Below are 54997 nucleotides of genomic sequence, written 5' to 3' on the forward strand. Positions count from 1 at the left end.
GACGAACTGGTGTCAGCGCATATCAGCTTGGATGAAATCGACAAGGGATACGAGCAGCTGCGTGGCGGTGCGGTGGCCCGAAGCGTGATTACCTTCTAGATTTATCGACGCCGGTCGCTGAACGAAGCAAGGCCAGCAGTCCACTGATCTGCTGGCCTTGTTTCATGTTCTGGGGGTGCTGCTACTCTCCGGTCTGCGCGCGGCGCTGTATGCGCGTGGCGTACAAGACGCAGCCCAGCAACCCGATGAAGCTGAGCGCAACCGCCACGGACCCGGTGATGCCGGGCAGGTGCTGGTTCCAGGTCATGTTCAGGGTGACAAGCAGAGACACCAGAAATCCTCCGGTGAGGTAACTGATTGCCGAACTCATGGTGAACCTTCCGTGGGCAGAACGTGCTCCCGTGAGCCTAGCATCGCGCCAGTCCCTGTCCAAGGATTTGCCGGTGCTGGTTATTTGCGAGACGCGTGCTCCCAGAGCACTTCATCCACTGTTACGGGCTTGTCAATGAGCTCGAAGCGTGCCATTGCATCCAGGCCTGACTGGGAAGCCTCTGCATCGAACGCGGTGCCTGCCAAGGCGAACCGCGTTGGAGCTTTTTCCACCGGAATCTGGTTGACCTCGGCGTGTATCTTCTGCACTTCCTCGAGGTTTGCTGCATCGGAGTAGAACTCCACTGCCTCTTTCATGGCCGATACGAAGGCCTTGGCAGTATCTGGATTCGCACCGGCCCACTGGGAAGTGCTTAGCCACAAAGTGCCCGGCTGATTCCCCTGGTACTCGCGGACCGGGTTGCCCAAGGAGGGGAAGCCGGCCGCAATCATCTGGTGGTAGAAGACGTCGCTGGGGACGACCGCGTCAACGGTCCCGGTCTCCACCGCGGCCTGCATCCCGGCGTAGGGCATGCCCACTTCGCTGAACTCCTCGGCGCCCACCCCTGCGTCTTCCAGGGCTTGGAAGACCGGCAGATCGCTGCCGGTCTTCACGCCGATGACACCGATGGTCTTGCCCTTGAGATCGGCAAGCCTCGCAATCCCAGAGTCCTTGGCGACGAGCACTCCGGAGTTATCGACGTTCGGGTCGACCACGCCATTCGAAGCCAGCGCTTCGATCGGCAGGCCCTTTGACACGGAGGTGGCGACGTTGACCCAGGAACCGGTGGCGATGTCCACCTCGCCGGAGATAGCAGAAGCAATCTGGGCGGCGGGGTCTGCGCCATTGATGATTTCAACGTCCAAGCCATGGTCTTCGAAGAAGCCTTGGGATTCGGCGAGGTAAGCCGGCTCGAACTGGATGCCGGCCACCGAGACCTTCAGCGGGATCAAGCCGCCCGGTGTTTCGGCGCCTTGCCCAGCGTTGCCGCAAGAGGCCAAGGCCATGGTGGAAACGAGCAGGACCGCGGACAGGGGCAGGGCCCGGCGCGCGGAAGATGGAGTTCTCAAGATGGCCTCGTCGTGCTTGAAGGGGATATGAAGTGGCAGGCAATCAGCTGAAATCTGTGATGACCGAACGGGCAACGCCCTGCCCGGCCTTCATCGCTGCGAAGCCCTCGTTGATCTGCGAGATATGAAGTTCCCGGGCAACGAGCGCGTCGAGCTTGAGGCGCCCGGCAAGATAGTGCTCGGTGTATTTGGGGACATCACGTTGCGGGCTGGAAGAGCCCATATAGATCCCGTGCAGGCTGCGCTGCGGCCCAATGATGTCGGACATGGCATCCAGCGGCAGTTGCGCGCCGGGCTTATGCAACCCGACCAGATAGGCATCCCCGCCTACACGGGTCATGCGCACCGCCTGCAAGCTGGTGGCCTGCAGGCCGATCATCTCGAAGGAATGATCCACCCCGCCGCCGGTGATTTCCTGGACCTTGGCGACAGCGTCTCCACTGCCGCCATTGATCGTGTGCGTTGCCCCGAATTCGCGGGCCAGTTCCAGCTTCTCATCGCTCAGATCCACTGCGATGATCTTCGAAGCGCCGGCGATCTGGGCGGCATTGATCGCGTTCAACCCGATGCCTCCAGCGCCAATGACTGCGACGGATTGCCCCTGGGCCACCTGGGCGGAGTTGAACACTGCCCCGGCACCGGTCAGCGTGGAGCAGGCCATCACCGCGGCTTGGGCGAAGGGCAGCTCCTCGGGAATCCTTACTGCCTGGTTGGCATGCACCAAGGTGTACTGGGAAAATCCGCCGGTGCCGAACATCTGCATCACCGGCTGATCCTTGCAGCTGGCGCGCGGTGCTTGGCCGGCCGTGCGCAGCGTGCTGGGGCGGTTGGCGCAACGGTATTCCTGGCCCGAAAGGCACAGGGCGCACTGCGCGCAGTATTGGATCAAGCTGGCCAGCACGTGGTCTCCCGCAGTGAAACCGCAGGCTTGGTTGCCGGTGCTGAGCACCACCCCGGCAACTTCATGGCCCAGCAGCAGCGGGGCAGGAAGGCCCAGATCCATGCCCGCCAGGTGGGCATCGGACTGGCACAGTCCAACTGCTTTGACTTCGATCAGCAATTCCGCGCCCAGCGGAGCATCAACGTGGATGTCCTCAATGCTGAAGCTGCCATCGCCGTGCCTTGCCAGTGCTGCCCGTGCGCTGAGTGCCATGGGGATCAGTCCTGGCGCAGGCGCACGAGGATCCGTGCGCGGGCCTCGGTGAAGCGCGGGTCAGCCTTGGTGGCCAGCTGGTCGCGGGTCTCGCCGAAACCGGTGACGATCTCGTCGACTACGGTGGCCGGCTTCTCCGCGATCACGACCACCTTGTCGGCCAGGTACAGCGCCTCGTCGATGTCGTGGGTGACCAGCAGGATCGTCACACCCAGCTTGTGCTGCAAGTCCAGCACGAGGTCTTCGAGGTCGAAGCGGGTCTGCGCATCAACCGAGGCGAAGGGCTCATCCATGAGCAGCACCTTCGCGTTGTAGGCCAAGGCGCGGGCAATGGCCACGCGCTGCTGCATGCCTCCTGACATTTCCCAGGGGAACTTGCCGCCTTGGCCTTCAAGGCCCACGGCAGCCAGATGCTCATCGGCCAGCTTGTTGCGCTCGGCCTTGCCGATGCCCTTGCCCTGCAGCGGGAAGGCCACGTTTTCGCGGGTGGTCATCCACGGCATCAGCGAACGCGAGTAGTCCTGGAAGACCACGGCGAGATCGGGGTGCGGGCCGTTGATCTTCGTGCCGGAAACCTCGATGGTTCCGGCTTTTGGCTTCAGCAAGCCGGAAAGGCATCGCAGCAAGGTGGTCTTGCCGACGCCCGACGGGCCGACTATCGAGATGAACTGGCCATACTCCACGTCCAGATCCAAATTCTCCAGGATCTTGTTTTCGGCCGGGCCGGCGCCATAGCTCATGGACATGCCGCGAACCTTCATGAGCAATGGTTTGGTTTCCATGGTCGTTTCAACGGGTGCTTGGGTGGTCATGGGATTCTCCTTGGTCAGAAGATGGAAGGTCGGACGGAAACGGAGGCTACTGGGCGCCGGAGGCGTGGTACCAGCGCAGGATCCGTTTTTCGACGAGCACGAAGAGGATCGAGATGATGTAGCCGATGACACCGACCAGCAGTGCGCCGGCCCATGTCTCCGGAACCTTGAAGGTGGCCGAGGAATTCAGGATGTAGAAGCCCAGGCCTTCAATGGAGGCGAACATTTCCGAAACCACCATCACGGTGATGCCGATCGGCAATGCGACGCGGATACCGGCCACGATCTGCGGGGTGGCACCGGGCAGGATCACGCGGCGGAAGTGCAGGCCCCGGGGAATGCGGTAGACCTTGGAGAACTTGCGCACCGTTGGCTCGATGCCCAAGATGCCGTCGATGGTGTTCAGCAGGATCGGCCACATGCAGGCGAAGGCGATGGTGCCCATCTTCGGGCCCTGCCCCATGCCGAAGACGCCGATGATCATCGGAACCAGTGCTGCCTGCGGGACAGCGCGGAAGAAGTGGATGATCGGGTCAACGATCTTCAGCAGCAACGGGACTTCGCCCAGCAGCAGTCCGCCGCAGATGCCGAAGAAGGCAGCCAGGGCCAAGCCGACAAAGAGATTGGACAGCGAGTACCAGGCGCCGGAAATAATCACGCCGTTGCCCAGGTCGCGGACCAAGGCTTCGAGGATGGACTCCAGCGAGGGGATGAAGAAGTTCGTGGAGTTTGCCGAGCCGAACCACCAAGCCGCAACCACGGCAACGATGAGCCATGAAGAAACCAGTATCTTGCGTCCGGCGGCCGCCGAGGAACTCGGAGCCTTGGCTTTCGAAGCGCGTGATGGCACTGCGGGGGCGTTCAAAGTTGCGTTAGTCATCGTTCTGCCTCTTCCACTTCAGCAAACGGTTTTCGGCCTGTTGCAAGAGCAGGGCGATGGCCCATCCGGTCAGGCCGGCGAAGAACAGGTAGGCGAAGGCCAGATCCCAACGCTGCGCCTGCTGCATCAGCGTGATCTGGCGTCCAATGCCTGGCGCCTGGGAGATCACTTCAACGCCCACCGCCACCAGGATGGCGATGGCCGAGGAAATGCGCACACCGGTCGCGATCAGCGGCAGGGCAGAAGGCAGCAGGACCTTGGTGAAGCGCAGCATCGGCGGGATGCGGAAGACGGCGACGGTGTCGGCAACCGCGGCTTCCTGGCGGCGTGCACCGTAGATGGTCTGGATCAGCACTGGCCACAGGCAGGACAGCGCGACGACGACGATTTCCATCATGGTGTTCGAGCCGAGCAGCATGATCACTACCGGCATCAGGGCCAGTACCGGGAACGAACGGCCGAAATCGATCAGAATCGAGGTGGAGTTGTCGAGGAAGCGAACTGATCCAATGACCAGGCCCAGGACGACACCCACGACCGAAGCAATGAGCCAGCCGGTGAGGGCTGCGAGCAGGGTCTTGCCTAGCCCGCCCCAGAAGGCCGCTTGGCCCAGGGCTTCGGAGATGGCAGAGAAGATCTTTTCCACGCCGGGGAGCATGGAGGGCATGGTTCCTGAGGCGATCACCAGTTGCCAGATGCCCAGCAGGGCGGCGATGGCCACGATGCGCAGGGTCCAGAGCAGACCCGGTGAAATCGTTGACTCTTTCATGGGAATCCTTGAGTAAGCAGTTGCAAGCTAGGGGTGCTGGTGGCGCCAGCGCAGGGGATGGCGCCACCGGTGGGGCGAAGAGGACGTGGGCTACTTGGCGTCTGCCGAAGCCCGGGTAGGGGCTTCGTCCCAGAGCACATCTTCGACGATGACCTTGTTCTCGACCAGGCCGAAGTGGACCATGGCATCGATGCCGGATTGGGCTTCAGCCACGTTGAAGGTGACGTCCGCCGGGACGAAGGTCTTGGGCGCATCGGCTACATCGATCTGGTTGGCTTCGGCGTGGACCTTGCGGACTTCCTCCAGATTGGCCGGGTCCGAGTAGAACTTCACGGCATCCTGCATAGCTGCGTCGAACTTCTTGGCGGTCTCGCCATTCTGCTCCAGCCACTGCTTCTGCACGGTCCAAACGGTTACCGGCATGCTGGACTGGAATTCCTGTACCGGGTTGGAGATGGTCTGGTAGCCCTTCTCCAGCATCTGGTGGTAGAAGGAGTCGGCAGGCACTACTGCATCCACGGTGCCTTGTTCCAAGGCCGCTTCCATGCCCGCGTAGGGAACAGCAACTTCAGTGACTTCCTTTTCCTTCACGCCGGCCGCTTCCAATGCCTGGAGCACGGGGATGTCGCCACCGGACTTCACGCCAACTACGCCAATGGTCTTGCCCTTCAGGTCTGCCAGTTCCTTGACCCCGGAATCCTTGGCCACCATGACACCGGAGTTGTCGGCTTCCGGGTCGACCATGCCGTTGCCGCCAATGACCTGGATCGGAACACCTTGGGAGAAAGAGGTGGCGACGTTGATCCACGAGCCGATGGCAACGTTCACGTCACCGGAGACCACCTGGGCCAGCAGCGCGGCGGGGTCGGCGCCATTGACCAATTCAACGTCCAGGCCCTGGTCCTCGAAGTAGCCCTTCTCTTCAGCGATGCGTGCGGTTTCGAACTGGATCGGAGCAATGGCGACGCGCAGCTTCACCGGGCCGTCGGCGCTGGCCTCCTCACTGGATCCGCACGCGGCCAGGGTGCCGATTGCGAGGGCAGAGACTGCGAGGCCGGAGAAGGCCTTCCGTGCAAAACGTCGTTTCGTGACCATGGGGATCTCCTTGAAAGCTTGGTGCCTAGGCGAAGGCTGCGAGTTGTCGACCGGGGTCGGCTCCCGGAAGAAGAAGTACATTGAGCATCAAAATGTATTCCTTGAATCACAATATATCTTTAGTATGATTGTGTGGCAAGACTCACATTCAAAATGATGCCAACGACGAAGCGCGCCGGGCAGACCAGGAGATACATTCCATGACAGCAACAGATCTTTCCGCCGTTCCGCTGGCTCAGCAGCTTCGCGCCGCTTTGGCGGCCACGCCCCTTCCGCTGGTGATCAATGGCCAGGAGGTCGCTGGCTCGGGGGAAAAGCTGCCGGTAACCGATCCCTCCACTGGCCAGCTGCTGACCGAGACGACGGCTGCCACCGCAGCGGACATCGACCGCGCAGTAGCTGCCGCCCGTGCAGCGTTCGAGTCCGGGCCCTGGGCAGAAATGACCCCGGCAGCACGCCAGCGGGCGCTGCACCGCTTCGCTGACGCATTGGAAGCGAACCTCGATGAATTGGCTACCCTGGAGTCCCTGAACTGCGGGAAGCCCTTCAACGTCGCCCGCTTTGGCGAGCTGCCCGCGGGCATCGAAACCTTGCGCTACTTCGCCGGCTGGGCCACCAAGCTCAACGGCGAAACCCGCGAGATTTCCCTGCCAGGAACCTGGCACGCCTATACCCAGCGCCAAGCCTTGGGCGTGGCCGCACTGATCGTGCCATGGAATGTCCCCTTCACCATTGCGCTGTCCAAGGTGGCTCCGGCGCTGGCGTCCGGTTGCACCGTCGTGCTCAAGCCCGCGGAGCTGACCCCGCTGACCGCCGTGCGCATGGCGCAGATTGCGCTTGAAGCAGGCATCCCGGCCGGTGTGCTGAACGTTGTCCAGGGTTTGGGGCCGGTGGCCGGCCAAGCGCTCGCCGACCATCCGGATGTCGACAAGCTCTCCTTCACCGGATCCACCGCGGTAGGCAAGAAGCTGCTGGCGTCGGCAGCGGGCAATCTCAAGCGGCTGAGCCTTGAGCTGGGCGGCAAATCCCCGGTGGTGATCTATCCCGACGCGGATCTGGACAAGGCCATTCCGGCCGCGGCCATGAGCATCTTCGGCAACTCCGGCCAGGTCTGCGCGGCAGGGTCGCGACTGTATGTCCACGAAGACATCGCAGACCAGGTCATCGAAGGCATCGCCGGATTCGCGAAGAGCCTCAAGCTGGGCGCTGGCCTGGCAGACGGAACCCAGCTGGGCCCGCTGATCTCCCAGGTGCAGCGCGAGCGCGTGCTGGGGTACATCGAGGCGGGCATCGCTGATGGCGCGGAACTCGTTGCCGGTGGCTTGGCCGAAGGCGGAGAAGGATTCTTCGTGCAGCCGACCGTGCTGAAAAATGTCAGTCCGGACATGTCCATCGCCAAGGATGAGATCTTCGGGCCGGTGCTCTCGGTCAGCACCTTCGGCGACGAGGATTCGCTGGCTGAGGTGCTGCGCCGGGCCAACGACACCGACTACGGCCTCAATTCGGTGATCTTCACCCAGGACATTTCCCGCGCGTTGACCTTCGCCAAGAAAATCCAGGCCGGCAACGTCAGGGTGAATACCGGTGCCGGCATGGATGCGAACATGCCGTTCGGCGGATTCAAGCAGTCGGGGTGGGGCGCCGAAAATGGCCGTGAAGGCATCGAGGCCTACACCTCGCTGAAGTCGGTCACCGTCAAGCTCGACTAGCGGCAATGTTCTATTCCGGGACTGCTTTGCGCAGTCCCGGGCCGTTAGGATGAGCTCATGAGCGAAAAGGAGCAACCCCGGCTGGCTAGCGCGTTGGCGCAGAAAGTCGTCGACACGATTGCGCCGACCATCAACCGCAATGTGAACATCATGAATGCTCACGGAGTCATCATTGCTTCTACGGATGCTGCGCGTATCGGTACCCACCACGACGGCAGCGCAGAGGCGATCCGACGCAACGGCATCATCCGTGTCAGCCAGGCCGACGGCTCGGCCGGAACCCAGCCAGGGGTCAATGTGCCGCTGGTGCTGAACGACCAGCTCTGCGGCGTTGTGGGCGTGACCGGAGCTCCCCACGAGGTGGAACCGCTGGCCGGCCTGATTGCATTGACCGTTCAATTGCTCTTTGCCCAAGAACGCGAGCACTCTCGCAGCGCGCGGCGCGAGACCGAAGCCCGCGACATTATTTCTGCGTTGATCGCCGGTCGCGTTGCACCTGAAGTGATCGACCGCTCGCTCGCAGCGCATGGTTTGCGCGGGCCGAAATGCATTGAAGCTTGGCTGCCCCGAAGCGTGGGGGATCCGTCGCTCGAAGAGCCGGCGAAGGATCATCACCGCACGTCATGGATTAGCCTTTCCGGCGCGTACTGGAGGCTTTGCGCTGCCAGTGAGACAGCTTTCGCTCCCGAGCGCATGGACCAGGAACGTTTCCTGGTCTCCGCGCCTGTCGAAAAGGCCGAGGATCTCATGGCCGAAACCGAAGTGCTGCGCGTATTGGTGGGCTATCCGGCACTCGTGCCATCCCACGCGCGGCGCCGCATGTGGAGCCGGGAAATTGCTGTGGCTATCGCCCGCACCCCAGCCCGCAGCCTGGACCATGCAGCTGCTCCAGCGATGCAGCTCAATGAGGAACAAGCCAGAACCCTGCTGGTCGTTGCGACAGCTGCTTCGATGAGCCAAGCAGCCACGGATCTGCATATTCACCGCAATACCTTGGTTCAAAGACTTGAGCGGATAAGCCAGGTCAGCGGCATCGATATTCGGCGGTCCAGCGAGTCCCTGAAACTCCAGCATGCCATCTACGCGAGAGTGGCCTTGGGCCAGCTGCATGTTTTCTAGGCCCTGGAAACTAGGGGAGCTGGCGCCGGGGCTGGGAAGGGTGGGATGTTTGCACACATTGGCTCTTTCGAACCCAGGCAAATGTGGTCGTGTGCCCATAGGTATTCGGGGTCACTTTTCCTAGTATTGGCAGGATGATCGATCTTTGCGCCCGAAACCCGGGGTGGCACGGTGGCATCTAGCCCAACGGGCAAAGCCTTGAGCGGCTTTGCCGATAGGGCTGGTCCACCCGTTGAGCCATTGCGGGCTGGGCGCATTGAACTACCGATATTGGCAAAGGAGCCAACCCGCCGTGTACGAACTGCTAGTTCTGCTGATCCTTGTTGTGGCCATCGTGATGGTCACAGCACGCTTGAAGATCAGCCCATTTCTCGCCCTCGTTGGCGCCGCTATCCTGGCGGCCTTCGCCTACCGGATTCCGCTGGCCGACGTGGCTTCGACGGTCACCACGGCTTTCGGCAGCACCATGGGAAATATCGGACTGGTGATCCTGTTCGGAACAATGATCGGTGTCATCCTGGAGAAATCCGGCGCCGCGATCTCCATGGCAGATGCGCTGATCAAGGTCCTGGGTACCCGGTTCCCCAACCTGACGCTATCGATTATCGGCTACATCGTTTCCATTCCGGTCTTCTGCGACTCGGGATACGTGGTGCTCAACTCGCTGCGCAAAGCGATCACCCTGCGTACCGGGATCTCTGGGCTGGCAACTTCCATCGCCCTGATGACCGGCCTGTACGCGACCCACACCATGGTGCCTCCAACTCCGGGCCCGCTGGCCGCAGCCGAAAGCATCGGCATTGCCGATAACTTGGGCTTGATCATCGCTGTCGGATTGCCCGTTGCGGCCATCTCGGCCCTTGCCGGCTTGGCCTACGCCAGCCGCTTCAACAAGTCCAAATGGACCCCGTTGCCAAGCGACGACCACAATGACATCTCCGAACTCGACTATGAGCAGCTGCGTGCAAGCTTCGGAAAATTGCCCAGCCCGGCGCTGGCCTTCATGCCGATCCTGGTTCCGCTGGTGCTGATCTGTGCCGCATCCATTGCGAAGCTGCCCTCGCACCCGATGGGCGAAGGCGCTGCCCTGGAAATCCTTTCCTTCCTGGGGACGCCAGTTATTGCGCTGATCTTCGGCTTGATCTCATCGACTTTTCTTTTGAGCGGTGGCAGCAAGCTGGCGGTCTTCAATGAGCAGATGAACGAAGCTGTACGCACCGCTGCTCCGATCTTGCTGATCACCGGTGCCGGCGCCGGCTTCGGGGCGGTCCTGGCCGCGTCGGATCTGACCACGATTCTTTCGGATTCACTCAGCGGACTGGGCTTGGGCCTGGCTGTGCCATTCCTGATCGCCGCTGCACTGAAGTCCGCCCAGGGCTCGTCCACCGTCTCAATGGTGACCACTTCCGCGCTGGTCGCTCCGATGCTCGGCTCCCTGGGCTTGGGTTCGGAGCTGGGCATGGTGCTATCCGTATTGGCAGTAGGCGCCGGTGCGATGGTTGTCTCGCACGCCAACGACTCCTACTTCTGGGTCGTCTCGCAGCTCAGCCGCATTCCGGTGATCACCGCCTACAAGACCCTGAGCGTGGCTACCGCCATCCAGGGCACCGCGGGGTTCCTGACTGTACTGGTCCTGGGAGCCGTACTGCTTTAGCAGCACGCCTTCCAAGAAAGCAGCGGATCGCGCCATCGGCAGATGGCGCGATCCGTTGCTTTAAGCAGTGCTGGATTAGCCCAGGCCTGCCGCCGGGAAGCTCCGCGCGGCCTTATTCGCTGTGGCAGTCGAGATCACCAGCAACGCGATGGCGGCCAGGTAGCCGGTTCCGGTCGCGGCGAAGGCGAAACCGAATTGGCCCAGCAGGCAGAGAACTGCTGCGCTGGCCAATGCCGCCCAACCGGCCCAGGAAGCCGCGGCAAGCAGGGGCGCAGCCTGCTGATGCCCGGCGAACCAGGCGTCATCGCTGGCCAAGGTGTGGCGCGTCTTGATGCCGATCGCCGCATTGCGAGCGAGCTTCCGGTCCCGTGCCATCGGGGCGAGGAACGCTGCGACCAGCGTTATGCTCAGCAACCCGAACATGAAGGCAATCACGCCTGCTGGATCCACTTGCCGCCTCTTCTGCCGATTGATCTTGAATGGCCATTCTATGCGGTCGCATGGAAGTGCCCTGATCCACGCTGTGTTCCCAATCGATGCCTGCGGGAACGTTCTTGAGATCCAGTTCCGGCATGCCAATTGCGTCATGCGAAGGTCATATGACGTCTTATCTGCCCGTTTTCCGGCAGGGCGAAGGCGCGAAGATGACGTATTTTGTCCTGCTGTTCCTCCGCATGACAGCGCCCTTCCCGAGGACCTGCCAGTAATGCTTGACTCGGAGCACAACCCATCCAGAGCGGCTGAGAGACCTGGCTCCGAGACGCCGCAGCAAGCCTGCACCAGCAGGTAGTGCTAACGCCAGGTTCGATGGAACTCCCGGGTCTAGAAGCATGAACTTCTGTTCGGGATCCCTCGTTCAATTTGTCTAAGAGAGGGACGACATGACTCGTACTCGTCCGAACGCCTTGAAAGTTCTGGCTTCAGCGATGGCGGCAGCAACACTGCTGACTGGCTGCTCGCTGAAAGAACCACGGCCGGAAATAGCGCCGGTTGTGGCGCAAAGCAGTAATCCGCAAGCCGAGCATAAGCTCGACAACGTTCCTTCACTCAAAGGCAAAAAGGTCGGCATCGCGGCCAAGGATATCCTGCACGACTACTCGCGCGTGGTCTACCAGCAGATCCAAGAGCGCATCAAAGAGCTCGGCGGCGAGGTCATCGCTACCCAAGCCGAAGCCAAAGACGAGAAGCACGTCTCTGACGTAGAAAACCTGATCACCCAGTCGCCCGATGCCATCGTGGTGATCCTGGGCGATGCCCAAACGCTCACTCCTGCCTTGGCCAAGGTGGACGCCGCCGGGATCCCGCTGTTCACCATCGATTTCCAAAGCGAATACTCGAAGAACAACGTCACCAGCGACAACTGGAACGTCGGCACCACGCTGGCTCGCACCATGGCTGAAGACCTCCACGGCAAGGGGAAGATTCTGGTCTTCAACGGCTTCCCCGGTGTGACTCCCTGCCGGATCCGCTACAACAGCCTGAACCTGGTGCTGGAAGACTACCCAAATATCGAGAAGATCACCCCGGAACTCCAGGACAAATACGAAGGCACCATCGAGGATGCCAAAAACCAGATCCAGGACCAACTGCGCAGGCTGCCCGAGGGCGAAGTTGACGCGATTTGGTCCTGCTGGGACATGCCGCTGATCGGTGCCGCGCAGGCCATCGATCCCACTGGTGGCGACATCAAGCTGTATGGAGTGGACGCAGAGCCCGGGGCCCTGGATTTGATAGCGAACCCGGACAGTTCATACCAGTTCACCGTCGCTCAGCCCACCAAGCAGATTGCCGCTGCCTCGGCCACTAATATCGCCCTGTTCCTCGATGGGCAAACCGATCTGGTTCCGAGCACCAGCTATGCCGAGCCGATTTTTGTCGACAAGGACAACGTGAATCAGGTGCGCCATGACAACGGAATCTAAGGAACTGCTGAGCATGGCCGCCATCAACAAGTCCTTTGGCACGGTCGCCGTGCTCGACCATGTGCACCTGCAGCTTCGGGCCGGAGAGGTTCTGGGCCTAGTGGGCGAAAACGGAGCTGGAAAATCCACCCTGATCAAGATACTCACCGGGCTGTACACCCTGGACTCGGGGCAGATCGAACTTGCCGGCCAGCCGGTGCAAATTCGCCGGCCTGCCGATGCCGAAGCGCTAGGCATTGAAGTGATTCACCAGGACCGCCATCTGGCCGGCCGCTTGACCGTCGCCGAACAGCTGTACCTGGGCACCGCGAAGAGTCGTGGGCTCTGGCGCCACGAGCGCACCGCGCAGGCAGCAGCCCGGGCGGATATTTTGCGAACCACCGGCCAGGAGCTGGACACCGGTGCCTTCGTTGATGAGCTCAGCGTTGCCCAGCAGCAGCTGATCCAGATTGCCCGTGCCGTACTGGCCGAACCCAAGGTGCTGATTCTCGATGAGCCGACGGCACCGTTGGCCAATGATGAAGTTGAACAGCTCTTCGGCACGATCCGGCATCTGCGGGACCGCGGGGTAGGGATCATTTTCATCTCGCATTATCTCCAGGAACTGCGGCAGATCACCGACCGGATTACGGTGCTGCGCAACGGCAGAAATGCCGGTGACGCCAGTTTCGCGGACGGTGACAGTATCGAAGATGTCATCGGCTTGATGCTGGGCAACCAGGTTAACGAGTTCTCGCACCAGAGGCGCGAGCCGCCCGCCGTTCAGGGCGAGCCTGCCCTTGAACTGGTGGACCTCTCGGTGGCCGGAACATTGAGCGGCATCAATATCTCGGTGGCGCCCGGAGAAATCGTGGCCGTCACCGGATTGGTGGGATCGGGGATTGAGGTGCTCGCCGACGCGGCCACCGGCAATCGTGCGCATACCGGCTCGGCGCTGCTGCACGGCCGGCCGGTGGCATCTGCGGCGGACTTTGCCGCCCGGGCAGGCGCCTACGTCCCGTCGAACCGGCATTCAGATGGCATCTTCCTGCGCAACACCGTGCGCGAAAATATTGCAGCGGCCAGCCTGCGAAAGCTTGGCCGCCGCCTGGGCTTGTTGAATGCGCGCAAAGAGCGGGACACAGCCAGCGAACTGGTGCAGCGCCTGGATATCCGTCCGGCGAATCCAGAAGCCGTGGCTTCGGGTTTGTCCGGCGGCAACCAGCAGAAAGCGGTATTGGCCCGCTGGTTGGCCAAGGGATCGGACGCGCTCGTCTTTGACCAACCCACCTCGGGCGTCGACGTGGGAAGCCGTGCGCATATCTACGCGCAGATTTCCCAGTTGGTCCAGCAGGGAGCCGCCGCGCTGTTGGTCAGCGTTGACCTGGAAGAAGTAGTGGGACTGGCCGATCGAGTGCTGGTGCTCTATCGCGGTCGGATCATCGCCGAACTGCCGTCGAGCGAGGCGAGTACGGAAAGAATTCTTCACTTGGCATCCAGCGGCCAAACCGCCGGAACATCACGCGAAGAGGTCAAAGCATGAGCGCCACCCTTGTTCCGGTCGACGAAGCACCTGCGCCTGGCGCGTCCCGCACGAAGCCGAGATTGGCGGCCTGGATCGGCTACGCCGGCATCACCGCGGTGCTGCTGCTCTTTGCCTTCGGTTCCCCATTTTTCTTGACGGCTTCGAATATCGCCACCATCCTGACCCAAGCGTCGGTCTTCGGCATTGCCGGGGTGGGGCTGGCCATTGTGATCATCGCTGGCGGCGACGACGTGCTCAACGGAGGCATCGACCTGTCCACCGGCGCGGTGGCAGGACTAGCCGGAACGGTGACCGCGCTGGCCGCGGCTGCCGGAACCCCGGGCATGGTCGCGGTGCTCTACGGGGTCCTCGTTGCCACCGCGATCGGCGTCGTCAATGGCCTCTCGGTCACCTTTGGCCTGCGTCCGCTGCTGGCCACCTTGGCCACCATGGGGGTGGCCGCTTCGCTGGAACTGGTCTTCAGCCAGAACTTGAAGATCGCCGTTACCGGTGGCTTCTTCGAAGCGGCGCGGGGCAGCGTGCTCTTCGGCATCCCATTGGTGGCCTGGCTTATGGCGCTCATCGGGGCAGCGGTGTGGTGGGTATATGGCAAAACCAGCTGGGGAGTGAATTCCTATGCGGTTGGCCAGAATCCGACCGCCGCGCAGGTGGCGGGACTTGACCCGCGCCGATACCGGCTAGCTAGCTATGTGCTCAGCTCGGCGTTGGCTGGCCTGGCCGGAACGCTGCTGGTGGCAAGGCTTTCGGCCGCCGTTCCAGGCATCGGAACCCAAATTCTCCTGGACATCATCCTGGTGGCCTACATGTCCATGATCTTTTCGCGCAGGCGGCTGGTCAGTGTGGTCGGCACCGTTCTGGCCGCGGTATTTGTGGCCGCCCTGGATAACGGATTGACGCTGCTGGGCGTGGCCAGCCAGTGGGTGGGTGCTGCCAAGGGCCTGCTGATCCTGCTGGTCTTGGCCAGCGTGACCCTGCGCGGAAGGAAGAACCGATGAGCACCATTGAAACCCTGGCCGCACCCGTGGAGCCGAGCCCCGGACCGGTCGCAGCCTACAGCGGAAAGAAACGCGGCACGCTTCAAGCATCGAGGCTGGTGGCTCCGGGTACGTTGGCCCTGATCCTCATCGTGTTCTCGGTGCTCAGCCCGGTGTTTTTCACCGTGGGAAACCTCTTCGGAATCCTGGGGCAGGTGGCTTTGCTCGCCTTGGCCGCCATCGGGTTGACCCTGGTGGTGCGCGCCGGAGGCATCGACCTGTCGATTGGCGTGGCCCTGGATCTGGGAGCCTTGGCCAGCGCTTGGCTGATCCATGACGGCTACCGTGCGTGGGTGGCCGTGGTCGGCGGGCTGCTTTGCGCCTTGGCGGTGGGAGCGGTGAATGCGCTGCTGATCGTGATCCTGCGAATCCCGGCTTTCCTGGCTACGCTGAGCGTGTGGTTTGCCGGCACCAGCGTGCAGCAGCTGCTCACCGGCGGCGGCGCACCGATCTACCTGTCGGCGCCCCTGGTGCCGGACGGTTTTGCCGTGATCGGGCGCGGATACTTCCTGGGCATTGACGCCGCCATCGTCAACGCGGTCTCCATCTCCCTGGTGGTGGCCCTGCTGCTTGGCATCACCCGCTACGGGCGGAAGCTGACCATGGCCGGCGAACAGCCGAGCGCCGCAAGAATATCTGGCCTGCGGACCAATGCGCTGATCGCCAGCGCCTACCTGTTGTGCGCGGTGATCGCCGGATTCGCCGGAGTGGTGCTGGCAGCACGCTCCAACGGATATGTCCCGGGCAGCGGACAGGCCTATCTGATGGATGCCATTGGCGCGGTCTTCATCGGGGCAACCATCAGCCGCTACGGGCGAGTGTCCGTGGGCGGAACGCTGATCGGCGTGGTGATTTTTGGCCTGCTGGATAACGGGCTGAACCTGATTGGCCTGTCCTTCTTCTGGCAAGACCTGGCCCGAGGGCTGGTTCTCCTGTCCATCCTGCTCGCCGCCGTGGTGCTCGGGAGGGCCAAGAGTCGGCCGGCCACCGGCATCTTCGCGCTATTGCGCACGACCAAGCATCAGGCACTGACGAACACCGCGAAGGGAAACAGAAAATAATGGGCAAGCGCATCCACCTTAACGCCTTTGACATGACCTGCGTCAGCCACCAGAGCCCTGGGCTGTGGCGGCACCCGCAGAATCGAGCCGACGAATACAACACCCTTGAATACTGGGTGGATCTGGCCAAGACCCTGGAGCGCGGTGGCTTTGATGCCCTGTTCCTCGCCGATGTACTTGGCATCTATGACGTGTACCAGAATTCCAGCGGTCCAGCCTTGCTCGATGCCGACCAGGTGCCACTGAACGATCCCTTCATGCAGGTTTCCGCCATGGCCGCGGCCACGAAGAATCTCGGTTTCGCGGTGACCAGCGCGCTGACCTATGAGCGACCCTACGCGCTGGCCCGGAAGTTCTCCTCGCTGGACCACCTCACCCGCGGGCGCATCGGTTGGAACGTGGTGACTAGCTACTTGGAGTCGGCGGCCCGCAATCTGGGCATGGCCAGGCAGCTGGATCACGACGCCCGCTACGACATTGCCGATGAATTCATGGACGTGGTCTACAAGCTCTGGGAGGGATCATGGGAGGAAGACGCGGTTCTCAAGGACCGCGAACGTGGCGTCTACACCGACCCTTCCAAGGTGCATCCGATTAACCATCACGGCCAGTACTTCAACGTGCCGGGCATCCATCTTTCCGAGCCTTCCATCCAGCGCACCCCGGCGATCTTCCAAGCGGGCGCTTCTTCGCGCGGCCGGCGCTTTGGCGCGCAGCATGCCGAGGGCATCTTCCTGAATTCGATCAATACCGCGGTCACCCGCCGCCAGACCGATGCGATCCGCGATGAGTTCGAACTGGTGGGTCGGCCCCGGGACGCCGCCAAAATCTATGCGCTGATGACCACTGTGGTGGCTGATTCAGACGCGCAGGCGCAGAAGCTCTACCGCGAATACCAGTCCTATGCCTCGCGCGAAGGTGCCATGGCATTCTATGGCGGGTGGTCGGGCTTGGACCTGAGCCAGTACGCGCCGGATGAGGAGCTGCAATATCTGGAAACCAACGCGGCGCGATCGGCGGTATCGATTTTCACTACAGCGAATCCGCAGCAGAAGTGGACCCCGAATGCCATCGCCGACTACCTCGGAGTTGGCGGCATCGGACCGGTGCTCGTCGGTTCGCCGGAAACCGTGGCGGACGAAATCGAGCGTTGGGTGGATGAATCAGGATTGGACGGGATCAACTTGGCCTATGCCATCACCCCAGGTTCCTTCGAGCAGTTCACCGATCTGGTGGTTCCCGAGTTGCGGAAGCGCGGAAGAACTTGGGCAGGATACGAAGGCAACACCCTGCGCGAATATCTGGCGGGTCCCGGCACGACGCGAGTGGCTGACGATCACCCGGCAGCCGCCTATCGCGGGGCTTATGCGGGAAAGGCCTCGGCAGCGGAATCCCAAGCGAGCCAAACACCTGAAGCTGTACTAGGCGCCCGGTGACACATGAGGAAATATGACGGCCACTGAGGCCCCTGTGAAGGCCTCGAAAATGTCGATTCATGACGATGTTCCGTCCTATGACATCTTCCCTGCCAAGCGGAGGCCGTCGGTGCTTCACTGATGGAGAACAACCCATCCAGAGCGGCTGAGAGACCTGGCTCCGAGACGCCGCAGCAAGCCTGCACTCCGCAGGTAGTGCTAACGCCAGGTTCGATGGATCCGCAGATTTTCTGCATCCTTCGGAATCCATAGCCCAAGAGGAGAACGAAGATGACTGTACTGGATACCCAATTGCCGCGCGTGCCCTACACCGGCACTGCTGATGAAGCTGAACTGGCTCATTGGCGCGACGTCGCCCAGCAAGTAGCTGACAAGCTGGCGGCTGACGCGCTCGAACGCGACCGAAAGAACGCCCAGCCTTTCGCCGAAGTGCAGCTGCTGCGCGAAGCCGGGTTGCTCAATCTCTTGGTGCCTGCAGAATTCGGCGGAGCCGGAGCCCATTGGGAAACGGCTTTCGAAGCGGTCCGCATACTGGCCGCAGCCGATGGCTCCATCTCGCAGTTGCTGGCTTACCACTACATCAACCAGTCCGGCATTGCGTTCTACGCCCCAGCAGAAGCGCAAGGGGCATGGTGGCAGCGCACCGTGGAAGGTGGCTGGCTCTGGGGCGATTCGGTGAATCCAGTTGATCCGGATTTGACGCTGAGCGCCGAAGGGGACGGCTACCGACTGAATGGAGCCAAGCGATTCTCCACGGGTTCCGGTGTTGGCGAGGTCATCGTCATCAACGCGCTGGTCCAGGGCGGAGAATACGACGGGCAGATTCTCGCGTTGGTTCTGTCACGCGATATCGATGGCTTGGAAATCGTTGACGACTGGGACTACCTGGGACAGCGGCTGAGCGCGTCGAATTCCTTGAAGTTCCACAACGTGCGGCTCGAAGCAGGGGACTTGCTGGGATTCGTCACCGATGAACCGGTCTCCACCCTGCTTACCCCCGGTATCCAGCTGGCCTTCGCCAACTTCTACCTGGGCATCGCCCAGGGAGCACTGGAGCGCGGCAAGCAGATCTTGCTGGGCCGCAAGAACGCCTGGCTGTTCTCGCAGGCAGAGACCTACTCGCAGGACCCGATCTTCCAGCGCACCGTCGGAGAGCTCAAAGCCCGCACTGCAGCAGTGGCGGCGCTGACCGAGAAGCTGGGCCGGAAATTCGATGCCCTGCTCTCGAAGGCCGGGGAAGTCACCCAGCCCGAACGAGCGGCGTTGGCCGTGGAAATTGCTGAAGCCAAGGTGGTCTCCACTGAGGTGGGAGTGGATGTGGCGAACCGGATCTTCGAGGTGACCGGTTCATCTTCGACTGCGAACTCGGTGGGCCTGGACCTGTACTGGCGCAATGTGCGCACCCATTCGCTGCACGACCCAGTGGACTACAAGAAGATCGAGGTCGGCGCCTACTTCCTGCGCGGAGAGTCCCAGCCGCTCTCGCTGTACACCTAAGAAAACTTCTCCCGGATTGGACTGAACGATGACTGTACTTGCAACTGGCAATCGACTCGCAGGCCTCAAAAACCGCTTCGCACCGCTCTTCGCGCGCATTGCGCAGGGTGCAGCTGAACGCGACCGCACCGGCGAATTGCCCTACCAGCAGGTCGCGGACCTGGCCGCTGCCGGCTTTGGCGCGGTTCGGGTCCCGGAATCGCACGGGGGTGCCGGTGCTACGCTGCCCGAACTCTTCGAGCTCTTCGTGGATCTCGCGGCGGCGGATTCCAATATTGCCCAAGCGCTGCGCGCTCACTTCGCCTTCGTCGAGGACCGTCTGGTTGCGGCCCCCGGTCAGGGGCGCGACAAGTGGCTGGCCCGCTTCGTGGCGGGAGAACTGGTGGGCAACTCCTGGACCGAGGTCGGCACCGTCAAGGTCGGGGACGTGATCACCAAGGTCACCCCGGACGGCGAGGGAAGATTCAAGCTCAACGGCACCAAGTACTACTCCACCGGCTCGATCTTCGCCGACTGGCTCGATACCTACGCAGAGCGCACCGACACCGGAAAGCGCGTGATCGCCGCAGTCAACCGCCACCAGCCCGGCGTCGAGCTGGCCGATGACTGGGATGGCTTCGGCCAGCGCACCACGGGTACCGGCACCTCCACCTTCACCGATGCGATTGTCGCCGAAGAAGACCTCATCGACTTCGATACGCGTTTCAAGTACCAGACAGCTTTCTACCAGCAGGTGCTGCTCGCTGTTCTGGCCGGCTCCGCCAAAGCAGCCGAGCGCGACTTCGCCGCCGAGCTGAAGGCGCGCAAGCGGACCTTCAGCCATGCCGCGGCCAATCTGGCGGCCGAAGACCCGCAGCTGCTGCAGGTGATCGGCGAGGTCTCCGCGGCGGCCTTCGCTGCCGCGGCAACGGTGGAACGAGTGTCGACGGCATTGCAGGGAGCCTATGAAACTGCGCAGGCGCTGCACACCGGCGAGGTGACCGGGGAAGAGGACGAAGCAGCCAACGATGCGGCAGAGCTGGCCAGCGCCCAGGCGCAGGTGGTGCTCACGCCATTGGTCCTCAACGCAATCACCCACGCTTTCGATGCGCTGGCCGCCAGCGCCACGAGCGTTACCAAGAACCTGGACCGGCACTGGCGCAATGCCCGTACCGCCGGCAACCACAACCCCTGGGTGTTCAAGGCGCGGTTGATTGGCGACCTGGCGGTCAATGGCACCGAGCTTCCGCGCGTGTGGGCGATTGGTGCATCAAAGTAGATTCCATGGTCTTGCGGGTCCAGCATTCTTTGCCGATGCTGGGCCCGTGGTCGTCGGCCCGGGGCAATTGATCGACCATCGTTCCAGTCGCCTGACGGATAGCTGCCGGCCTTGGCCCTAGCGCACCTGGGTAACCGTGCCACTTGCGATATGGAAGATATCCAAGTCGCGGGGCACGAAGAGGCCGCCAGAAAACTGTTTCGAAGCCCGCTGCCAAACTTCCATTCCAGATCCAGCGGGAACCAAATGATGCAGCGCCAAGTTCCGTGCTCCAGCCCGCTGGGCGATTCGACCTGCGTCTTCTGCGGTGGTGTGCGCGCGCTGATGATGTCCCATGCTCGCTTCCAGTTCGGAGGATGAAGCATGCGGGTAGCTACGAGCCATGGCCTCCAGATCAATAGCTTCATGGAACAGCAAGTCGCAGCCTTTGGACAGGCGCGCAAGATTTGCGCTTGGCGCTGTATCGCCGGAAACCACGACCGATCCATATCTCGAATCAAAGCGGAATGCGAATGCCGGAGCGATAGGTTGGTGCTGGACCAGGATAGCGCTAATTTTTACATGCCGATCAGCGTATATTTCAAAAGGCGCCATGTCCGGATGGTTGCTGTGGTTGGGGTGGAAGCCTGTGCCGGCGGGAATCTCGATATCTACGCCATGGAAAATATCCGAAATATCAGGTGCCGCCGAATCCCGTCGGCGATCGTTGAGATCTGTCGCATGGGCGCGCAGCAGCAAGTTGACCATGGCGTTGGTCCCGGGTGTGGGCGACTGCGGAAATATGGCTTCCGGCTCTTCGGCCGCTGTCTGCATCGAGGGCAGCACTCCTCGATCACCCGGTCCGAAAACAGGAACCTGCCGACCCTCGGTGCCGCGGAACCCAAGGCCGCCCAGGACCATGACGGAATTCAGGTCAATGACGTGGTCTGAATGCTGATGGGTAATGAAAATTCCGCGCAGGGCAGTGGGGTGAATCCCGATCTCAGCCAGGCCCAAACCGACGCCATGGCCGCAATCCACCAAGTAAGCGTGGCCGTCCACAACGATCGCGGTAGAAATTCCGCGACGGTGACCGGTTCCTGGATCCGGCCTCAATAGCGGGCCGCCAGCAGTTCCAAGCGCCACTGCATGCATTCCGGTCTTCATCACTGGCTTCATCTGTCTCCTGTAGACGGGTTATTTCATCGGCAAGCTGATGCCATCATCCGCGGAGGCAATGAAGTAGTCAAGGAATAATAGATTATTCGCCTCATAACATTTTCTAGTTGGCAGCGGTCCGCTGCCCGCTGGCTAGACTGGGCGGGTGATCAACTACACCCTGCGCCAGCTGCAGTACTTCGTCGCCGTCGCTGAACTCGGCTCCATCTCCGCCGCAGCGAAGCAGTGCCATATTTCCCAGGCAGCCATGTCCCAGTCCATGGACGAGCTGGAACGCGCCGTCGGCTCGCAGCTGCTGGTGCGCAGACGTGCCCGCGGCGTGGTGCTCACGGCTGTCGGCACCGACTTCCTGCTGGACTCGCGGGCCCTGGTGCGCCATGCCGAAGAAGTGCAGGACCAGATTGTCGAACGCCAGACCAAGCTCTCCGGCCCTTTGGTGATCGGCTGCTATTCCTCGCTGGCCGCTTTCTGGATCCCGGTGATCTGCGAACGCTTCACCAATGTGCACCCGGACTTGCAGGTCACCCTCGTGGAGGGGGACGGGGCCGACCTGCAGGAGCGTATGCTCAAGGGCCACCTGGATGCGGTGCTCACCCATACCCGCCACCTGCTGCCGCAGGTCTCTTCGCGTACGGTGATGTCGGGCCGGCCCTATGTGCTGGTGGGAGGCAATCACCGGCTGGCCGATCGCACCTCCGTCGCCTTGAGCGAACTGGCCGACGACGACTTCGTCTCCCTGGACATCCCCACGGTGCGCGATAACCAGCTGGTGAATCTTCGCATGTCGGGCTTGGACCCCAAGGTGCGGTGGAGTTCGCAGAGCTTCGAGGCGGTGCGCGGGATGGTGGCTCGGGGTTTGGGCTATACCGTTCTGGTGCAGCGCCCGCCGGTCAACCTGAGCTACGACGGCTTGCCGCTGTCGGTATTGGAGATCGAGGGCGAGGTTGGCGTGAGCGATATCTGCGTGGCCTACACCGCTTCGGACCGCCCTAGCTTGCGGCTGCGCGCGTTCTTGGATTTCTGCGAGGAAGCCGGAGCCGAGAAAGAGCGCAAGGCCGGTTAGAACCCGTAGGTTCCAACCGGCCTGCGCTCCAGCCAGTCGGGAGGCTAGTGGCTCATTTCCTCGGCCTCGAGGTCGGCGTCGCGGCCTTCCTTGATGCCGCGCATGGCCAGGGCGGCGACGATGAATGCGGCGGCCCAAACGGCTCCGGCGATCCACAGCGATCCGCCGCCCAGCAGCACCAGGCCTGCAATGATCATCGGGGTGAAACCCGCGCCCACGGTGGAGGAGAGCTGGTAGACCAGCGAAGCGCCGGTGTAGCGGATGCGGGTTGGGAACAGCTCCGCGGTGAACGCGCCGAACGGCCCGAAGATGAAGGCCTGGATGATGCCGTTGGCCACGAACAGCGCGATGGCGAACAGCCACAGCTGGCCCAGTTCCAGCATCCACATGATCGGCAGGGCGGCCACGGCGCCGGCGAGGATGCCGACCATCATGACCGGGCGGCGGCCCAGCTTGTCTGAATAGCGCGATGAAACCCAGATGCCCACCACGGTCAACGCGGCGCCAATGGCCTTGATGTTCAGCACCGCAGTGCGGTCCATGCCGACTTCCTCGACCACGTAGGAGATGGCCCAGACGGTCATCAGGCCCTGCACCGTGTAGGAGCTCATGCCCACCAGGGTTCCGCGGATGACGGACTTCGGGTACTTGGTGATGACCTCCATGAAGGGGGTCTTGCGCTCTTCTGCCTTGTTTTCCAACGCGAGGAACAGCGGGGACTCGGTGACCTTCAGCCGGATGACCAGCCCGATGCCCACCAGCGCGATGCTGATCAGGAACGGAATGCGCCAGCCCCAGGCCAGGAACTGCTCATTGGGCATGAGCGAGACGGCCGAGACTGCCAACGTGGCCATCACGGCGCCGGCCGGGCCGCCCATGTTCGCGAAGCTCGCCGCGAAGCCGCGGCGCTCCTTCGGCGCGTGCTCCAGTGCCATCAGCATGGCCCCGCCCCATTCGCCGCCCACGGCCAGGCCCTGGACGATGCGCAAGATGATCAGCGCGATCGGGGCCAGCATGCCGATCTGCGCGGTGGGAGGAAGCAGGCCGATCAGTGTCGAGGCACCGCCCATCATCGCCATCGAGGTGATCAGCACGCCCTTGCGGCCGATCTTGTCGCCGAAGTGGCCGAACACGATGCCGCCCAGCGGTCGGGCCAGATATCCCACGGCCAAGGTGGCAAAGGAAGCGAAGATGGCTACGCCCGGGGTCAGGCCAACGAAGAAGACCTTGTTGAAGACCAGCGAGGCCGCGGTGGCGTAGAGGATGAAATCGTAGAATTCGATTGCGCTGCCGATGAAGCTGGAAGCCAGGATCCGGCGCATCTGCGGGGATTTCAGCGAGGGAACCAACGCTTGTGCCTCCACGCCGTTGCCATTATTCAGGGTGCTGCTCATCGTACTGCCGCCATTTCACTGTTGACGCGGGAAAAGGATATCGTGTCCAGATCGTTGGGCACTAGGTAGTTGCCGGAGAATTTCGCGGCGTGGGCTTCCCAGACCTGCAAAGGCGTAGTTCCGGGGACCAGATGGTGCAGGGCCAGAGTGCGCGCCCCGGCCTCGTGCGCGATCTCGATCGCCTGCTCCGGCGAGGTGTGCGAGGCGCGGTGGTGGTCCATCGAAGCCTGGGCTTCCAAGGTGCCAACCGAACCGTAGGCGCGTTGCACCCAGTCGAAGTCGATGGCCTCATGAAGCAGCAGGTCGGTATCCTTCGCCAGGGCCACCAGGTTCTGGCAGGGCGCGGTGTCTCCGGAAATGGCCACCGAGCCTTCTGCGGTATCGAAGCGGAAGGCGAAGGCCGGAGCGATCGGCGGGTGCTTGACCAGTGTTGCAGTCACCGTGACCAGCTCGTCGCGGTAGATCTCGAACGGCGTGAACCCCTTCGGCGTCGGGTTCTCGTTGGGGTGGTACCCGGTGCCGGCCGGAATCTCGATGTCCGAGGCGATGAAGTGGTCCAGCGGGGAGGGACGCAGGGCGTCGATCACGCGGTCGTTCAAGTCCGTGGCGTAGGCCTGCATCAGGTGGTCGAACATCGAGGCGGTTCCCGGAGTCGCGTTCTGCGGGTAGAGCGGCTGCGGGGCGGTCACTGCGCGCGGGGAGGCAGGTGGCAGGGCGCCGCGGTCGCCGGGGCCGATGATGGAAATCGGAGCCTTGCCCGCTGGCAGGGTGAACATTCCGAAGATGGCCAGCGAAGCCAGGTCGATGGTGTGATCGGAGTGCAAGTGCGTGAGGAAGATGCCGCGAAGGTTCGCAGGGGTGAAGCCGGCTTTAATCAGCTGGTTGCCCACGCCGGTTCCGGCATCCACCAGGTAGACGCTTTCGCCCACGACTACGGCGGTGGAAATTCCCGCCCGCTTGCCGGCGTTCTCGCCAGTCCACCAGCGGGGTCCGCCGGCGGTGCCCAGCGTAACGACGTGGGGATTGAGATTGGTGGAGGCCATGGAATGCGCCCTTTCTTTGGTTCAAGTGCTGCATTCAATTCTTATGCGCTGGATCACATTCGTAAAACTGTTTTTATCAACCAACTAAATAGGTTTAGCCGATAATAGGTTGGGTATGCTCATAGCATCGACGCAAACCAAGGAGGGTCATGTCCGAGCAAGATCGCAGCCGGCTTTCACGCTGGATATTGCCACGGGGCAGTGAGCCTGACCCGCGCTTCACGCTGGCCAACGAGCGCACCTTCTTGGCCTGGATTCGAACTTCGCTAGCCTTCCTCGCGGGCGGCACAGCGCTGGAGGCATTCGCCGCAGAGGCCTTCCCGTCGCCAGTTCGCACCTGGCTGGCGGTGCTGGTGATCGGCGTCGGCATCCTGATTGCTGCCGGTGCAGCCGTGCGCTGGGTCCGCGTGGAACGCAGCATGCGCACCGGCAGGCCGTTGCCGATTCCCGCCATTGTCCCGCTGCTGGCATTCGGTGCCGTGGTGGCCTCACTGGCGGCGATCGCCATGATTTTCGGGTCCCTCAGCTCGTGATGAAAGAGCCCATCGAGATCAGCGACCCGGGGTTGCAGCCAGAGCGCACCGTCTTCGCGTGGAACCGGACAATGGTTTCATTTCTCGTGGTTTCCGCGGTCTTCCTGCGCTGGCTTCCGCACTATGGCCTGGCCGTGATCCTGCTGATTGCGATATCTTCCTCGATGGCATTCGGGATTCTGCTCTCGCAGCGTGCCCGGTACCGGAAAATGGCGCAAGGCGTGAAGGCTGAACGCGTCAGCGCGGATGTTCTCGCCGTGCTGCTGACAACAGCGGTGCTGCTGGCTCTAGGCGCTTGCGCGATCATCCTTGTGCTCGGCGCCTAGTTCCGGGTGCTCGCCAGGCGCAGGTTTATCGAGGCTGCGGCAGTAGCGGCCAGAGGAGTTGCAGGCGCGGTGCGAGTGCTGTTCCGGCCCTATTGCGAATGCCCGGGCCGGTGCAGCCAGTCCAGGCGCTCTAGCTGTACCGGTGCTGGGACCCGGATTTACCGAAGGGTCAGGGCCCATGGAGCTCGAGAATCTCCGCGGAGCTGAATGCTACCGATTCCGCGAGCTTTTGCACCGCTGCATAACGCTGTGACTCCGCATCGATATCCTTGTGGAACTGGGAATTTCTTTCGTCCCTATCAGCCTCGAACTTCTTTCCGGCGAGAGCCATCTCCCGGGCAATTAATGCTGCCAATCCGTCACGCAGTTGTTCCAGGGAGGTGTTGGAAATTTCCAATCTTCGGTTAGCTGCGCTCAGAACGGCATCAGGGTAGCCGGCGGCATCGAGTTGGCCGCGCATGAAATCGCTGGTCAAGAACTCTGTTTCCTCGGCTGCGGGCTGGCGGTTGAAAACGGCGGTAACCCGGTACGCGCCGGGCGCCTTGTCGCTGAGCAAAGTTCCCGGCAGAGAGTTCATGAGCACCGGGCCTATCTTCAGCGGCTGGTGCTTCTTGCCAAGAGTGCGGGAGAAGTCCATCATGGCTTTTCCTTTCCATGTCCGTTCCATGCCGGCGACCAGGGTGCTCTGCCGTGGGCAGCAGCGCCTGGCGCCAGCTCAGCTAGGCCTGCCGTAGGGTTGCTTGGCCCGTAGCAGGCAAGATGTCCACGCGGCGCTCTGGTCCCTGTAGTGGTTCTTGCGAACTGTAGGCAACCTTGCGCCATCCGCATGAGGTGCAGGTCCAGAGCACTTCACGCATCGTTACCAGCATGTCCTGGCGCTGGCCAGCTTCGTGGCCGCCTTCGTTGTCCCATCTCTTGAGCTGGTTTTGATCATCGACGAATCGACGGGTTTCTGTTTCAACCAAGGTATTTCTGTAGCACCTCGGACAGCTGTTCGGCTTGTTCATGACATTCCCTCCGTTGCTGCATAGTCGTTTTTATTGCCGTGCTCTGCCCTCGGTGCTGCAGTTCAAGGCCGGTTCCACGGGAAACGCCGTACCATTTCTTGAGTTGGGCATCGCGGGGACCGCGGCAGTTGTGCGCGTACTGCCGTTTTGCACTGTCGGCTTCAAAGGTATTGTCCGGCTGTGCTGGTTGCATGATTCGCCACTAGCGGACCGAACCGGTCTGTGGGCTGCTGGAGCAAAACTGTGATTCGTTCCTGGCGGGCAACCCTTATCGGGCAAATGGAAGAAGCGCAAGGAAACGGGCAGTTAATTCGAGCCGCCTCGATAAAGATCCCGGTTCAACACTGCTGCGTTAATCTGAACGCCGTCCTCGGCAATGAGGAGGGCACAAAAGCTCTACGCCGGTAGGAAGTGCTTCCGATGACGGCATTTCTACGGAAGTTAGATCCAATTCCAGTCTACTCCGGTTTCCCGATTGTGGACCGGAAAATGGCCAAGTGAAGCGACGAAGGGTGCCCGCGGCTGCAACGGCTTGTGTTGCCGAGGGGCGTCACCCTGTCGCGGTCCGGGCCATGGCGCGGGAGGCCAGCGGAAACCGCCATCGGCTAATGCGGGGCCCGATCTTGAATGTTCCGGAGTTCGGGGTCCAACGGGCGGGAATACGCGTACAGTGAAAATACCGGTCCAGCTCGAATTCGCTGTAAAATGGGATGATTCGCGATGCAGGCTGACGCTAGATTCAAGATGCCGTTCAATTTCGCCCAGGTGGTTATTGCGGCTTTCGGAGCCATGGGGCTTAGCACCTTGGCCTATTTTGTTGCCAGGGTTATCGGCGCATCCATGGAGTACTCCGGAGGCTTATTCCGGAACCTGGATTTCATCCACATCGTGCGATTCACTGCCCTGCCCATTCTCATTCTCGGCTTCCTGACCTTCTTGATCGGCCGGGCCAAGCCGGGCTTCTGCCGCATCGCCCAGTGGGTCGGCGTTGCCGCCGTCTTGACCTCAGCGGTGGTGCAGTGGTTCTTCGCCGAGGACTGGGGGACCGCGCTGACCCTGGCGATTATGCACCTGGTTGTTGCAGCGTCTTGGTATATCGCGGTGAACTACTCGAATAGGAAGTTCAACGAGATCGCGGCCCTGGAAAACCTATAGCCCTGCTAAGTGTCGCGGTTCTCACGGGCTCCTGAGAGCCGTGGCACAGGCACTCGGGAATAGAATAGTTGCGAACTATCAACAATTCTAGGAGTGCCATGACGTCTCAGGGACAACCCAATAGCCCATTCAATTTCATTCAGGTGATTATCGGTGCGCTGGGTACCAGCTACCTGAATGTCATCATTTTCTTCCTGTCTGGCGCCGCTGGGGCATCCCGCCGGATTGGTCCTAATTCAACTGATGTTGTCGCCTTTGACCACCTGTTGCAGTTCACGTTGATCCCGATTCTGTTCTTCGGCCTGGTGGTCTTCCTGATCGGACGGGCAAACAAGGGCATTTGCAAGATCGCGCAGTGGGCTGGCTTGCTCATCGCGGTAGTCTCGATCGTTTTCCCGATCATGAACGCAGCAGATGCCGCTACCGCTGTGGGCCTGTCCCTGATCCATATCGTGACCGGTATCGGCTGGTTCTTCTCGGTGCACTACGGCAACAAGGAGCTCCACGTTCCTTCCAAGGACGTAGCGCTCGTCTAAGCACGAAAAGCAAAACCTCGCAGAGCGATCAGCAATGATCTGTTCTGCGAGGTTTTCCGTTAAGCCGTGAGAGCTGCTGGTGCTGATTCGGGCTACACCCCAACTTTCTCGAGCTGAGGATGCTCGTAGGCTTTGCGCATGCGCGGCAAGAACAGCAGGCTGACGGCTGCCGCAAGGCACAGCACTGCAGCGGTAATCCACGCGGCCAGGTAGCTGCCGGTGGTTTCCCGCGACAGCCCTGCGGTCAGCGAGCCGGCGCCTGCGCCGATCATGTGGAAGGCGAAGACCCAGCCGAAGACCACGGTGGCTCTAACCGGACCGAAGTACTGGCGGCAGAGCATCACGGTAGGAGGCACGGTGGCCACCCAGTCCAAACCGTAGAAGACAATGAAGATCCACATCAGCGGCTCGACGGTTGGACCCATCAGCGAGTGCAGGAACATCAGGGACAGTCCGCGCAACGCGTAGTACACCGCAAGCAGCAGCCACGGGCGTACACGGTCGGTCAGCCACCCGGAGAACACCGTGCCGAAGATATCGAAAATGCCAACCAGCGCCAGCAACCCGGAAGCGGTCGTTGCCGGCATGCCATGGTCGTGCGCCGCAGGGATGAAGTGCGTCTGCACCAGCCCGTTGGTAGACCATCCGCAGATCCAGAAGGTCATCGCCAAGACCCAGAATGCCGGGTAGCGTGAGGCCGCGAACAGGGCCTTGAGAGTCGCGGCAGCCATCGAACCCTGCTGCGTTCCGGATGCCGGCGCGGCTGCAGCTCCGGCCCCGCCGTAAGGCAGTACACCGGCTTCGGCAGGGGAATTGGCGAAGGGCCAGCGCAGCAACGGGATGATCAGCACCGCGAAGACCGCAACAACCAGAGCCGCGGCCCTCCATGAGTACTGCTCGATGATCAGCACAATGCTTGGCAGGAACACCAGCTGGCCGGCGGCATTCGCGCCGGAGAAGATGCCCATCACCAGGCCGCGCCGTTCGCAGAACCAGCGGTTGGCAACCACAGAACCGAAAACCAACGCCATCGCCCCGGTGCCCAGTCCAACCAGCACACCCCAGAGCGCCCACAACTGCCAGATCTGGCTGATGAACACGGACAATCCGGCTCCGGAGGCCACCAATGCCAGAGCGATGGCAGCCACCTTGCGCATGGAATACCGTTCCAGCAAAGTCGCGGCGAAAGGAGCTGCCAGGCCGTAGACCACCAGGTTGATGGTCACCGCGGTCGATAACTGGGAGCGGAGCCAGCCGAATTCGGATTCAAGTGGTTCAAAGAACGCGCCGGTGGTCGAGCGGAACGCCGCCGTGGCGACTAGCGCCAGCGTGGTCACGATGGCGACCAGCCAGGCTCGATGGATCCGCAATGGCTTCGGGGAGTTCAATCGCATGCTCCTTCTGGGTGTTGCTTTAAGAATTGCACCGGCGCTAACAGGCGTTGGAGTTCGTGACGTGCGAAGAACAAATATTGATGTCCGAAACAGGTGGAGCGCCTTGCCTCGCCGGGATTAGCTGTGCATGGCGAAGCGCGGCAGACTCAGTTTTTGCGCCTGATCGGCTCTGCTTATTCGCTATGCGGGGTCGTTGCCGTTGCTGGGGTTCTGGCGCCGGCTGCGAGGGTGCCGGTCCTGCGGCTGCACTGCACCCAGCGCCTGCCGCGGAAAGGTTTTTAGCTTGGCCCCGGAAGGCGGTTCGTCCTGGTCCAGCGGATCGGCCATGGACGATGGGGCAGCGGAGGCTTGGCCTGTTGCGGCTGCCTCGGCGGTTTGGGCCGTCACCGGGGCATCGCGGATCACCGGCATCCTGCGTGGCGGCAGCGGACGACGTTGGTGCACGAGATAAATCAGCATGGCCAGGGCCTTGTGCATGACCACGATGGTGAAGATGGCCGATCCGGCATAGCAGCCCCAGGCGACCAGGTGAAGCGTGGTCACTTCAAGGACGTTCAGCTCCAGCGAGCCGTTGAACATCATGACGGCGCCGATTTGCTGGATGACCATGCCGAGCACGGCCAACCCCACCGCAAACCAGAAATACACCAGGGTATCGGCTCCGGGTTTCTTCACGACAGGCATTTGAACCTCCGTTGGCCAGCTGTCGGCGGTCATTGCTACACACTGTAGCCCATGGCGGGAAACAGCTTATCTGCCCAAGGTGGCCCGGGCCTGGCGCAGCAGCGGCTCATCGACCATCTGCCCTTCGAAAGCGAAAACTCCGGGATTCGCCTCCGCGGCGTCGAGGATCCGCCGGGCACGTTCCCGTTCTGCTTCGGTTGGTGCGAACGCCTCGCGAATGACCGGCATCTGGTTCGGGTGGATCGAGGCTTTCGCGGCGAATCCCGAGGCCTTGGCATCGCGGGACTCCTCGCCCAGGCCTTTGAGATCTGGAATATCGAGGTACACGGAATCAATTGCGGCCTTGCCTTGGGCCACCGCATGCAGCAGCACCTGCGACCGCGCGAACCGTGCCACCTCGCGGTAGCTGCCATCGTGGCCGCGCGAGGATGTGCCGCCGAGCGAGGCGATCAGGTCTTCCGCGCCCCACATCAGCGCGACGACATTCTGCGCCCCGGCAATGTCCGAGGCATTGGTGATGCCCTTGGCGGTTTCGCACAGTGCCAGCACGTCGTAGCCTGCCAGCGCGGCCGGCTGCGCCGCCGATTCGCACTTGGGCAGCATCACGGTGCGGTAGGCCGTTTGCCCCAGCGCTGCCAGGTCCTTGGCGAAGTGCTCGCTATCGACCGGGTTCACGCGCACGATGACCCGCGCGGGATCCAGCGGCGTATCCAGCAAGGCGCGGCGGGCCGCGTCCTTGTTCCCGGCAGCCACAGCGTCTTCCAGATCGATGATGACCGCATCGGCACGCTGTGCCGCCTTGGCGTAGCGCTCGGGCCGGTCGGCCGGGCAGAACAGCAGGGAAGGGCCCATCAGGAAGCTAGCCATTGGAGCTTTCCCCCTTGGGTTCCAGCGAATCCAAGTGCGCCTGCTGGGTCCACATCAGGCAGGTGCGGGTGGCGGTGGCAACGATGTCGCCGTGCTGGTTGCGGCCGGTGTGAGTCATGGACGCCAGGCCCTGCCCGGGGCGGGACTTCGATTCGCGCAGTGCGGTGATCTCGGTTTCGGTGTAGAGGGTATCGCCGTGGAACATCGGGTGCGGGAAGCGCACGTCATTGATGCCCAGCTGCCCCACGATGGTGCCCTCGGTCAGCTGGCCCACCGACTGCCCAATCATGGTGCTCAGGGTGAGCAGGGAGTTGACCAGCGGCTTGCCGAAGGGCTGGGTGGATGCCCATGCCGCGTCCAGGTGCAGTCCCTGGTTGTTCATGGTCATCGTCGTGAACGCGACGTTATCCGCTTCGGTCAGGGTGCGCCCGGGCTTGTGCACGTAGGTGGCCCCCAGCTGCAGCTCATCGAAGTAGAGGCCGCGCTGCTCGACACGTTTGTGGGTTTGCTCGCTCATGCGTCCTGCTCCTGATGCTGTGCTTCGGATGGCTGCGCTGCTTCCACGGTGGCCACGACCTGCTTGGCCTTGACCAGATCCCCGGTCTTCAACCCGGTCATGCGCACGATGCCGTCCGCGGGGGAGAAGAGCTGGTGCTCCATCTTCATCGCTTCGATGCTCAGCAGCAGCTGGCCTTCGGCGACCGCATCGCCATCGGCCGCCTGCACGTTGATCACGGTGCCGGGCATGGGCGAGAGGACATGCGGGGAGAAGGTCCCGGATTGCTTGGCGATGGTGGCCAGCTGGCGTTCGAGGACTTCTTCGCGGGGCAGCTTGCGCACCGCCGCGGTCCAGCCTTCCTCGCACAGCCACAGCGTGCCATCGGCGGCGAAGGCATGCTGTAGTGCTGTGTGCTGGCCGTTGACGGACAGGGTTCCATCCGGTTCCTGCCGCACGGTGAATTCTTCGGCGCCCACGCGCACCCGGCTCGAATCGGGATCCCTGAGCAATGCGGTCCTGCCCTCGGCGGCCTCGACGTCGAAGTGCCCGATGCTGGCCCGGCGATGCTGGGACCGCCAGCCGTCGCGCAGGCCCCACGGGGTATTCGCGGCTGGAATGCGCCGATCCTCCAGATGCGCTGCCAGTGCCAGTTCGCGGGACCCGACCTGGCGGAAGGCGAACTGGTCCATCTTCCGCTCGATCAGGTTGGTGTCCAGGGCTCCGGCGGCCACATCCTCGTCGGCCAGCAGCAGCCGCAGGTATTCGCTGTTGGTCAGCACGCCCAGCACCACGGTGCTGGCTAGTGCCTTATCCAAGCGGGCCAGCGCCTCGGTGCGATCCGGGCCCCAGGCGATGAGCTTGGAAAGCATCGGATCGTAGTGGGCGCTGATCGCCAGGCCGTCGCGCAGCGAGGAATCCACCCGGACATTCTCCGGCTCGCGCACGTGCAGCACGGTGCCCACCGAGGGCAGGAAGCCGGAGGACGGGTCTTCGGCGTAGAGCCGGGCCTCGATGGCATGGCCTTCCAATGCCACCTGGTCCTGGGTGAAGTCCAGTGGCTGTCCGGCCGCGATGCGCACCTGCCACTGGACCAGATCCAGCTTTGCGCCGTTCACCCGCACGACTTCCTCGGTGACCGGGTGCTCCACCTGCAAGCGGGTATTCATTTCCATGAAGAAGAATTCGTCGGGGTTCTGGTCGCTCACCAGGAACTCGACAGTTCCGGCGCCGACGTAGCCCACCGATTGCGCAGCGGCCACCGCGGCGGCGCCAATGCGCTCGCGGATCGCCGCGCCGTGCTCCAGATTCTCGAACAGCGGAGCCGGGGCTTCCTCGATGACCTTCTGGTGGCGGCGCTGCAAGGAGCATTCGCGTTCGCCCAGGTGCACGGTGTTCCCGTGCGCATCGGCCAGGATCTGCACCTCGATATGCCGCGGATTGCGCACCAGGCGTTCGAGGAACAGGGTGTCATCGCCGAAAGCATTGCGTGCGGTGCGCCGGGCGCTGGCCAGCGCTTCGGACAGTTCTGCGGCGGAATCCACGGCGAACATGCCCTTGCCGCCGCCGCCGGCCGAAGGCTTGATCAGCAGCGGGAAGCCGACGTCCGCGGCAGCGGCGAGCAGCTGCTGATCGCCGAGGCCGGGTTCGGCGATGCCGGGAACCACCGGCACCTGGTGGGAGAGGACATGGTTCTTGGAACGGATCTTGTCGCCCATGAGATTGATGGAGTTCACCGGCGGGCCGATGAAGGTGATGCCGGCAGCCTCCAGCGCACGGGCGAAGTCCACGTTCTCGGAGAGGAACCCATAGCCCGGGTGCACCGCCTGGGCACCGGTGTGCCGGCAAGCGGCGATCACCGCGTCGATATCCAGGTAGCTTTCATTGGCAGCAGCCGCGCCGATGCGCACCGCGCGATCGGCTTCGGACACATGCAGCGCCCCGGCATCGGCATCGGAGTAGACGGCGACCGATTCGATGCCCAGCGCCCGCAGGGTACGGATGATGCGCACCGCGATTTCTCCGCGGTTGGCGATCAGGACAGTGTCAAAGAGCTTCGTAGTCATGGTGTTTTCCTCGTACTACATCCGGAAGAGGCCGAAGCTGGTCTCCGGCAGCGGCTGGCGGGCGCAGACATCCAGGGCCATGCCGAGCACCCGGCGGGTATCTGCCGGGTCGATGACCCCGTCGTCCCATAATCTGGCGGTGGAATAGTAGGGGTTTCCCTGGGTTTCATACTGCTCGCGGATCGGGGCCCTGAACGATTCCTCCTCCTCGGCGCTCCAGCTGCCGCCGCCCGACTCGATTCCGTCGCGCTTGACCGTGGAGAGCACCGAGGCGGCCTGGGCCCCGCCCATCACCGAGATGCGCGCGGCCGGCCACATCCACAAGAAGCGCGGGGAGTAGGCCCGGCCGCACATCGAGTAGTTCCCGGCGCCGAAGGAGCCTCCGATGACCACCGTCAGCTTGGGCACCCGGGCGGTGGCCACGGCGGTGACCATCTTGGCCCCGTGCTTGGCGATGCCGTCCGCCTCGTAGTCGCGGCCCACCATGAATCCGGCGAGGTTCTGCAAGAAGAGCAGCGGGATGCCGCGCTGGTCGCACAGCTCGATGAAGTGCGCGCCCTTCATCGCGGATTCGGAGAACAGCACGCCGTTGTTGGCGATGATGCCTACCCGGTGCCCGTGGATCTGCGCGAAGCCGGTGACCAGGGTGGTGCCGTAGTCGGCCTTGAATTCGTGGAACTCGCTGGCATCGATGATGCGGGCGATGATCTCGTGCACGTCGTAGGGCGCGTTGACATCCACCGGCACCACCCCGGCCAGTTCACTGCCCGGGTAGAGCGGCTCGGCGACCTGGCTCTCGATGGTCCACGCGGGGGCCGGGTTGGCCGGCAGGGTGGAGACGATATCGCGGATGATCATCAGCGCGTGCTCGTCGTTCTCGGCCAGGTGGTCCACCACGCCCGAGGTCTTGGCGTGCAGGTCGCCGCCGCCCAGCTCCTCGGCGGTGACGATCTCCCCGATGGCGGCCTTCACCAGCGGTGGTCCGCCCAGGAAGATGGTGCCCTGGTTGCGCACGATGACCGTCTCGTCGCTCATTGCCGGAACGTAGGCGCCGCCGGCGGTGCAGGAACCGAGCACCGCGGCCAGCTGCGGGATCTTCTTCGCGGAGAGCTGCGCCTGGTTGTAGAAGATGCGCCCGAAGTGCTCGCGGTCCGGGAAGACCTCGTCCTGCATGGGCAGGAACGCCCCGCCCGAATCCACCAGGTAGATGCAGGGCAGGCTGTTCTCCAGCGCGATTTCCTGGGCGCGCAGGTGCTTCTTGACCGTCATCGGGAAGTAGGTGCCGCCCTTGACGGTGGCGTCGTTGGCGATGACCAGCACGTGGCGGCCGTGCACCAGGCCGATGCCGGCGATCATTCCGGCGCCGGGGCTGGCGCCGTCATACATGTCCTCGGCGGCCAGCGGTGCGATTTCCAGGAAGGGCGAGCCGTCGTCCAGCAGCGCGTCTACGCGTTCGCGGGGCAGCAGCTTGCCGCGATCCACATGGCGCTGCCGGGACTTCTCGGAGCCGCCGCGCGCAGCGCGTTCGAGCCGTTCGTGCAGTTCGGCCAGCAGCGGTGCCTGGTCGGCGGCGTTGCGCTCGAACTGCTCGGGGTTCAAGTGGGAGGAGAGGGTCTTCACGAAGTCAGTCCTTGCTGGTCGGTTCGCTGGCGATCACCCGGGGTACGGGCAGCTGCTGCGCAGGCAACGGGAATTCGTCGGGCACGGCCAGGATGCGCATGGCCAGGGAAATGAAGTTCAACTGCACTTGGGCCAGTGTGAGCCGGCCGTCCTTGCGGTACCAGTGCGAGACACCGGTCCCCATTTCCATCAGTGCCAAGCGGGCGATGCCCAGGTCCACGGTGCTGAAGCTGCCCTGGCGCTCACCGGCCTGAAGCGCGTCGGCGAAGAGCTGCTCGTAGGCGTCGCGCAGTTCCTGCATCTGCTCGCGGGCCTTGGCCGATAGCGCGCGCATCTCGTATTCGGTGACACGTGCGGTGCTGGGATTGGTGGCGGTGAACCCCACGTGGAAGGCCACGAGCAACGCGAGCTGGCGTACCGGGTCCTTGCTGCCGGCCAGCGCCTGCTCGGCACCGGAGATCATGGCGGCCAGGCAGTCGTTCATGATGCCCACCAGCAGGTCTTCCTTGCCGCCGACGTAATGGTAGAGGGTCGCCGAGTTCAGTCCTACGGCACTGCCTAGTTCGCGGATGCCGGTGGCGGCGAAACCGCGCTGGGCAAAGCAGGCTACGGCTGCTTGCTGGACCTTTCCCAGTTCCATGGACACCACCCTGTGACTCAAGAGCCAATCAATCGATTGACTGCTTCCATCCAACCGAAGAAAAAGTGTGGTGTCAATCACCATCTTCCGCGGACGGGGACACCGAGTGGCGCTGCCATCCGCACCTCATGCAACGCTCATGTCAAAAGGGGCCGAAATATGACGTTTGCTATTTATGAATCAAATGCAAAACACTAGACTGCCTGATGTTATTTACTTTCAAGCTCTAGTTAATTCTGCTGGGCAGCTGATCAGACGCCACTGGAAGGCATGATGCCGCAACCTGAACCACGTTTCCTCAACCGCCAAAACCCAACCCCAGCCGGACCGTCGCGCCGCGGCCTGCTCGCCGGTGCCTCCGGGCTCATTGCCCTGGCCGGACTGGCAGCCTGCGCATCACCGCAGGCCACGGACGCGGACAGGGCAAACCTCGCCGGACCCCCGCAGACCCCCGATGAAGTGCTGCAGGTACTGCGCGCCGGGAACCAGCGCTACGCCGACGGCATGCCAGAACGCCCCAATCAAGCAACTGAACGGCGCAGCGAGCAGGCCGAGCACCAGAACCCCTTCGCCCTGATCCACGGCTGCGTGGATTCCCGCGTGACCCCCGAGCTCCTGTTCGACCAGGGGATCGGAGACCTGTTCGTCACCCGGACCGCCGGCGGAGTGCTCGATGACACCTTGGTTGGCAGCATGGAATTCGCTGTTTCCAGTCCCTATTCGGTCCCGTTGCTGGTGATCCTCGGCCATACGGCCTGTGGTGCGGTGGCGGGCACCTTGAAGGCAATGGAAGAAGATGCCAAGAATCCGCAATTGCCCGGCGAGATGGTCGACTTCACTGAACAGATTGCTCCTGTAGCACGCAAGGCAAAAGTTGAAGGTTCGGGTAGCGAAGAGGTGGACCAAGTGGTGCAGGCCAATGCCCGTGCCGTCACCGAGCAGCTACTGGAGCGATCTGCCATCATTCGCGAGGCAGTGCAAGAAAAGCGGACCCGGGTGGTGGCAGCTGTCTACGACCTGGACAGCGGAGAAGTGCGCTGGCTCGATGGCTAGCTCCGATTTTCCGGTTGCGAATTAACCAGAAGTTCCCGCCGGTGGAACCGGCGGGAACTTCTGCGATCATCACTCGCACCCTCGCTGAGGTTGTTTCTACGATATTGACAATGCCTATGGCCACGCTGAGCGCAGGCTCCACGGCGGCAGGGCATCTGGCGAACGGGGCGATCCAGCTACTGGACCAGCTGGGCTTCCAAGGTTGCAGCCGAAACGCGAATACCGGCGGATGGCCAGCTCGCCGCTATCCTGATGCAGCTGGTCAGACGCAAAACACCCATTCCCGGGCCTTTCGGCACGGTTTCGGGATTTGCCAGCAGGTGCACTGGTACTCTCGACGCTGGATGCTAGTGAAGCATTCCCCGTGAAGAATCCGCATGCACGTGCAGTGAAAGGCCCCATGGCAGCCAGCGAATCCAGCGTCAACTCCCGCGCCCGCGCTGCAGTCGCGGCCCTGTTCCTCACAAACGGAGCACTCTTTGCCAATATGGCGCCGCGCCTTCCCGAGCTGAAGCGGGAACTGGAATTGGACACCGCCGGCTACGGCTTGCTGGTCACCGCATGGCCTGTTGGGGCAATCCTTGCAGGGTTGGCTGCAGGTGCGCTGGTGCGCCGTTTTGGTTCCGCGCAGGTTGCCGTCGTGGGCACGATAGTTACCGGTGCTGCCTTGCTGGCCGCCGGCAGCGCGCCGGGCGTGGTCTTGGTCGTGCTGGCTTTTGCCCTGGGCGGCGCCATGGATTCGATTACGGATGTCGGGCAGAACGCGCACGGGCTGGTGGTGCAACGGCGCTATGGGCGTTCGATACTGAATTCCTTCCACGCATTGTGGTCTGTCGGAGCGGTGATCGGCGGTTTGATGGCCGCCGGAGCGATCCAGATGAACTTGGCATTGCCAGTGCATTTGGGCATATCGATGGTGCTCTTCGCCGCGGTGGCACTGACTGCCCTGAAATTCTGCCTGCCTCGATCCGCCGAACTGGCGGTCATAGAACCTGTTGCACCACCTGCACCCGGAACTGCCCGGGCCGCGGCCCCCGCAGGATCCCGCGGACGGCTGCTGCTGATGATGAGCGCCCTGGTCTTGATCTCCGTAGCCGGAGTAATGGTTGAAGACGCCGGGAATTCATGGTCCACGCTGTATCTTGGCCAGCTGGGGCCGCCAGCGGCGCTGGCGGCCAGCGGGTTCATCGCTCTGGTCGGGGCCCAGTTCATTGGCCGAATTCTCGGCGATGGCATGGTCAACCGCTTTGGCCAGCGCGGCATGGCCCAGTTCGGGGGAGCGCTAATAGCAATCGGTATGGGTCTGGCGTTGTTCTTCCCCACGGTTCCGGGCACGCTGCTGGGATTTGCCGCGGCTGGATTCGGCTCGGCAACCCTGGTCCCGGCGGTGATGGACCAGGCCGACAAGCTGCCCGGCCTGCCTCCGGGAACTGGGCTGAGCATCGTCTCCTGGCTCATGCGATTGGGCTTCTTGTTCTCGCCACCGCTAGTTGGTTTCCTTGCCGAGAACTTCGGGTTGCGCATGGCCCTGATGGTGTTCCCCATTGCGGGACTTGTGGTGCTTGCTTGCTCGCCAGTGCTGCGTGGAAAAAGCCCGCGGAGCGATGGAACAGGGGAGCAAGGAAGCCGTAGCTAGTTTTCGCCCCGAAGCGTGATGGACTCGATGGCTTCTCCGTGCAGGTCTTCAATGACCAGATTAACTACCAGTTCCCTCCAGCTGATCAACGGGCTGATGGCACAGCGAACATAGTCAAGGACTTGCTGCTCGATAACCTGGACCGAACTATCCCCAGCCATGCTGACATGGCATTGCACCCTCCAGTTAAGGTGGGGAATCTGCGTGTCAGTCGCCTTGATCTCCATGTAGTTCAATTGCGCTGTCGGCGACTCGGAAAATGCCGCTCGAATCGCCTTGATTAATTCCAGGGACGATACGCGTTTGGCCAGTCCCGTGCCCGCATCTTGCACATCCCACATCCGCTGGAACGGCGAGTGCTCGGCTATTTTGCCCAATATTCGCTGCGAGAATGCTTCAGGCTGGTGCTCCGGGGTCGAGCTGTGCAGCAGTTGGGTGATGAATCCGTTCTGGTCCTTGAGCCGCTGCCGTTCGGCGTGGCACCACCGGCACTGCAATTCGTGCAGATCTGCAGGTTCATCCAGGTTCAGCAAAACGTCTTCGGTAGTACGTCCGCAGGGAAGGGTTTTCATGACACCGCCTCGCTGATTGCATTGCGTGCCCGTGCGAGTCGCCCTCGCACAGTTGATTCTGAAACGTTGGTCACCAGGGCCGCTTCCTTATAGCTCATGCCTTGGAGCGCGACCAGTACGAACGCCTGGCGAAGCGCCGAAGGCAATCCGTTGATGATCTGCCAGGCATCGGCAATCTCGCCGCGTTGCACGGCGACGTTTTCTGGCAATTCACGGTCAGGGACTGGGGTTTGCTCTAGCACTTCATCATCCACGGTTTGCTGGTCATTGGCACGCTGGCGGATGCGATCAAGACAAATATTTCGTGCCATGCGGTAGAGCCAAGTCTTGAACGCGGCACGTTCGCGCAGCGAGCCCAATGACTGCCACGCGCGGATCCAGGCATCCTGGGTGGCATCCTCCGCATCGTGCCAGCTGCTGAAAAAAGTCTTGCAGTATTGGCGCAGGCCGGGTGTCAGCGCGGTGACGAGTTCGCCGAAGGCCTCGGGGTCCCCCTCCATTGAACGACCAACAAGCACGGTCAACCGGGTCGGTTCCAAACACCCCTCCTTAAGTGATCTATATCACACTCGTAATGTGTGAGGATTAATCTGTAGCTCTCGTCTGTATGAGTGTAAGGCACAAAAATATCCGTTCAATGAATGAGGAGACCATCATGGTGCAACGCGATTCACAAGGGCCAATCATCAAGCCAACCGGCGAAGAGCTGGAACGCCAGGCCAAGGCAAAGGCCGCAAATGACACGCCGGTCCACGAAGAGCTGCGCGGTCCGCTGCACACCGAACTGGGCAAGACGACCATCGAAGACCGTGTGGTCCAGAAGATTGCCAGCATCGCCACCCGCGAAGTTTCCGGCGTATACGCCATGGGCAACGCCGCCCGCCGGACCTTCAACTCGCTGGCCGAACGCATCCCCGGTGCCCAAGCCAACGCGGCCGGAGGCGTGAGCGTCGAAAAGGGCGAGCAGCAGACCGCCATCGACGTGTCGATCGTAGTTTCCTACGGGTTCTCGATCGTTGAGGTCTCCAACGAGATCCGTTCGAATATCATCGCCCAGGTTGAACGCGCCACCGGTCTGGAAGTCATCGAGGTAAACATTGAAGTCACCGACGTGCACCTGCCAGAAGACGATGACGATGACGCCGAGCCCCGCGATGGCCTGAAATAACTGTCCTCATCTAAGGAGCAGAACATGTTACACGTCAAGTGGGGTTTGGCCATCGGCTGCCTAGCCGGATTGCTGATTGCCTTCGGATCATTCACGCAGTTCGTGGTGGTGGCATTCTTCGCCATCATCGGCGCTGGAGTCGGATGGCTTTTGCAGGACAGGGTTGACCTCGGCCAAGTGTTCAGCAAACGTCGGCGGTGAAGCAGATGGCAGAGCTGTCCTCTAGCCGTGGAAGCACCACGGTGAACACGGCCGTCTATTCAAAAATCGCTGCCCAAGCAGCCTATAAGGTGCCAGTTGTCGGCTCTGCCGCGGGTGGGATCCTGGGGTTGGGGAAGTACAAGGATTTTGACAGCCGGCCCAAGGCCAAGGCCGAGGTGCTTGGAAGTGCAGTGGTGGTCGATTTGGACCTTGGATTGAGCTATCCGAGCAATGTCCAGCAAGCCTGCGAAGACGTGCGGAACATGGTTGCGGCTGATCTGCGCAAGTATCTGGGCGTTGAGCAGGTGCAAACCGATATACGGGTGAGCTGGATGTCAACGCCGGATGAAGGAACTAGCAACAGGAGGCTGCGATGAGCAGGTTCTGGCACGTTCGCAGTGCCCGCACCCTGGCCTTGATGATCAGCTTCATCGTCGTGTTGGCCACGAGCATTCTCCTGGCGCTATCCTGCCTGCTGCGTTTGACCAGCGGACAATGGCCCGGTTTTGCCCAGCAGGGCATTAACGCGGTCAGCAACTTGCGCTTCAATGACAACCTGGCAGTGATCGCCATGGTGGTTCTTGCGGTGCTCGGTCTGCTGCTGTTGCTCAGCGCGCTCATTCCAGGGCCCCGGCAGAGCATCCTGCTGACTACCGATGATCCTTCAGCGGGGTCGGAACAGGCAATCTCATGCCGTGGAATATCAACCTTGGTGGGGCATGAGGTCGAGCGAACCGATTCGGTGACCCGCGCGAGCGTGAAAACCAGCCCGGCCCTGGTCCAGGTTACCGTGCAGACTCCAGCCCACTCGGTTCAGCGCGTGCGGGAAAACGCGCAGGCGCGGGCGCAGCGTGTGATCGACGGGTTGCCATTGCAGCGCGCTCCCAAGGTCAAGGTCTCAGTGCAACGCCGAGGGGGAAACTAGAAATGTTCAGAACGCATGTGGTGCGCCAACGACTTATTCTGGCAATCTTCGGTTTGGTCCTGCTGGCGGCCGGTGCCTCGGGCCTCGCAGCAGTCTGGTGGGGGCTTGGCCAAGGCGCTGGCCTCGGCCAAGCCCGGATTGCCAGCAGCCTGCCGATCGATCAGCAGTACCTGCTGCCACTGGGACTCGCGCTCGGAATTGCCGGCATCGTGCTCTCGCTGGCGGTGCTGATCACTGCCATTCCGCGCCGCCCATCGGCGCATGAATTCAGATACGAATCGAGCAGCGAAGGAGTCAGCGAGATCGAGACTTCGGTAATAGCCAAAGCCGCGGAAACGGCCGCTCGAACGCAACCGGAAATCGTGGATGCGAACGTTCGAATTGGCGGCAATGCAGCTGAACCCGTGCTTTATGCGCGATTCACCCTGCGCGCCGACGCTCCGGCGAATCGAGGGATCGAGCTGGTCAATGGCCGCGTGGTACCTGACCTTGAAATGGTGCTGGGGGTGCCTTTCTCCCGCAAGCACATCTCGTTCAGCTTCCAGAAGCCGGAAAAGCAGGATTCGAATAAGGCCGTGCTCATCTGAGCCGGCCCAGGAAAACAAAAAATAGCCATTAACGGCACGGGCATCGTGCCGCATCTCTTGGGGAAGTAGGAATGCATGGGAATAATCGGTTGGATCATCCTTGGCCTCGTTGCCGGTGCGATCGCGAAGGCAATCAAGCCCGGAAAGCAGGGAGGCGGCTGGCTTGCCACGCTGCTGCTCGGCGTGGTCGGGGCGGTGCTGGGAGGCTGGATTGGCTCGGCAGTTTTCGGTGTCGGAGTGAGCGAGTTCTGGTCATTGTCCACCTGGCTGCTGGCCATCGGCGGCTCGCTGCTGGTCCTGGTCATTTGGGGTTTTGTCAGCAGCAAACGCGACTAGGGGCATGCGCTGAACTGCCTGCAGCCTGATGGCGCTGGCTAATGGGAACGGGCGGGATCCTTATGGATCCCGCCCGTTTCCTTCTGCCGCAACGCCTGCATGATGCCGGTGGGAACCTGCAGTGCCCAGGACAGCGCGGGGCCAGGTGCAGCGCGAATCATCCAGCTTGGCATGCAAGGCGCCCTCCGCTACGAAGGCCATCATCGACAGGACCAGGCAGATCCCAGTCGAGCGAACGTGGCGGCTAGGACCGCCTGGAAACCGTAGGGCTAGGACCGCCTGGAAACCGTAGGGCTAGGCTTGGGGAATGGAAGATGCGCTGAAAAAGATCAGCTGGCCGGTACGCACTGAACGCCTGTCCCTGCGTCGCGTGAATTCGGCTGATGTGGAAGACCTCTGGCTCTACCGGCAGCTTGCCGATGTCACCCAGTGGATTACCGCTGGCCCAGCAACCGTGGAAGAATTCCGTTCGCTGTTCTTCGCGAAGGACTATCCGCTGAGGAACCTGGCTGTGGAACTGGACACCGGGCAGGGGACCCAGCTGATTGGCACGGTCATGCTGGATATCGTGGATGGCTGGGGGCAAAGCGAAATTGAGCAGCGCGTCAAGGGCGTTGAGGGCAACCTCGGCTGGAGCTTCGATCCCTCCTTCGGTGGCAAGGGCTACGCCACTGAAGCCGTTGCCGCTGCCATGGGCCTGTGCTTCGGCCCTCTTGGCCTGCGCAGGGTTACTGCCGAATGCTTTGCCGCCAATGAGCCATCATGGAGACTGATGGAGCGTTTGGGGATGCGCAAGGAATTCCATGGCCGCAAGGACAGCCTGCATCGCAGCGGTGAATGGATGGATTCCGTGGGCTACGCGCTGTTGGCTGAGGAATGGACGGCCCAGGCCTCCTGCTAAAGGATGAGGGATGGATCCTTGATCACCGGTGTGTTCTTTGAAAGGCTGGAAGGGAACAGCACCACCCCAGCGAGCTAGGCGGTCCCATGGGCAAATCAACGCGCACCAGTGTTCTTTTGGCGCTGGCAACCGCCGCTATTCTGCTCATGGCGCTGTCGGAGGAACCTACCTGGGGGTTGCTCGTAGGCAGCTGGACCTTGATGCTTTGGGGTTGGACTGGCAGTCCGAAGCCCCAGGAAATCACCGTCGATGCACAGGGGCTCTCACCCCGGGATGTGAAGGAATACCGCCGTCAGCATCCGGGCGTGACGATGGTTGACGCGATCAATGCGCTGGGGAAGTCCAAGCAATAGCAAAAGCAGGGCCCGCAGTGCGGGTGAATGGATGCAGTTGAGCCCCATGAACTAGTTGTCGTTCACGGGGCTCAACTTTTGGTGTTCATGGCGTTGCCTAGTAGTAAACCGCCAGCGGGCCATTGGGGCCCGGGATGACCTTTACCGGGGTTTCGAAGACCTTGGTCAACACCTCATCGCACATGATTTCATCAGGGGTGCCGAACTCGACGACCTTGCCCTGCTTCATTGCGCAGATGTAGTCGGCGTAGTGGCCGGCGAAGTTGATGTCGTGCAGCACGATCACGATGGTGCGGTTCAGCTCGCGGGCAGCGCGCTGCAGGTGCTGCATCATCACTACCGAGTGCTTCATGTCCAGGTTGTTCAGCGGCTCATCGAGCAGCACCGTGTCGGTGTCCTGGGCCAGGACCATGGCCACGTAGGCGCGCTGGCGCTGGCCTCCGGAGAGCTCATCGAGGTAGCGGCTTTCCAATTCGCCCAGGTCCAGGAAGTCGATGGAGCGCGAGATGATCTCTTCATCGGCCTGGGTCAACCGGCCCTTGGAGTGCGGGTAGCGGCCGAAGCCCACCAGCTGGCGCACGGTCAGGCGGGTCACGAAGTGGTTTTCCTGGCGCAGGATCGAGACGATCTTGGCCAGATCCTTCGAGTTGGTCTTGGATACGTCGTAGCCGGAGACCTCGATGGAACCCTGGTCGATGCCCAGCAGGCGCCCGACCATGGTGAGCATGGTGGACTTGCCGGCGCCGTTCGGGCCTACCAGGGCGGTGATGCCGCCGGTGGGGATTTCCAAGCTGACCGGGCCGATGGAGACCGTGGAGCTGTACTTCTTGCTGACGGAATTGAGGGTAATCACAGCCGGCCCTTTCGCAGGATGAAGATCAGGAATGTAATGCCGCCGACGGCTTCGATGATGATGCCGACCACGCCTTCTGCGTAGAAGATGTTCTTCATGACGAAGTAGGCGCCGGCCAGGACCACGAAGCCGATGAGGAAGGACATCGGGTAGATGTAGCGGTGGTCGTAGGTGTCCGCCAGCTGGTAGGCCAAGGTGGCCACCAGGAAGCCGAGGAAGGTCAGCGGGCCCACCAGTGCGGTGGTGACCGCCATGAGAATCGATACGAAGAACAAGGTCTTCATGACCTCGCGGCGGTGGTTGATCCCCAGGTTGATGGTGGTTTCCTTGCCCAAGGCCAGGATGTTCATCTTCTTCGAGGACAGCACCAGGTAGCCGCCGGCAATGGCCACCAGCGGGATGGCCACCGGCATGTAGCTCATGTCGGCGTTGGCCATCGAGCCGAACAGGCGTGCGGTGAGGACATCGAATTCGCTCGGGGTCAGCAGGCGCTGCATGAAGGTCGAGATCGAGCCCAGCCCGGTGCCGATGATGATGCCCACCAGCAGCATGATCTGGATGTTGCCCAGCTTGCCCGAAAGCAGCCAGCCGTACAGCGCCACCGAGAGGCCCACCATGATCGCCACCTGCAGGACGAACTGGCTGACTCCGGTGAAGAAGGTCACCCCGGCAACGCCCAGCACGAAGATCGCACCGGTCTGCACCACCCGGTACAAGGCTTCGAAGCCCATGATCGACGGGGTGATGATGCGGTTGTTGGTCACCGTTTGGAAAGCCACCGTGGCGATGGACTGGCAGGCGGCCACGATCACCATGGTCAGGATGTTGCTGGCGCGCAGCTTGGCGATGATCCAGAATCCGTCGGAGCCAAATGGCATGGGGTTATCCCAGGCGAGTAGGCCGATCCCGAAGAACAGGGCCAGCCCGATCATGATGGACAGGGTGATCCAGTAGCGCTTGCGGACCTTCTTGGTGGGCAGCGGCCCGGCAGAACGGGCGGAGTGGTGGATGCCCAAAGCGGGATGAGTCATGAGATTAGCCAACTTTACGCTGCCTCAGAAGCAGGAAGATGAAGACGGCCGCGCCGAGTACGCCCAGGATCAGGGAGACCGGGACCTCGAACGGCATGATGATGGTGCGGCCGATCAGGTCGCACACCGTGGTGATCGCGATGCCCAGCAGGCAGACCCAGGGCAGGTTGCTGCGCAGGTCGTCACCGCGGACCATCGAGACGATATTCGGCACGATCAGGCCGAGGAATGGCAGGTTGCCGATGACCACGGTGACCACGCCGGTGGCGACCGCGATCAGCGCGGTGCCCAGCAGCATCACCTGGCGGTAATTCAGCCCGACGTTGGTGGCGATTTCCTCGCCGAGCCCTGCTACGGTGAAGCGGTCGGCCACGATGTAGATGGCAATGGCGACGATGGCCACGATCCACAGCACCTCGTACTGCCCGCGGATCACAGAGGTGAAGGAACCAGCCAGCCAGATGCCCATGGACTGCAGCTTGTCGGTGGACAGCGCGAAGAAGGTGGAGAAGGCGCCGACCACGGAACCGAGCATGATGCCCACGATCGGCACGGTCAGCGAGGCCTTGAGCGAAATGCGCTGCAAGAACAGGAAGAAGATCATGGTGCCGATGAAGGCGAAGACAATCGCGACGCTCATCTTGGCCAGCAGCGACGCGCTGGGGAAGAGTACCAGCATGGTCAGTAGGCCCAGGCCCGCCCATTCGGTGGTGCCGGTGGTGGTCGGCTCCACGAAGCGGTTCTGGGTCAGCAACTGCATCACCAATCCGCTCATGGCCATGGCCGCTCCGGCCAGTACCAGCGCAAGGGTGCGCGGAATGCGGGTGACGGCGAACATCATGGCGCCGTCGTCCATGCCGAAGATGTCGTAGACGCCGGTGAACAGGGAGAACGCCAGCAGCACCAGTACTGCGAGGATGCCCAATGCGAGTTTTCCGGAAAGGGCCTTGCTCTTGGTCCGGGCTGGGGAGGTCGTGCTTGTCATTATGCCGCCGTGGAAATAAGTGGTGGGAAAACAGCTCTAGTGGCGAAGCCGGAATACGGCTTCGCCACTAGCTGGCTGGGGTGTCCGGAATGCTACTTGGCAGCTTCCAGCGCGTCAGCGAAAGTATTCAGGAACTCGGTGTAGGTCTGGATGCTCTCGTTGGTGTAGGTGTCAGCAGGCATGACGACAACCTGGGATTCCTTCGAGGCGGTGACATTCTGCAGCGCCTCGGACTTCTCCAGCAGGTCCTTTGCCGGCTGGTAGTCCGCACCGTCGGCTTCAACCGCTGCGTCGCGGTCCATGACGATGATCCAGTCCGGGTTGGACTTGGCGATGGCTTCGACCGAAACGTCGTCGCCCTCGTGGTCGGTGGAGGATTCGTCGAGCTTCAGCGCCGGGGTCAGGCCCAGGAAGTCGAACATCGGGCCGACGGTGCGGCCGGTGGTAGGAGCCGAGTAGCCCAGCTCGCCGCCCGAGGCGATCAGGCCCATGACGGTCTGGTCCTTGTCGTAGGCATCGGTGACGCGCTTCTCGGCGGCTTCGAAGTCCTCAACGAGCTTTTTGGCCTCGGCCTGCTTGCCGAAGATCTCGCCCAGGGTGGTGACCTGGCGTTCCAGCTCAGCGTCAAATGGCTCGCCTTCGCGTGGGTCCAGCGAAATGATGGCGGCTTCCGGAGCCAGTTCCTTGAACTTCGCGGCGTGCTGGGTGTAGCGCTGGCCGTTGATGATCAGGTCAGGGTCGACGGTGACAACTGATTCCAGGTTCGGTTCCTTGTGGCTGCCCAAGTCCAGGATGTTCTCGTCCTTGGTGTAGGAGATGGTATCCGGCATCAGCGAGACAGCGCCTGCGGTGAGCTTGATGCCCCAGGAATCCAGGGTCTCGAAGGTGCGGTTATCCGTGGCAACGACAGACTTCGCGGGAACCTCGATCTTCTTCTCACCTTCATTGTCGGTGATGGTGACGGTCTTGGTGTCGCCAGCCTTGGCCTCAGCTGCCGTATCGGTAGCGGAACCGCAAGCGGTCAGTGACAGTGCGGCGATGCTCAGCAGTGCGGCAGCGCGAAGCTTCATGGAGGACATGTATTCCTTCTTCGGACAGCAACCGGCGTTGGTTGCGCTATTGAGTGATCTGATAATTAGCTTAGCCTTATCTGAGCGAATTAAGCCAAACGGCTCTTATGTTAGCTAGGTCACCCAAATGCGCGAATTCAAGGCTGGAACCGTCCGCAAATGCGGCTCTTGATGAGGCTTGCCCCAGCTGACTGGGCTATTTCAGGGAGAAATAACGATCATCGGCCTTGTTTAATTAGTGTCCGAAGGCATGGAGGAAGCTGCGTCAGGCAGCGTAATGAATTGCACCTCCAGCTCATTGCATGAGCCGAGCCATGGCGCAGATGCTGCCATTGATGCCCGTTTTGCGCGCCGGTATCAGGCTGCCGGGTAGGTGATCCGCGACTGCTGGTCGATCACCGCGCCAGGGCTCAGCTCGGCAGGTTTGGCCGGATGCCCATCGATGATGTGGAATACCTCGGCACCGCGGGCCAGCAGATGATCAGCAATGATCCTGCGATGGCAACGCCACCATACAGCTTCGGCGCACATGATCGCCGTCTTCTGGCCGGCGGCCCGCGCCTGCAACCGCTGGAGCGCCTGCAGGAAATCGTCCCCGAGGGCATGGTCGGCGTAATTATGGAAGCTGCGGTTCGTCCACCATGCGTTGACTGCGAAATCGACGCTTCGGCTCACAGGACGCCTGCCGGTCAGCGCTTCCGCGTGGTGCAGGCTGATTCCTGCCGTGCTCAAGGAGGCTTCCAAGGCATCCGCATTGAACTGCGGGAATTTGCGGGGGCCGGCGAGTTTGCGGACATCCACAACATTCGTGACTCCGTACTGCGTTAGCAGTGCGAGGAAATCCTCGATGGATCGTGCCGAATGTCCAATGGTGAAAATTCCAGCGGGCAAAATGCTGGCTCCTTGGGTGGGGAAGGGGCGGGGCTAATGCTGATCGTGCTTGGCGGAGCTGAGGACTAGTTGGAGCAGCTCTTCGACTTCGGCAGCACGGGACTGCCAGTAGCCGGTGTCGAGCCCGAAGCCGAGTGTTGCTTCATCGGCGCGTTTCTTGAAATAGTCCCGGTGGTCCTCCAGCGCATTGGCCAGGTCCGCGAATTGGTCATTGCTCAGTTCCAAGTTCAAGGTTCTCTGCTTCATGAGCTTCATCCTGGGTCGAGTGCGAATTCTATGAACCCGAGCGTACGCCCATTGCCAACCGAAATGACCGCTATCAAGCTGGCACTCAGAAAGTCGTCGCCGAAGCTCGCCGGGAATAGGCTCGTGGCAGGCCTTGTTGTGCCGAATACGAGCATCGATCAGAAGGAGCAGTTCATGGCTGAAGAAAATCGAGTAGTTCTCATTGGCGGACATGGGAAGGTTGCCCTGCTGGCAGCGCCCAAGCTGGTTGGGCGCGGCTACGCGGTCAACTCGCTGATCCGCAACCCGGAGCATGCAGCCGACATCAGCGCCACGGGCGCCACCCCAGTAGTCATCGACATCGAAAGCGCTGGCGTGGATCAGTTGGCCCAGGCCTTTTCCGGTGCAAGCGCCATCGTCTTCTCCGCAGGTGCCGGTGGCGGCAACGAGCATCGCACCCGCGCCGTGGACTATGATGCCGCGGTGCGTTCCATGCAGGCTGCCAAGCAGGCCGGCGTGGACCGCTTCGTGATGGTCTCCTACAGCCGCGCCCTGGTGGATGTGGACAGCCTGGATCCGGCCAACTCGTTCTACACCTATGCCAAGGCCAAGCACGACGCCGACGCGTACTTGCGCGGCACGGAGCTGGACTACACGATCCTGGGCCCGGGGGCGCTGACCCTGGAACCGGCCAGCCAGCGCGTGGTGCTGGCTGACAAGGCAGGCAAGGTGAACGGAGCAGACGTTGAAGGCGAGGCATCTCAGACCTCGCGCGAGAACGTCGCCGAAGTGATCACCCATGTGGTGGCCAATAATGCAGCACGCCGCTCCACCGTGAACTTCTACAACGGCAACATGCCGATCGTGGAAGCGATCGTCTAGGAATGCGCAGCCGCAGCCCTGCCTCCGCAACGGGGGCAGGGCTGTTCTGCATCTGCGGATGAAAGTTCCGCGGCTTCCACTGAGTGGATGCGGGGCCTTCTGCCTGCGGGCAAGCGGTGGGATCATGTGCCCATGACCAAACTAGAACCCGCTGCGAATCACTACGGGCGCGATGTCTCGAGCAGGATCGGGAGCGCCGGACCCGGCCTGTTCGAGCAGTACCCGCTGCTGGCCAAGCTGTGGGAGGACGCCAAGGAGCTTCTCGCGGTCCGGAGCAATGATGCGCACGCCCTGTATTCGGTGTCCTTGGCCCAGCAGCTGCTGGGCCATCACCCGCAAGCCGATGCCAATATCGTGCTGCCGGCCATGCTGCTGCACGATATCGGCTGGTCTGCCGTGGATCCGGCCCTCGTGCTGGGCGCTATTGCACCGGGTGCGGGCAATGCCGAGCTGGGCCAGGTCCAGATCACCGACTGGGAGAAGGTCTATGCCGCGATCCCGCATCAGGATATCTTCACGGAACGCAAGATCGACCGGCCCGGAGCCCTGGTTGTCGTCCGCCCGGACATGTATGTCGCCCAGGTCTTGCCGTTGACTGCCCGCGCGGAACTGGCCGAGTTCTTCTCGAAGAACATGGCGTTGCCGAAGGTGCCTGAATTCTCCTAGGCCAATCCGGTCCTCGATGGAGAGCAGGGCAAGAAGAAAACCCCGGTGCCGAAGCACCGGGGTTTCCTTTTGTCATCACTCGCACCTTCATGAGGTACTTATAACTCTAGGACGGCTGACTGTGAGCGCGCTGGGCTGAGCCTGCCATTTGGCTTGGCATTCAGAGACCCGCCGGAACGACGGCCGCCGGAGTCATGGGAAAGCCGGTCACGGTCTTGGGCCGCGGGGGAGCGTAGGTGCGCACCTTGGAGGTGCTCAGCCCCATGCGGACCAGCGACTCCGCGATGGTCACCGCTGCGCGCACGCCATCAACAATTGGCACGCCGGTGGCCAGCCGCACCTGTTCCTCCAGCTCGGCCATGCCGCCGCAGCCCAGGCAGATCACTTCGGCCTTGTCGTGCTCCACTGCCTGGCGGGATTGCTCGACGATGGCCGCTACCGCGCGCTGCGGATCGGATTCCAGTTCCAGCACGCCCAGCCCGCTGGCGCGCACCGAGGCGAGCCGGTCGGTCAGGCCGGCCAGTTTCAGCCGGTCCTCGATCAGCGGCACCGTGCGGTCCAGCGTGGTGACCACCGAATACTTGTGGCCGAGGAATTGCGCCGTGGAGGCGGCGGCTTCGGTAATGTCCACGACCGGGACATCCAGCAGTTCCTGCAGGCCCTCGCGGCCGTGCTCGCCGTAGCCTGCTTGGATGACCGCGTCGAATGGCTCGGTGTAGCGGACCACCTTGTCCATTACGGCGATGGCCGCCAGATAGCTTTCGAAATTGCCTTCGCAGGAGTCCGCCCCGAAATCCGGGGTCAGCTCGACGATCTCGGTGCCGGGCGAGGCGACCTGCCGTGCGGAATCCCCGATGGCGCGGGTCATGGACTGCGTGGTGTTGACGTTCAGGATCAGAATGCGCATGAGTTGTCCTAATGGGTTGGTGCCACGGCGATCGGCTCGCCATCGATGTCTGCCAGATCGTGCTGGCGCTTGGCCAAGGCCAGGTAGGCCAGGGCGCCGGCGCCCGAACCCAGGAACCAGGCGAACGGGCCGACCACGTGCAAGGCGGGGACGAAGGCCAGCACCAGTGCGATCACCGAGCTGATCACCAGTGCCCCGACGGCCCGGTAGTTCACGCCGCGGGTGAAGTAGTAGGTGCCTTCGGCATCCGAGCGGTACAAGTCCATGACGTTGATCCGGGCTTTGCGGATCAGCCAGTAGTCGGCCATGATGATGCCGAACAGCGGGCCGAGCAGCGCGCCCAGGCCGCCCAGGAAGTAGTTGATGATCTCGGGGGAGTTGTACAAGTTCCAGGGCAGGATGACCAGGCCGATGACTCCGGAGATCAGTGCGGCGGTGCGGAAGTTCAGCTTCTTCGGGAGCAGGTTGGTCAATGCGTAGGTCGGTGCCACGAAATTGGCCATCAGGTTCACCGCGATGGTCAGCACCAGCAGGGCGGCGGAGGCCAGCAATAGCAGCAAGGTGTTCGGGATCGCGCCCACAATATCCGACGGCGAGGTGATGACCTGGCCGTTGATGGAGAACTGCGTACCGGTCAGGACCACCACGATGGCGCCGAAGAACATCATGTTCAGCGGGATGCCGAAGAAGTTGCCCTTCACGATCGCCTTCTTGGAGGATGCGCCACGGGTGAAGTCGCAGAAGTTCAGGACGAAGGTGCCGTAGATCGAGACCCACAGGGCGGCTGCGCCGAACATCGCGGTCCACATCTCGATGCCGGTCTTCGATTCGCCGGTGCTCATCGAGACGTTGAAACCCGATTCGAAGAGCATCCAGATGGCCAGGCCCAGGAAGGTGGCCAGGATGACCGGGCCAGCGAAGGCCTCGTACTTGCGGATCATCTCCATGCCGTAGCTGACGATGACCAGCTGCACCGCCCAGAGGGCGACGAAGCAGATCCAGCCCAGGGCGTTCAGTCCCAGGAAGCTGGTCTGCTCCAGGGCTGCGGACCCCGGGGCCACGGCAATCACCATGACGGCGAGGACCTGGGCGGCGAGGTAGGTCTGGATGCCGAACCAGGCAATGGCCACGGCCCCGCGCAGCAGCGCGGGAATCTGGGCGCCGTTGATGCCGAAGGCGATGCGGCTCATCACCGGGAAAGGGACACCGGTTTTCTCGCCCATGAACCCCGAGAAGTTCAGCAGCGCGAAGAGCAGGACCGCTCCAATGCCCAGCGCGCCGAGGATCTGCCAGCCGCTCATGCCCAGCGCGAAGAGCCCGATGGCGAAGGTGTAGTTGCCCAGCGAGTGCACGTCGTTGGCCCACAGGGTGAAGATGCTGTAAGAGCTCCAGGTGCGCCCGGAGCGGGTGGTTGGTGCCAGGTCCTGGTTGTAGAGCGACGCGCTCAACTCGAAGGGATTGGCCCGGTCGATAGCGGGCCGGTTTTCCTGCGGTGCGGCCTCGGGCACCATTTCAGGGGTCTTTTGCGACATGATGGACATCCTTGTCAAAGGGTCATGCATCCGGGCAGGCGCATTCGGGCGCACTGCGGCAAGGGAAGATGACAGATCTGGGGAAGCGGAGCGTTCAGGGGAACGGCCCGTGCCTGCCTGCGGGGACGCAGGACAGGTAGGCGGGCCCGCTTACGGGTAGATCGGCTGTCCGAAATTAACGTAGAACTCGGCCGGCGAGCCGAGAAGCGGCATGGCCGGGCGCGGCGCAACGGCAAGCCGCTGTGCGCTGTGCGTGATGCACGGTGGAAAAAGCATGGCTGCTCCTGAGCTAGGAAGTCACTCCGAGATATGTGCCAGGTGAGTAACCACCACTGTATGCACTGGATCACATTCCCGCAATAGAAAATGATAATTTCACCAGATGGTATTTTGGCCGGATTCCGGAGCCTTTTATTCCATTCCCGGAATCCGCTGATGAGCCTGCTTTTATCAGGATCGCACCGGGCGCCATTCCTGTCCTGATGCCACTGCAGCGCACTTCTGTGCGACTCTGCGCGCATCGGCACTTCGTCCCGAAACCTTCTTGACAGTGATTGGCGTCTCGTCCTAGAGTTTTCATAAAGCAAAAGCTAACTTCCATAAAGCGGAATCTTTGGAAGATGTTCTTGAAGGGAAATCCAGTGTCCTACACTCTGAACTGCTCGATCCTCCTCACCGAGTTGCCGCTGCTGCAGCGCGCGGATGCCGCCAAGCAGGCGGGTTTCGACAGCGTCGAATTCTGGTGGCCATTTGGCGAAGCCGCACCCTCCGGCAAGCAGGTCGACGAATTTCTCGCCTCGCTGGCCAACGCGGGCGTCCAGCTGGACGGATTGAACTTCTTCGCCGGCGACATGCCGGCAGGCGACCGCGGACTGGTTTCATGGCTGGGGCGCGAGTCCGAATTCAAGGACAATGTCGACGCCGTCGTGGCCATCGCCGAAGCTACCGGCTGCAAGGCCTTCAACGCCCTGTACGGCAACCGCATCGAGGGCGCCGACCCGGCGGCCCAGGATGCGCTGGCCTTGGAGAACCTGGTGTCCGCGGCCCAGGGCGTGGCCAAGGTCGGCGGCACCGTGCTGATCGAGCCGGTCTCCGGCACGGAAGCCTACCCGCTGAAAACTGCGGCCCAGGCGCTTGCAGTCGTCGAGGCTGTCAAGGCCCAGGGCGAAGGGAACATCGCGCTGCTGGCCGACTTCTACCACCTGTCAGTCAACGGCGATGACGTCGCCGCCGTCATTGAAGCGCATGCCAAGGACTTCGGCCATATCCAGATCGCCGATGCACCGGGCCGCGGAGCTCCGGGCACCGGGGACCTGCCGCTGCAGGACTGGATCAAGCGCTCGCGCGAGTTGGGCTACACCGGCAACGTCGCCCTGGAGTACAAGCAGGAAGCGGCCACCGCCTTCGACTGGCTCCAGAACGCCAGCAGCAGCGCCGCAGTCTAGAGAACACCTTTTCGCACAAGAATTTTTGGAGAATCACATGTCGCAGAACATCGCCTTCATCGGACTGGGCATCATGGGCCTGCCGATGGCCAAGAACCTGGTCAACGCCGGCTATCACGTCACCGGCTACAACCGCAGCGACAAGGCCGGCAACGAGCTGGCCGCCGCTGGCGGAACCAAGGCCGCCTCCATCGCGCAAGCCGTGGCCAATGCAGACGTGGTCATCACCATGGTCCCGGATTCCCCGGACGTCCAGGCTGTCACCCTCGGCGAAGAGGGCGTCTTCGCCAACGCGAAGGCCGGAGCCCTGTGGATCGACAACTCCTCGATCCGTCCCGACGTGGCCGTCGAGCTTGCGGCCTCGGCCCGAGACGCCGGACTGCGCCCGCTCGATGCCCCGGTTTCCGGCGGCGAAGCAGGGGCCATCGAGGG

Annotated in this window: 60 protein-coding genes, 1 pseudogene and 2 riboswitches (2 of these 63 only partly in view); of the genes and pseudogenes, 30 read left to right on the plus strand and 31 right to left on the minus strand. The window is 62.3% G+C overall.

The annotated features are described in order from the left end of the window. On the plus strand, positions 1–99 hold the 3' end of the coding sequence (locus tag ACIOJF_RS07765; protein ID WP_105656455.1) for an alcohol dehydrogenase catalytic domain-containing protein. Its footprint begins 990 nt before the window's first position; the window shows 99 of its 1089 coding nt (coding positions 991–1089); its start codon lies beyond the left edge, outside the window; the stop codon is at positions 97–99. Positions 100–181: 82 nt separating this feature from the next. Here the strand turns inward: ACIOJF_RS07765 and ACIOJF_RS07770 are convergent, their stop codons facing one another. The 7 genes from ACIOJF_RS07770 to ACIOJF_RS07800 all read right to left on the minus strand — a co-directional run bounded on the left by ACIOJF_RS07770 (position 182) and on the right by ACIOJF_RS07800 (position 6149). Next, positions 182–331, minus strand: coding sequence for a hypothetical protein (locus ACIOJF_RS07770; RefSeq protein WP_166650762.1), 150 nt, complete (start codon positions 329–331; stop codon positions 182–184). Between the two features lie 119 nt (positions 332–450). Further along, positions 451–1440, minus strand: coding sequence for an ABC transporter substrate-binding protein (locus ACIOJF_RS07775; protein ID WP_105656453.1), 990 nt, complete (start codon positions 1438–1440; stop codon positions 451–453). Between the two features lie 43 nt (positions 1441–1483). Beyond that, complete coding sequence (locus ACIOJF_RS07780) at positions 1484–2593, minus strand: zinc-binding dehydrogenase (RefSeq protein WP_105656452.1); 1110 nt, start codon at positions 2591–2593, stop codon at positions 1484–1486. A 5-nt stretch (positions 2594–2598) separates the two neighbouring features. Next, positions 2599–3405 (minus strand): ABC transporter ATP-binding protein, encoded by an 807-nt coding sequence (locus tag ACIOJF_RS07785; protein ID WP_105656451.1) that lies wholly within the window; start codon positions 3403–3405, stop codon positions 2599–2601. A gap of 46 nt (positions 3406–3451) precedes the next feature. Next, on the minus strand, positions 3452–4285 hold the full coding sequence (locus ACIOJF_RS07790) for an ABC transporter permease (RefSeq protein ID WP_105656450.1): 834 nt from the start codon (positions 4283–4285) through the stop codon (positions 3452–3454). Further along, positions 4278–5054, minus strand: coding sequence for an ABC transporter permease (locus ACIOJF_RS07795; protein ID WP_105656449.1), 777 nt, complete (start codon positions 5052–5054; stop codon positions 4278–4280). The genes ACIOJF_RS07790 and ACIOJF_RS07795 overlap by 8 nt, the downstream gene beginning before the upstream one ends. 90 nt (positions 5055–5144) lie before the next feature. Next, entirely contained in the window at positions 5145–6149 is a 1005-nt protein-coding gene (locus ACIOJF_RS07800) for an ABC transporter substrate-binding protein (protein ID WP_181148780.1), read from the minus strand. Positions 6150–6349: 200 nt separating this feature from the next. Here ACIOJF_RS07800 and ACIOJF_RS07805 point away from each other — a divergent pair, with 200 nt between their 5' ends. From ACIOJF_RS07805 to ACIOJF_RS07815, 3 genes are all read left to right on the plus strand, one after another. Further along, on the plus strand, positions 6350–7858 hold the full coding sequence (locus tag ACIOJF_RS07805; protein WP_105656447.1) for an aldehyde dehydrogenase: 1509 nt from the start codon (positions 6350–6352) through the stop codon (positions 7856–7858). A 57-nt stretch (positions 7859–7915) separates the two neighbouring features. After that, positions 7916–8977 carry a sugar diacid recognition domain-containing protein gene (locus tag ACIOJF_RS07810; protein WP_105656446.1) on the plus strand — a complete coding sequence of 354 codons (1062 nt, stop codon included), beginning with the start codon at positions 7916–7918 and terminating at the stop codon, positions 8975–8977. A gap of 292 nt (positions 8978–9269) precedes the next feature. Then, positions 9270–10631, plus strand: coding sequence for a GntP family permease (locus ACIOJF_RS07815; protein WP_105656445.1), 1362 nt, complete (start codon positions 9270–9272; stop codon positions 10629–10631). A 75-nt stretch (positions 10632–10706) separates the two neighbouring features. Here ACIOJF_RS07815 and ACIOJF_RS07820 read toward each other — a convergent pair whose 3' ends face one another. Then, positions 10707–11081, minus strand: coding sequence for an SdpI family protein (locus ACIOJF_RS07820; protein WP_181148779.1), 375 nt, complete (start codon positions 11079–11081; stop codon positions 10707–10709). 274 nt (positions 11082–11355) lie between these two features. After that, positions 11356–11445: riboswitch (SAM riboswitch) on the plus strand. 67 nt (positions 11446–11512) lie between these two features. Between ACIOJF_RS07820 and ACIOJF_RS07825 the strand changes: the two genes are divergently transcribed. From ACIOJF_RS07825 to ACIOJF_RS07855, 7 genes are all read left to right on the plus strand, one after another. After that, positions 11513–12553 carry a substrate-binding domain-containing protein gene (locus ACIOJF_RS07825; protein ID WP_105656443.1) on the plus strand — a complete coding sequence of 347 codons (1041 nt, stop codon included), beginning with the start codon at positions 11513–11515 and terminating at the stop codon, positions 12551–12553. After that, complete coding sequence (locus ACIOJF_RS07830; protein WP_105656442.1) at positions 12537–14075, plus strand: sugar ABC transporter ATP-binding protein; 1539 nt, start codon at positions 12537–12539, stop codon at positions 14073–14075. Before ACIOJF_RS07825 ends, ACIOJF_RS07830 begins: the two co-directional genes overlap by 17 nt. After that, on the plus strand, positions 14072–15073 hold the full coding sequence (locus ACIOJF_RS07835; protein ID WP_402741431.1) for an ABC transporter permease: 1002 nt from the start codon (positions 14072–14074) through the stop codon (positions 15071–15073). Before ACIOJF_RS07830 ends, ACIOJF_RS07835 begins: the two co-directional genes overlap by 4 nt. Further along, entirely contained in the window at positions 15070–16173 is a 1104-nt protein-coding gene (locus tag ACIOJF_RS07840; protein ID WP_105656440.1) for an ABC transporter permease, read from the plus strand. Before ACIOJF_RS07835 ends, ACIOJF_RS07840 begins: the two co-directional genes overlap by 4 nt. Then, the gene (locus ACIOJF_RS07845) at positions 16173–17609 is read left to right on the plus strand and encodes an LLM class flavin-dependent oxidoreductase (RefSeq protein ID WP_105656439.1); all 1437 of its coding nucleotides are present in this window, start codon (positions 16173–16175) and stop codon (positions 17607–17609) included. The genes ACIOJF_RS07840 and ACIOJF_RS07845 overlap by 1 nt, the downstream gene beginning before the upstream one ends. Before the next feature lie 129 nt (positions 17610–17738). Then, a riboswitch (SAM riboswitch) is annotated at positions 17739–17829 on the plus strand. 50 nt (positions 17830–17879) lie between these two features. Further along, on the plus strand, positions 17880–19106 hold the full coding sequence (locus ACIOJF_RS07850; protein WP_181148778.1) for an acyl-CoA dehydrogenase family protein: 1227 nt from the start codon (positions 17880–17882) through the stop codon (positions 19104–19106). A 28-nt stretch (positions 19107–19134) separates the two neighbouring features. Continuing rightward, on the plus strand, positions 19135–20364 hold the full coding sequence (locus ACIOJF_RS07855) for an acyl-CoA dehydrogenase family protein (RefSeq protein WP_105656438.1): 1230 nt from the start codon (positions 19135–19137) through the stop codon (positions 20362–20364). Between the two features lie 117 nt (positions 20365–20481). Here the strand turns inward: ACIOJF_RS07855 and ACIOJF_RS07860 are convergent, their stop codons facing one another. Both ACIOJF_RS07860 and ACIOJF_RS07865 read right to left on the minus strand, forming a co-directional pair. Beyond that, positions 20482–21177 carry a hypothetical protein gene (locus ACIOJF_RS07860; protein WP_286134074.1) on the minus strand — a complete coding sequence of 232 codons (696 nt, stop codon included), beginning with the start codon at positions 21175–21177 and terminating at the stop codon, positions 20482–20484. A gap of 99 nt (positions 21178–21276) precedes the next feature. Beyond that, a pseudogene (locus ACIOJF_RS07865) lies at positions 21277–21522 on the minus strand (MBL fold metallo-hydrolase); the annotation flags it as partial. A gap of 145 nt (positions 21523–21667) precedes the next feature. Here ACIOJF_RS07865 and ACIOJF_RS07870 point away from each other — a divergent pair. After that, complete coding sequence (locus ACIOJF_RS07870; RefSeq protein WP_105656436.1) at positions 21668–22585, plus strand: LysR substrate-binding domain-containing protein; 918 nt, start codon at positions 21668–21670, stop codon at positions 22583–22585. 44 nt (positions 22586–22629) lie between these two features. Here the strand turns inward: ACIOJF_RS07870 and ACIOJF_RS07875 are convergent, their stop codons facing one another. Both ACIOJF_RS07875 and ACIOJF_RS07880 read right to left on the minus strand, forming a co-directional pair. Continuing rightward, positions 22630–23979, minus strand: coding sequence for an MFS transporter (locus ACIOJF_RS07875; RefSeq protein ID WP_402741432.1), 1350 nt, complete (start codon positions 23977–23979; stop codon positions 22630–22632). Next, positions 23976–25022 carry an MBL fold metallo-hydrolase gene (locus ACIOJF_RS07880; RefSeq protein ID WP_105656434.1) on the minus strand — a complete coding sequence of 349 codons (1047 nt, stop codon included), beginning with the start codon at positions 25020–25022 and terminating at the stop codon, positions 23976–23978. Before ACIOJF_RS07880 ends, ACIOJF_RS07875 begins: the two co-directional genes overlap by 4 nt. Positions 25023–25171: 149 nt before the next feature. On the opposite strand from ACIOJF_RS07880, the gene ACIOJF_RS07885 reads away from it, so the two are divergent. Beyond that, entirely contained in the window at positions 25172–25555 is a 384-nt protein-coding gene (locus ACIOJF_RS07885; RefSeq protein WP_402741433.1) for a YidH family protein, read from the plus strand. Next, positions 25555–25881, plus strand: a complete 327-nt coding sequence (locus tag ACIOJF_RS07890) for a DUF202 domain-containing protein (protein WP_105656432.1) — start codon at positions 25555–25557, stop codon at positions 25879–25881. The genes ACIOJF_RS07885 and ACIOJF_RS07890 overlap by 1 nt, the downstream gene beginning before the upstream one ends. A gap of 169 nt (positions 25882–26050) precedes the next feature. On the opposite strand, the gene ACIOJF_RS07895 is transcribed toward ACIOJF_RS07890, so the two are convergent. Then, on the minus strand, positions 26051–26521 hold the full coding sequence (locus ACIOJF_RS07895) for a hypothetical protein (RefSeq protein WP_105656431.1): 471 nt from the start codon (positions 26519–26521) through the stop codon (positions 26051–26053). Positions 26522–26600: 79 nt separating this feature from the next. Next, complete coding sequence (locus ACIOJF_RS07900; protein ID WP_105656430.1) at positions 26601–26846, minus strand: hypothetical protein; 246 nt, start codon at positions 26844–26846, stop codon at positions 26601–26603. Positions 26847–27632: 786 nt separating this feature from the next. Here ACIOJF_RS07900 and ACIOJF_RS07905 point away from each other — a divergent pair. Both ACIOJF_RS07905 and ACIOJF_RS07910 read left to right on the plus strand, forming a co-directional pair. Continuing rightward, a complete protein-coding gene (locus ACIOJF_RS07905) occupies positions 27633–28043 on the plus strand; it encodes a DUF6069 family protein (RefSeq protein WP_286134073.1) in 411 nt (136 codons plus the stop codon). Positions 28044–28141: 98 nt separating this feature from the next. Further along, on the plus strand, positions 28142–28579 hold the full coding sequence (locus ACIOJF_RS07910) for a DUF6069 family protein (protein WP_105656428.1): 438 nt from the start codon (positions 28142–28144) through the stop codon (positions 28577–28579). A 92-nt stretch (positions 28580–28671) separates the two neighbouring features. On the opposite strand, the gene ACIOJF_RS07915 is transcribed toward ACIOJF_RS07910, so the two are convergent. The 7 genes from ACIOJF_RS07915 to ACIOJF_RS07945 form a co-directional block, all read right to left on the minus strand. Next, positions 28672–29973, minus strand: a complete 1302-nt coding sequence (locus tag ACIOJF_RS07915) for an MFS transporter (RefSeq protein ID WP_402741434.1) — start codon at positions 29971–29973, stop codon at positions 28672–28674. Positions 29974–30153: 180 nt separating this feature from the next. Continuing rightward, on the minus strand, positions 30154–30657 hold the full coding sequence (locus ACIOJF_RS07920; RefSeq protein WP_105656426.1) for a hypothetical protein: 504 nt from the start codon (positions 30655–30657) through the stop codon (positions 30154–30156). A 66-nt stretch (positions 30658–30723) separates the two neighbouring features. Continuing rightward, entirely contained in the window at positions 30724–31524 is an 801-nt protein-coding gene (locus ACIOJF_RS07925; protein WP_181148777.1) for a CoA ester lyase, read from the minus strand. Next, the gene (locus ACIOJF_RS07930; protein WP_105656425.1) at positions 31517–32041 is read right to left on the minus strand and encodes a MaoC family dehydratase; all 525 of its coding nucleotides are present in this window, start codon (positions 32039–32041) and stop codon (positions 31517–31519) included. Before ACIOJF_RS07930 ends, ACIOJF_RS07925 begins: the two co-directional genes overlap by 8 nt. Then, the gene (locus ACIOJF_RS07935) at positions 32038–34086 is read right to left on the minus strand and encodes a biotin carboxylase N-terminal domain-containing protein (protein WP_402741435.1); all 2049 of its coding nucleotides are present in this window, start codon (positions 34084–34086) and stop codon (positions 32038–32040) included. The genes ACIOJF_RS07930 and ACIOJF_RS07935 overlap by 4 nt, the downstream gene beginning before the upstream one ends. Positions 34087–34101: 15 nt before the next feature. Continuing rightward, the gene (locus tag ACIOJF_RS07940) at positions 34102–35706 is read right to left on the minus strand and encodes a carboxyl transferase domain-containing protein (RefSeq protein ID WP_105656423.1); all 1605 of its coding nucleotides are present in this window, start codon (positions 35704–35706) and stop codon (positions 34102–34104) included. Positions 35707–35710: 4 nt separating this feature from the next. Next, positions 35711–36346: a TetR/AcrR family transcriptional regulator gene (locus tag ACIOJF_RS07945; RefSeq protein ID WP_105656422.1), complete on the minus strand. Its 636-nt coding sequence runs from the start codon at positions 36344–36346 to the stop codon at positions 35711–35713. Positions 36347–36616: 270 nt separating this feature from the next. On the opposite strand from ACIOJF_RS07945, the gene ACIOJF_RS07950 reads away from it, so the two are divergent. Both ACIOJF_RS07950 and ACIOJF_RS07955 read left to right on the plus strand, forming a co-directional pair. Next, on the plus strand, positions 36617–37399 hold the full coding sequence (locus ACIOJF_RS07950; RefSeq protein ID WP_105656421.1) for a carbonic anhydrase: 783 nt from the start codon (positions 36617–36619) through the stop codon (positions 37397–37399). A gap of 364 nt (positions 37400–37763) precedes the next feature. Then, complete coding sequence (locus tag ACIOJF_RS07955; protein ID WP_105656420.1) at positions 37764–39035, plus strand: MFS transporter; 1272 nt, start codon at positions 37764–37766, stop codon at positions 39033–39035. Here ACIOJF_RS07955 and ACIOJF_RS07960 read toward each other — a convergent pair. Together ACIOJF_RS07960 and ACIOJF_RS07965 are read right to left on the minus strand one after the other, a co-directional pair. Next, on the minus strand, positions 39032–39607 hold the full coding sequence (locus ACIOJF_RS07960) for a hypothetical protein (RefSeq protein ID WP_105656419.1): 576 nt from the start codon (positions 39605–39607) through the stop codon (positions 39032–39034). The two genes, ACIOJF_RS07955 and ACIOJF_RS07960, sit on opposite strands and share 4 nt — an antisense overlap. Beyond that, a complete protein-coding gene (locus tag ACIOJF_RS07965; RefSeq protein ID WP_133833920.1) occupies positions 39604–40146 on the minus strand; it encodes an RNA polymerase sigma factor in 543 nt (180 codons plus the stop codon). Before ACIOJF_RS07965 ends, ACIOJF_RS07960 begins: the two co-directional genes overlap by 4 nt. 98 nt (positions 40147–40244) lie before the next feature. Between ACIOJF_RS07965 and ACIOJF_RS07970 the strand changes: the two genes are divergently transcribed. The 8 genes from ACIOJF_RS07970 to ACIOJF_RS08005 all read left to right on the plus strand — a co-directional run bounded on the left by ACIOJF_RS07970 (position 40245) and on the right by ACIOJF_RS08005 (position 44078). Continuing rightward, the gene (locus tag ACIOJF_RS07970; RefSeq protein WP_286134072.1) at positions 40245–40775 is read left to right on the plus strand and encodes an Asp23/Gls24 family envelope stress response protein; all 531 of its coding nucleotides are present in this window, start codon (positions 40245–40247) and stop codon (positions 40773–40775) included. Between the two features lie 24 nt (positions 40776–40799). Then, positions 40800–40976, plus strand: a complete 177-nt coding sequence (locus ACIOJF_RS07975; RefSeq protein ID WP_181148776.1) for a hypothetical protein — start codon at positions 40800–40802, stop codon at positions 40974–40976. Positions 40977–40981: 5 nt separating this feature from the next. Then, positions 40982–41353, plus strand: coding sequence for an Asp23/Gls24 family envelope stress response protein (locus tag ACIOJF_RS07980; protein ID WP_146112224.1), 372 nt, complete (start codon positions 40982–40984; stop codon positions 41351–41353). Next, a complete protein-coding gene (locus ACIOJF_RS07985; protein WP_105656416.1) occupies positions 41350–41901 on the plus strand; it encodes a DUF6286 domain-containing protein in 552 nt (183 codons plus the stop codon). Before ACIOJF_RS07980 ends, ACIOJF_RS07985 begins: the two co-directional genes overlap by 4 nt. Before the next feature lie 2 nt (positions 41902–41903). Further along, positions 41904–42488, plus strand: coding sequence for a hypothetical protein (locus tag ACIOJF_RS07990; RefSeq protein ID WP_105656415.1), 585 nt, complete (start codon positions 41904–41906; stop codon positions 42486–42488). Positions 42489–42563: 75 nt separating this feature from the next. Then, positions 42564–42824, plus strand: coding sequence for a GlsB/YeaQ/YmgE family stress response membrane protein (locus tag ACIOJF_RS07995; protein ID WP_105656414.1), 261 nt, complete (start codon positions 42564–42566; stop codon positions 42822–42824). A gap of 307 nt (positions 42825–43131) precedes the next feature. Continuing rightward, the gene (locus ACIOJF_RS08000; protein WP_105656413.1) at positions 43132–43725 is read left to right on the plus strand and encodes a GNAT family N-acetyltransferase; all 594 of its coding nucleotides are present in this window, start codon (positions 43132–43134) and stop codon (positions 43723–43725) included. Between the two features lie 86 nt (positions 43726–43811). Then, positions 43812–44078 (plus strand): hypothetical protein, encoded by a 267-nt coding sequence (locus tag ACIOJF_RS08005; protein WP_105656412.1) that lies wholly within the window; start codon positions 43812–43814, stop codon positions 44076–44078. Between the two features lie 97 nt (positions 44079–44175). On the opposite strand, the gene ACIOJF_RS08010 is transcribed toward ACIOJF_RS08005, so the two are convergent. The 6 genes from ACIOJF_RS08010 to ACIOJF_RS08035 form a co-directional block, all read right to left on the minus strand. Continuing rightward, positions 44176–44931, minus strand: coding sequence for an ABC transporter ATP-binding protein (locus ACIOJF_RS08010; RefSeq protein ID WP_105656411.1), 756 nt, complete (start codon positions 44929–44931; stop codon positions 44176–44178). Further along, the gene (locus ACIOJF_RS08015) at positions 44928–45962 is read right to left on the minus strand and encodes an iron chelate uptake ABC transporter family permease subunit (protein ID WP_105656410.1); all 1035 of its coding nucleotides are present in this window, start codon (positions 45960–45962) and stop codon (positions 44928–44930) included. The genes ACIOJF_RS08010 and ACIOJF_RS08015 overlap by 4 nt, the downstream gene beginning before the upstream one ends. Positions 45963–45966: 4 nt before the next feature. Further along, entirely contained in the window at positions 45967–46947 is a 981-nt protein-coding gene (locus ACIOJF_RS08020) for an ABC transporter permease (RefSeq protein ID WP_181148775.1), read from the minus strand. 92 nt (positions 46948–47039) lie between these two features. Then, positions 47040–48026 carry a siderophore ABC transporter substrate-binding protein gene (locus ACIOJF_RS08025; protein ID WP_105656408.1) on the minus strand — a complete coding sequence of 329 codons (987 nt, stop codon included), beginning with the start codon at positions 48024–48026 and terminating at the stop codon, positions 47040–47042. A 348-nt stretch (positions 48027–48374) separates the two neighbouring features. Then, positions 48375–48908: a DUF488 family protein gene (locus ACIOJF_RS08030; protein WP_105656407.1), complete on the minus strand. Its 534-nt coding sequence runs from the start codon at positions 48906–48908 to the stop codon at positions 48375–48377. A 33-nt stretch (positions 48909–48941) separates the two neighbouring features. Then, positions 48942–49154, minus strand: coding sequence for a hypothetical protein (locus ACIOJF_RS08035; RefSeq protein ID WP_105656406.1), 213 nt, complete (start codon positions 49152–49154; stop codon positions 48942–48944). A gap of 174 nt (positions 49155–49328) precedes the next feature. Between ACIOJF_RS08035 and ACIOJF_RS08040 the strand changes: the two genes are divergently transcribed. Together ACIOJF_RS08040 and ACIOJF_RS08045 are read left to right on the plus strand one after the other, a co-directional pair. Next, positions 49329–50015 carry an SDR family oxidoreductase gene (locus tag ACIOJF_RS08040; protein ID WP_105656618.1) on the plus strand — a complete coding sequence of 229 codons (687 nt, stop codon included), beginning with the start codon at positions 49329–49331 and terminating at the stop codon, positions 50013–50015. Between the two features lie 132 nt (positions 50016–50147). After that, positions 50148–50681, plus strand: coding sequence for a hypothetical protein (locus ACIOJF_RS08045; protein ID WP_219844111.1), 534 nt, complete (start codon positions 50148–50150; stop codon positions 50679–50681). Positions 50682–50841: 160 nt separating this feature from the next. On the opposite strand, the gene ACIOJF_RS08050 is transcribed toward ACIOJF_RS08045, so the two are convergent. Together ACIOJF_RS08050 and ACIOJF_RS08055 are read right to left on the minus strand one after the other, a co-directional pair. Further along, a complete protein-coding gene (locus ACIOJF_RS08050; protein ID WP_105656405.1) occupies positions 50842–51588 on the minus strand; it encodes an aspartate/glutamate racemase family protein in 747 nt (248 codons plus the stop codon). A gap of 8 nt (positions 51589–51596) precedes the next feature. Further along, the gene (locus ACIOJF_RS08055; RefSeq protein WP_286134071.1) at positions 51597–53120 is read right to left on the minus strand and encodes an NCS1 family nucleobase:cation symporter-1; all 1524 of its coding nucleotides are present in this window, start codon (positions 53118–53120) and stop codon (positions 51597–51599) included. Between the two features lie 641 nt (positions 53121–53761). Between ACIOJF_RS08055 and ACIOJF_RS08060 the strand changes: the two genes are divergently transcribed. Together ACIOJF_RS08060 and ACIOJF_RS08065 are read left to right on the plus strand one after the other, a co-directional pair. Next, the gene (locus tag ACIOJF_RS08060) at positions 53762–54565 is read left to right on the plus strand and encodes a hydroxypyruvate isomerase family protein (RefSeq protein WP_105656616.1); all 804 of its coding nucleotides are present in this window, start codon (positions 53762–53764) and stop codon (positions 54563–54565) included. 25 nt (positions 54566–54590) lie between these two features. Then, positions 54591–54997, plus strand: partial view of a 2-hydroxy-3-oxopropionate reductase gene (locus ACIOJF_RS08065; protein ID WP_286134069.1) — the 5' portion only. The gene runs 505 nt beyond the window's last position; the window shows 407 of its 912 coding nt (coding positions 1–407); the start codon lies at positions 54591–54593; its stop codon lies beyond the right edge, outside the window.

Origin of the sequence: Glutamicibacter sp. NPDC087831, assembly GCF_044742845.1 — a bacterium.
Taxonomy (GTDB): Bacteria; Actinomycetota; Actinomycetes; order Actinomycetales; family Micrococcaceae; genus Glutamicibacter.

Bases quoted from the DNA above. Each gene is read 5' to 3' on its own strand.
- ACIOJF_RS07780 (WP_105656452.1), bottom strand. From the start codon at position 2,593: ATGGCACTCAGCGCACGGGCAGCACTGGCAAGGCACGGCGATGGCAGC.
- ACIOJF_RS07785 (WP_105656451.1), bottom strand. From the start codon at position 3,405: ATGACCACCCAAGCACCCGTTGAAACGACCATGGAAACCAAACCATTG.
- ACIOJF_RS07790 (WP_105656450.1), bottom strand. From the start codon at position 4,285: ATGACTAACGCAACTTTGAACGCCCCCGCAGTGCCATCACGCGCTTCG.
- ACIOJF_RS07795 (WP_105656449.1), bottom strand. From the start codon at position 5,054: ATGAAAGAGTCAACGATTTCACCGGGTCTGCTCTGGACCCTGCGCATC.
- ACIOJF_RS07800 (WP_181148780.1), bottom strand. From the start codon at position 6,149: ATGGTCACGAAACGACGTTTTGCACGGAAGGCCTTCTCCGGCCTCGCA.
- ACIOJF_RS07805 (WP_105656447.1), top strand. From the start codon at position 6,350: ATGACAGCAACAGATCTTTCCGCCGTTCCGCTGGCTCAGCAGCTTCGC.
- ACIOJF_RS07810 (WP_105656446.1), top strand. From the start codon at position 7,916: ATGAGCGAAAAGGAGCAACCCCGGCTGGCTAGCGCGTTGGCGCAGAAA.
- ACIOJF_RS07825 (WP_105656443.1), top strand. From the start codon at position 11,513: ATGACTCGTACTCGTCCGAACGCCTTGAAAGTTCTGGCTTCAGCGATG.
- ACIOJF_RS07830 (WP_105656442.1), top strand. From the start codon at position 12,537: ATGACAACGGAATCTAAGGAACTGCTGAGCATGGCCGCCATCAACAAG.
- ACIOJF_RS07835 (WP_402741431.1), top strand. From the start codon at position 14,072: ATGAGCGCCACCCTTGTTCCGGTCGACGAAGCACCTGCGCCTGGCGCG.
- ACIOJF_RS07840 (WP_105656440.1), top strand. From the start codon at position 15,070: ATGAGCACCATTGAAACCCTGGCCGCACCCGTGGAGCCGAGCCCCGGA.
- ACIOJF_RS07845 (WP_105656439.1), top strand. From the start codon at position 16,173: ATGGGCAAGCGCATCCACCTTAACGCCTTTGACATGACCTGCGTCAGC.
- ACIOJF_RS07850 (WP_181148778.1), top strand. From the start codon at position 17,880: ATGACTGTACTGGATACCCAATTGCCGCGCGTGCCCTACACCGGCACT.
- ACIOJF_RS07855 (WP_105656438.1), top strand. From the start codon at position 19,135: ATGACTGTACTTGCAACTGGCAATCGACTCGCAGGCCTCAAAAACCGC.
- ACIOJF_RS07860 (WP_286134074.1), bottom strand. From the start codon at position 21,177: ATGCAGACAGCGGCCGAAGAGCCGGAAGCCATATTTCCGCAGTCGCCC.
- ACIOJF_RS07875 (WP_402741432.1), bottom strand. From the start codon at position 23,979: ATGAGCAGCACCCTGAATAATGGCAACGGCGTGGAGGCACAAGCGTTG.
- ACIOJF_RS07880 (WP_105656434.1), bottom strand. From the start codon at position 25,022: ATGGCCTCCACCAATCTCAATCCCCACGTCGTTACGCTGGGCACCGCC.
- ACIOJF_RS07885 (WP_402741433.1), top strand. From the start codon at position 25,172: ATGTCCGAGCAAGATCGCAGCCGGCTTTCACGCTGGATATTGCCACGG.
- ACIOJF_RS07890 (WP_105656432.1), top strand. From the start codon at position 25,555: ATGAAAGAGCCCATCGAGATCAGCGACCCGGGGTTGCAGCCAGAGCGC.
- ACIOJF_RS07895 (WP_105656431.1), bottom strand. From the start codon at position 26,521: ATGATGGACTTCTCCCGCACTCTTGGCAAGAAGCACCAGCCGCTGAAG.
- ACIOJF_RS07905 (WP_286134073.1), top strand. From the start codon at position 27,633: ATGCCGTTCAATTTCGCCCAGGTGGTTATTGCGGCTTTCGGAGCCATG.
- ACIOJF_RS07910 (WP_105656428.1), top strand. From the start codon at position 28,142: ATGACGTCTCAGGGACAACCCAATAGCCCATTCAATTTCATTCAGGTG.
- ACIOJF_RS07915 (WP_402741434.1), bottom strand. From the start codon at position 29,973: ATGCGATTGAACTCCCCGAAGCCATTGCGGATCCATCGAGCCTGGCTG.
- ACIOJF_RS07920 (WP_105656426.1), bottom strand. From the start codon at position 30,657: ATGCCTGTCGTGAAGAAACCCGGAGCCGATACCCTGGTGTATTTCTGG.
- ACIOJF_RS07925 (WP_181148777.1), bottom strand. From the start codon at position 31,524: ATGGCTAGCTTCCTGATGGGCCCTTCCCTGCTGTTCTGCCCGGCCGAC.
- ACIOJF_RS07930 (WP_105656425.1), bottom strand. From the start codon at position 32,041: ATGAGCGAGCAAACCCACAAACGTGTCGAGCAGCGCGGCCTCTACTTC.
- ACIOJF_RS07935 (WP_402741435.1), bottom strand. From the start codon at position 34,086: ATGACTACGAAGCTCTTTGACACTGTCCTGATCGCCAACCGCGGAGAA.
- ACIOJF_RS07945 (WP_105656422.1), bottom strand. From the start codon at position 36,346: ATGGAACTGGGAAAGGTCCAGCAAGCAGCCGTAGCCTGCTTTGCCCAG.
- ACIOJF_RS07950 (WP_105656421.1), top strand. From the start codon at position 36,617: ATGATGCCGCAACCTGAACCACGTTTCCTCAACCGCCAAAACCCAACC.
- ACIOJF_RS07960 (WP_105656419.1), bottom strand. From the start codon at position 39,607: ATGAAAACCCTTCCCTGCGGACGTACTACCGAAGACGTTTTGCTGAAC.
- ACIOJF_RS07970 (WP_286134072.1), top strand. From the start codon at position 40,245: ATGAATGAGGAGACCATCATGGTGCAACGCGATTCACAAGGGCCAATC.
- ACIOJF_RS07975 (WP_181148776.1), top strand. From the start codon at position 40,800: ATGTTACACGTCAAGTGGGGTTTGGCCATCGGCTGCCTAGCCGGATTG.
- ACIOJF_RS07980 (WP_146112224.1), top strand. From the start codon at position 40,982: ATGGCAGAGCTGTCCTCTAGCCGTGGAAGCACCACGGTGAACACGGCC.
- ACIOJF_RS07985 (WP_105656416.1), top strand. From the start codon at position 41,350: ATGAGCAGGTTCTGGCACGTTCGCAGTGCCCGCACCCTGGCCTTGATG.
- ACIOJF_RS07990 (WP_105656415.1), top strand. From the start codon at position 41,904: ATGTTCAGAACGCATGTGGTGCGCCAACGACTTATTCTGGCAATCTTC.
- ACIOJF_RS07995 (WP_105656414.1), top strand. From the start codon at position 42,564: ATGGGAATAATCGGTTGGATCATCCTTGGCCTCGTTGCCGGTGCGATC.
- ACIOJF_RS08000 (WP_105656413.1), top strand. From the start codon at position 43,132: ATGGAAGATGCGCTGAAAAAGATCAGCTGGCCGGTACGCACTGAACGC.
- ACIOJF_RS08005 (WP_105656412.1), top strand. From the start codon at position 43,812: ATGGGCAAATCAACGCGCACCAGTGTTCTTTTGGCGCTGGCAACCGCC.
- ACIOJF_RS08015 (WP_105656410.1), bottom strand. From the start codon at position 45,962: ATGACTCATCCCGCTTTGGGCATCCACCACTCCGCCCGTTCTGCCGGG.
- ACIOJF_RS08020 (WP_181148775.1), bottom strand. From the start codon at position 46,947: ATGACAAGCACGACCTCCCCAGCCCGGACCAAGAGCAAGGCCCTTTCC.
- ACIOJF_RS08025 (WP_105656408.1), bottom strand. From the start codon at position 48,026: ATGTCCTCCATGAAGCTTCGCGCTGCCGCACTGCTGAGCATCGCCGCA.
- ACIOJF_RS08035 (WP_105656406.1), bottom strand. From the start codon at position 49,154: ATGAAGCAGAGAACCTTGAACTTGGAACTGAGCAATGACCAATTCGCG.
- ACIOJF_RS08040 (WP_105656618.1), top strand. From the start codon at position 49,329: ATGGCTGAAGAAAATCGAGTAGTTCTCATTGGCGGACATGGGAAGGTT.
- ACIOJF_RS08045 (WP_219844111.1), top strand. From the start codon at position 50,148: ATGACCAAACTAGAACCCGCTGCGAATCACTACGGGCGCGATGTCTCG.
- ACIOJF_RS08050 (WP_105656405.1), bottom strand. From the start codon at position 51,588: ATGCGCATTCTGATCCTGAACGTCAACACCACGCAGTCCATGACCCGC.
- ACIOJF_RS08055 (WP_286134071.1), bottom strand. From the start codon at position 53,120: ATGTCGCAAAAGACCCCTGAAATGGTGCCCGAGGCCGCACCGCAGGAA.